General features: G+C 42.9%; 44 protein-coding genes (2 of these 44 cut by a window edge). 24 read left to right on the top strand and 20 right to left on the bottom strand.

Features of this window, described 5'->3' with window-relative positions; genetic code table 11:
• Positions 1-143, top strand: the final stretch of a protein-coding gene (locus DWW23_RS03815; protein ID WP_122351954.1) for a DUF3836 domain-containing protein. 265 nt of this gene lie to the left of the window's left edge; the window shows 143 of its 408 coding nt (coding positions 266-408); the start codon falls outside the window, past its left edge; its stop codon occupies positions 141-143.
• A gap of 109 nt (positions 144-252) precedes the next feature.
• On the opposite strand, the gene DWW23_RS03810 is transcribed toward DWW23_RS03815, so the two are convergent.
• Positions 253-1,617, bottom strand: a complete 1,365-nt coding sequence (locus tag DWW23_RS03810) for a TrpB-like pyridoxal phosphate-dependent enzyme (RefSeq protein ID WP_075559306.1) — start codon at positions 1,615-1,617, stop codon at positions 253-255.
• A 156-nt stretch (positions 1,618-1,773) separates the two neighbouring features.
• Here DWW23_RS03810 and DWW23_RS03805 point away from each other — a divergent pair, with 156 nt between their 5' ends.
• The 9 genes from DWW23_RS03805 to DWW23_RS03765 all read left to right on the top strand — a co-directional run bounded on the left by DWW23_RS03805 (position 1,774) and on the right by DWW23_RS03765 (position 15,285).
• Positions 1,774-3,000 carry a hypothetical protein gene (locus DWW23_RS03805; protein ID WP_122351953.1) on the top strand — a complete coding sequence of 409 codons (1,227 nt, stop codon included), beginning with the start codon at positions 1,774-1,776 and terminating at the stop codon, positions 2,998-3,000.
• Between the two features lie 15 nt (positions 3,001-3,015).
• Positions 3,016-4,245: a DcaP family trimeric outer membrane transporter gene (locus DWW23_RS03800; RefSeq protein WP_122351952.1), complete on the top strand. Its 1,230-nt coding sequence runs from the start codon at positions 3,016-3,018 to the stop codon at positions 4,243-4,245.
• Positions 4,242-5,129: a dTDP-4-dehydrorhamnose reductase gene (gene rfbD / locus DWW23_RS03795; protein WP_187576731.1), complete on the top strand. Its 888-nt coding sequence runs from the start codon at positions 4,242-4,244 to the stop codon at positions 5,127-5,129. The genes DWW23_RS03800 and rfbD overlap by 4 nt, the downstream gene beginning before the upstream one ends.
• Positions 5,130-5,149: 20 nt before the next feature.
• Entirely contained in the window at positions 5,150-6,337 is a 1,188-nt protein-coding gene (locus DWW23_RS03790; RefSeq protein ID WP_122351950.1) for a phosphoribosylaminoimidazolecarboxamide formyltransferase, read from the top strand.
• 155 nt (positions 6,338-6,492) lie between these two features.
• Complete coding sequence (locus tag DWW23_RS03785) at positions 6,493-7,035, top strand: RNA polymerase sigma-70 factor (RefSeq protein WP_158583151.1); 543 nt, start codon at positions 6,493-6,495, stop codon at positions 7,033-7,035.
• A gap of 74 nt (positions 7,036-7,109) precedes the next feature.
• Entirely contained in the window at positions 7,110-8,087 is a 978-nt protein-coding gene (locus tag DWW23_RS03780; RefSeq protein ID WP_122351948.1) for a FecR family protein, read from the top strand.
• 232 nt (positions 8,088-8,319) lie between these two features.
• Complete coding sequence (locus DWW23_RS03775) at positions 8,320-11,640, top strand: TonB-dependent receptor (protein WP_233564258.1); 3,321 nt, start codon at positions 8,320-8,322, stop codon at positions 11,638-11,640.
• Between the two features lie 6 nt (positions 11,641-11,646).
• Positions 11,647-13,566 carry a RagB/SusD family nutrient uptake outer membrane protein gene (locus tag DWW23_RS03770; RefSeq protein ID WP_122351946.1) on the top strand — a complete coding sequence of 640 codons (1,920 nt, stop codon included), beginning with the start codon at positions 11,647-11,649 and terminating at the stop codon, positions 13,564-13,566.
• A 168-nt stretch (positions 13,567-13,734) separates the two neighbouring features.
• Positions 13,735-15,285, top strand: coding sequence for a sulfatase-like hydrolase/transferase (locus DWW23_RS03765; protein WP_122351945.1), 1,551 nt, complete (start codon positions 13,735-13,737; stop codon positions 15,283-15,285).
• Positions 15,286-15,317: 32 nt separating this feature from the next.
• On the opposite strand, the gene DWW23_RS03760 is transcribed toward DWW23_RS03765, so the two are convergent.
• A complete protein-coding gene (locus tag DWW23_RS03760) occupies positions 15,318-16,571 on the bottom strand; it encodes an ATP-binding protein (RefSeq protein WP_122351944.1) in 1,254 nt (417 codons plus the stop codon).
• Positions 16,572-16,769: 198 nt separating this feature from the next.
• Positions 16,770-17,780 (bottom strand): aspartate-semialdehyde dehydrogenase, encoded by a 1,011-nt coding sequence (locus tag DWW23_RS03755; protein WP_122351943.1) that lies wholly within the window; start codon positions 17,778-17,780, stop codon positions 16,770-16,772.
• 130 nt (positions 17,781-17,910) lie between these two features.
• Here DWW23_RS03755 and DWW23_RS03750 point away from each other — a divergent pair, with 130 nt between their 5' ends.
• The gene (locus DWW23_RS03750; RefSeq protein ID WP_122351942.1) at positions 17,911-20,250 is read left to right on the top strand and encodes a lamin tail domain-containing protein; all 2,340 of its coding nucleotides are present in this window, start codon (positions 17,911-17,913) and stop codon (positions 20,248-20,250) included.
• A 238-nt stretch (positions 20,251-20,488) separates the two neighbouring features.
• On the opposite strand, the gene DWW23_RS03745 is transcribed toward DWW23_RS03750, so the two are convergent.
• Complete coding sequence (locus tag DWW23_RS03745) at positions 20,489-21,616, bottom strand: clostripain-related cysteine peptidase (protein WP_122351941.1); 1,128 nt, start codon at positions 21,614-21,616, stop codon at positions 20,489-20,491.
• Positions 21,617-21,736: 120 nt separating this feature from the next.
• On the opposite strand from DWW23_RS03745, the gene DWW23_RS03740 reads away from it, so the two are divergent.
• Entirely contained in the window at positions 21,737-22,297 is a 561-nt protein-coding gene (locus DWW23_RS03740) for a DUF3575 domain-containing protein (protein WP_122351940.1), read from the top strand.
• 7 nt (positions 22,298-22,304) lie between these two features.
• Entirely contained in the window at positions 22,305-22,835 is a 531-nt protein-coding gene (locus DWW23_RS03735; protein ID WP_122351939.1) for a DUF3868 domain-containing protein, read from the top strand.
• A 631-nt stretch (positions 22,836-23,466) separates the two neighbouring features.
• Here the strand turns inward: DWW23_RS03735 and DWW23_RS03730 are convergent.
• From DWW23_RS03730 to DWW23_RS03710, 5 genes are all read right to left on the bottom strand, one after another.
• A complete protein-coding gene (locus DWW23_RS03730) occupies positions 23,467-24,360 on the bottom strand; it encodes a fimbrillin family protein (RefSeq protein WP_233564257.1) in 894 nt (297 codons plus the stop codon).
• An 87-nt stretch (positions 24,361-24,447) separates the two neighbouring features.
• Positions 24,448-25,431: a fimbrillin family protein gene (locus DWW23_RS03725; RefSeq protein WP_147382588.1), complete on the bottom strand. Its 984-nt coding sequence runs from the start codon at positions 25,429-25,431 to the stop codon at positions 24,448-24,450.
• A 49-nt stretch (positions 25,432-25,480) separates the two neighbouring features.
• Positions 25,481-26,416, bottom strand: a complete 936-nt coding sequence (locus DWW23_RS03720; RefSeq protein ID WP_233564256.1) for a DUF5119 domain-containing protein — start codon at positions 26,414-26,416, stop codon at positions 25,481-25,483.
• A gap of 104 nt (positions 26,417-26,520) precedes the next feature.
• Positions 26,521-27,372, bottom strand: a complete 852-nt coding sequence (locus DWW23_RS03715) for an AraC family transcriptional regulator (RefSeq protein WP_122351936.1) — start codon at positions 27,370-27,372, stop codon at positions 26,521-26,523.
• 9 nt (positions 27,373-27,381) lie between these two features.
• On the bottom strand, positions 27,382-28,911 hold the full coding sequence (locus tag DWW23_RS03710) for a glycoside hydrolase family 10 protein (RefSeq protein ID WP_122351935.1): 1,530 nt from the start codon (positions 28,909-28,911) through the stop codon (positions 27,382-27,384).
• Between the two features lie 146 nt (positions 28,912-29,057).
• On the opposite strand from DWW23_RS03710, the gene uvrA reads away from it, so the two are divergent.
• Together uvrA and DWW23_RS03700 are read left to right on the top strand one after the other, a co-directional pair.
• Positions 29,058-31,844: an excinuclease ABC subunit UvrA gene (gene uvrA, locus DWW23_RS03705; protein ID WP_122351934.1), complete on the top strand. Its 2,787-nt coding sequence runs from the start codon at positions 29,058-29,060 to the stop codon at positions 31,842-31,844.
• Positions 31,845-31,981: 137 nt separating this feature from the next.
• A complete protein-coding gene (locus DWW23_RS03700; protein ID WP_233564255.1) occupies positions 31,982-32,941 on the top strand; it encodes a Fic family protein in 960 nt (319 codons plus the stop codon).
• A gap of 77 nt (positions 32,942-33,018) precedes the next feature.
• Here the strand turns inward: DWW23_RS03700 and DWW23_RS03695 are convergent, their stop codons facing one another.
• Together DWW23_RS03695 and DWW23_RS03690 are read right to left on the bottom strand one after the other, a co-directional pair.
• Positions 33,019-33,594 (bottom strand): DUF4840 domain-containing protein, encoded by a 576-nt coding sequence (locus DWW23_RS03695; RefSeq protein ID WP_122351932.1) that lies wholly within the window; start codon positions 33,592-33,594, stop codon positions 33,019-33,021.
• Between the two features lie 219 nt (positions 33,595-33,813).
• Complete coding sequence (locus DWW23_RS03690; protein WP_122351931.1) at positions 33,814-36,231, bottom strand: ABC transporter permease; 2,418 nt, start codon at positions 36,229-36,231, stop codon at positions 33,814-33,816.
• Between the two features lie 214 nt (positions 36,232-36,445).
• On the opposite strand from DWW23_RS03690, the gene DWW23_RS03685 reads away from it, so the two are divergent.
• Positions 36,446-37,657 (top strand): MFS transporter, encoded by a 1,212-nt coding sequence (locus tag DWW23_RS03685; protein WP_122351930.1) that lies wholly within the window; start codon positions 36,446-36,448, stop codon positions 37,655-37,657.
• Between the two features lie 9 nt (positions 37,658-37,666).
• On the opposite strand, the gene DWW23_RS03680 is transcribed toward DWW23_RS03685, so the two are convergent.
• Entirely contained in the window at positions 37,667-38,560 is an 894-nt protein-coding gene (locus tag DWW23_RS03680) for a PfkB family carbohydrate kinase (RefSeq protein WP_122351929.1), read from the bottom strand.
• Positions 38,561-38,668: 108 nt separating this feature from the next.
• On the opposite strand from DWW23_RS03680, the gene DWW23_RS03675 reads away from it, so the two are divergent.
• Positions 38,669-39,634 (top strand): hypothetical protein, encoded by a 966-nt coding sequence (locus tag DWW23_RS03675; protein ID WP_122351928.1) that lies wholly within the window; start codon positions 38,669-38,671, stop codon positions 39,632-39,634.
• Between the two features lie 46 nt (positions 39,635-39,680).
• A complete protein-coding gene (locus DWW23_RS03670; protein ID WP_122351927.1) occupies positions 39,681-42,056 on the top strand; it encodes a DUF2339 domain-containing protein in 2,376 nt (791 codons plus the stop codon).
• 135 nt (positions 42,057-42,191) lie between these two features.
• Here the strand turns inward: DWW23_RS03670 and murF are convergent, their stop codons facing one another.
• Positions 42,192-43,475 (bottom strand): UDP-N-acetylmuramoyl-tripeptide--D-alanyl-D-alanine ligase, encoded by a 1,284-nt coding sequence (gene murF / locus DWW23_RS03665; protein ID WP_122351926.1) that lies wholly within the window; start codon positions 43,473-43,475, stop codon positions 42,192-42,194.
• Between the two features lie 119 nt (positions 43,476-43,594).
• Between murF and folP the strand changes: the two genes are divergently transcribed.
• The 5 genes from folP (at position 43,595) to DWW23_RS03640 (ending at position 48,853) form a co-directional block, all read left to right on the top strand.
• Positions 43,595-44,455 carry a dihydropteroate synthase gene (gene folP, locus DWW23_RS03660; protein WP_122351925.1) on the top strand — a complete coding sequence of 287 codons (861 nt, stop codon included), beginning with the start codon at positions 43,595-43,597 and terminating at the stop codon, positions 44,453-44,455.
• Between the two features lie 4 nt (positions 44,456-44,459).
• A complete protein-coding gene (gene cdaA / locus DWW23_RS03655; RefSeq protein ID WP_122351924.1) occupies positions 44,460-45,245 on the top strand; it encodes a diadenylate cyclase CdaA in 786 nt (261 codons plus the stop codon).
• Positions 45,246-45,373: 128 nt separating this feature from the next.
• Positions 45,374-46,390, top strand: coding sequence for a phosphate acetyltransferase (gene pta, locus DWW23_RS03650; RefSeq protein ID WP_122351923.1), 1,017 nt, complete (start codon positions 45,374-45,376; stop codon positions 46,388-46,390).
• A 22-nt stretch (positions 46,391-46,412) separates the two neighbouring features.
• Complete coding sequence (locus DWW23_RS03645; RefSeq protein WP_122351922.1) at positions 46,413-47,612, top strand: acetate/propionate family kinase; 1,200 nt, start codon at positions 46,413-46,415, stop codon at positions 47,610-47,612.
• A 77-nt stretch (positions 47,613-47,689) separates the two neighbouring features.
• Complete coding sequence (locus DWW23_RS03640; RefSeq protein ID WP_122351921.1) at positions 47,690-48,853, top strand: hypothetical protein; 1,164 nt, start codon at positions 47,690-47,692, stop codon at positions 48,851-48,853.
• A gap of 151 nt (positions 48,854-49,004) precedes the next feature.
• Here the strand turns inward: DWW23_RS03640 and DWW23_RS03635 are convergent, their stop codons facing one another.
• From DWW23_RS03635 to DWW23_RS03610, 6 genes are all read right to left on the bottom strand, one after another.
• Entirely contained in the window at positions 49,005-49,772 is a 768-nt protein-coding gene (locus tag DWW23_RS03635) for a UDP-2,3-diacylglucosamine diphosphatase (RefSeq protein ID WP_122351920.1), read from the bottom strand.
• Positions 49,769-50,086: an SUF system Fe-S cluster assembly protein gene (locus DWW23_RS03630; RefSeq protein ID WP_009859980.1), complete on the bottom strand. Its 318-nt coding sequence runs from the start codon at positions 50,084-50,086 to the stop codon at positions 49,769-49,771. Before DWW23_RS03630 ends, DWW23_RS03635 begins: the two co-directional genes overlap by 4 nt.
• 71 nt (positions 50,087-50,157) lie before the next feature.
• Positions 50,158-50,844 (bottom strand): DNA repair protein RadC, encoded by a 687-nt coding sequence (gene radC / locus DWW23_RS03625; RefSeq protein ID WP_122351919.1) that lies wholly within the window; start codon positions 50,842-50,844, stop codon positions 50,158-50,160.
• Between the two features lie 68 nt (positions 50,845-50,912).
• Complete coding sequence (gene efp / locus DWW23_RS03620; RefSeq protein ID WP_122351918.1) at positions 50,913-51,479, bottom strand: elongation factor P; 567 nt, start codon at positions 51,477-51,479, stop codon at positions 50,913-50,915.
• A gap of 167 nt (positions 51,480-51,646) precedes the next feature.
• Positions 51,647-52,345, bottom strand: a complete 699-nt coding sequence (locus DWW23_RS03615) for an LrgB family protein (protein ID WP_122351917.1) — start codon at positions 52,343-52,345, stop codon at positions 51,647-51,649.
• Complete coding sequence (locus DWW23_RS03610) at positions 52,338-52,688, bottom strand: CidA/LrgA family protein (protein ID WP_122351916.1); 351 nt, start codon at positions 52,686-52,688, stop codon at positions 52,338-52,340. The genes DWW23_RS03615 and DWW23_RS03610 overlap by 8 nt, the downstream gene beginning before the upstream one ends.
• A 796-nt stretch (positions 52,689-53,484) precedes the next feature.
• Here DWW23_RS03610 and DWW23_RS26980 point away from each other — a divergent pair.
• On the top strand, positions 53,485-56,940 hold the full coding sequence (locus tag DWW23_RS26980; protein WP_147382587.1) for a DUF6383 domain-containing protein: 3,456 nt from the start codon (positions 53,485-53,487) through the stop codon (positions 56,938-56,940).
• Positions 56,941-57,294: 354 nt separating this feature from the next.
• Here the strand turns inward: DWW23_RS26980 and mgtE are convergent, their stop codons facing one another.
• Positions 57,295-57,671: the 3' portion of a magnesium transporter gene (mgtE, locus tag DWW23_RS03600; RefSeq protein WP_122351914.1), read on the bottom strand. It continues 970 nt past the right edge of the window; the window shows 377 of its 1,347 coding nt (coding positions 971-1,347); the start codon falls outside the window, past its right edge — the gene reads right to left on this strand; its stop codon occupies positions 57,295-57,297.

Below are 57,671 nucleotides of genomic sequence, written 5' to 3'. Positions count from 1 at the left end.
ATTATCTGATTTCTTATCAGTATAATGAAGATGGAAATATAACTTCCGAATACGGAATGTGGGACAAAAAGAAAAAAGATTATAGCCTGAACCAGCAAAAAATGATTGTTCCGGCTACAAGCTACGAAGAGATTTTCTCGTAAGAACCTATTTTTAAAACATTCATAGACACACACACGAAAGTGGCGCGAATAACAAAAGACGTGAGTCCCTGTTATTAGCGCCACTTTTATTTTGTAAAAGATTATCGTTTTATCCGATAATCTTTTCTAATTCTTCCAGATTCTTGGCAACATCTTCGTCTGTCACTTCATAATTGGTCAGGTCGCCTGCCAGATACTGGTCGTAAGCAGCCATATCGATCAAACCGTGACCGGAGAGATTGAACAGGATTGTGCGGGCTTTTCCTTCTTTCTTTGCTTCCTCTGCTTCACGGATAGCTACGGCTATTGCATGCGAAGATTCCGGAGCCGGGATAATGCCTTCGGCCTGTGCAAACATCGTTGCGGCTTTGAATGTATCCAATTGTTTTACGTCGGCAGCATTCATCAGCCCGTCTTTCATCAACTGGCTAACGATCGAACCGGCACCGTGATAACGCAACCCCCCTGCATGGATATTGGCAGGAGCGAAGTTGTGTCCTAATGTAAACATCGGAATCAGCGGAGTGTATCCGGCTTCGTCACCGAAGTCATACTGGAACTGTCCGCGTGTCAGTTTCGGGCAGGAAGCCGGTTCTGCAGCGATCACACGAATATCTTTACCTTCTGTCAGTTTATGACGCAGGAAGGGGAAGGTGATACCTGAGAAGTTCGAACCGCCACCGAAGCAACCGATTACCACATCCGGATATTCTCCGGCCATTTCCATCTGTTTTTCAGCTTCAAGACCGATCACGGTCTGGTGCAGCATCACGTGATTCAATACGCTACCCAATGTATATTTACAGTTAGGTACCTGCATAGCCAGTTCTACGGCTTCCGAGATGGCAGTACCCAAACTTCCCTGGTAGTTCGGATGGTCGGTCAGAATCTTACGTCCGGCTTTTGTACTCATACTCGGTGAAGCGATGACCTGTGCGCCGAAGGTCTGCATGATCGAACGGCGGTATGGTTTCTGGTGATAGCTGACCTTTACCATATAAACAGCCAGTTCCAGGCCGAAAGCCTTGGCTGCATAGGAAAGAGCGGCACCCCATTGTCCGGCACCTGTTTCAGTGGTGATATTGGTAACGCCCTCCTGCTTACAATAATAAGCCTGAGCGATGGCAGAGTTCAGTTTGTGTGAACCGATCGGGCTGACACTTTCGTTCTTAAAGTAAATATGTGCAGGAGTATCCAGCATCTTCTCCAGTCCGTAGGCACGAACCAGCGGAGTGGGACGCCATACCTTGTATAATTCGCGAACTTCTTCCGGTATTTCAATCCAGGCATCGGTCGTGTTCATCTCCTGATGTGAAGCCGCTTTGGAAAACAGGGGATAGAGGTCCTCTTCTTTCATCGGTTGCTTGGTCTGCGGATTTAAAATAGGAAGTGGTTTGTTCTTCATATCAGCCACAATATTATACCAGGCTGTGGGTATGTCTTTCTCCTCCAATAAAAACTTTTTAGTACTCATAATTCTTTATGTAGTTTACATTATTAATCGATTTGGCCTTTAAGGCTTACAACTTGGAAGCAAAGTAACAAATAATATTTCATTCTTCAAATTGAATAAACAAAAATATATACCTTTGTGCCTTCAAATTAGACAAATAGATAACAAACAACAACAATGAAAAAGCTAGCTCTGCTACTGGTAAGTGCACTGACTTTGTTTTCCGCAACTGCCCAGAAGAAAAACTTCACTTACAAGTTTTATGGTTTTGTGCGTGGTGACTTGTTTTACAACACGCGTGCGAATATGGCTCCGGTAGACGGAAACTTCTACCTTTTCCCTTTGGATGAAAAACCTGATGCTGACGGGAAAGACCTGAATGCGACTCCAAATGGCAGTTTCTATACGTTTACATCCCGGTTGGGGATCAGTGTGACCGGTCCGAATGTCGGCTCGGCACGTACTTCCGCTTGTCTCGAGACGGACTTCGGTGGCTTTTCGTCGAGTACGACGATGTTACGTATCCGTCAGGCATGGGTTGCACTGGATTGGGATAAAAGCAATGTCTTGATCGGTCACACCTGGCATCCGCTGTTCGGCTCCGTTTTCCCGGATATGTTGAATCTCTCTACGGGAGCACCTTTTCAGCCGTTCAACCGCAGTCCGCAAATCCGCTATCAGTATAAAGCCGGTAAGGTGAAGCTCACAGCCTCTGCCATCTGGCAGCTGCAATATACGTCGAGCGGTCCGAAAGGGATGAGTGAGGATTATATAAAGAACAGTTGCGTGCCGGAATTTTATGTCGGAGCGGACTATACTTCTGATAACGGCTGGTTGGCAGGAGCGGGTGTCCACCTGATTTCCCTGAAACCACGTACGGTATCGGAGATAAATGACAAAGTTTATAAAGTAAATGAGCGGATGACGACATATTCCTATGAAGCTCACTTGAAATATACCGGACGTAATTATACCTTTGCAGCCAAAAGCCTGATGGCTTCCTGTCTGGACCAGACGGCTCTGATCGGTGGTTATGGTATCAGCTCTGTCGACCCGAAGACCGGTGAACAGGAATATACTCCTTTCCGCCATTCGACAACCTGGGCGAATTTCACCTATGGAACGAAATGGAAATCGGGACTTTTCGTGGGATATACCAAAAATCTCGGTACGGACGATGAGTTGACTGCGTCGAAAACCGTCTACGGTATGGGATTGGATATCGACCAATTGTTTACTGTAAATGTGAATTTATCATATAATTTACCTCACTGGCAGATCGGTCTGGAATATTCTCCGGCAACAGCCTGGTATGGTACGATCGACCAGAAGAATGGTAAAGTGGGAAACACCCACGCCGTAACCAACCACCGCATATTGGGATTGGTTATGTATTATTTCTAATTTGAACGCTTTTAAATGAGAACGAAGCTAGGTATGTTTTTATTGGCCGGATTATTGATGGCAACGTCCGGTTATGCACAGAAAAAGAATTTTTCGTACAAATTTTACGGACAGGTACGTGGCGACCTGTTTTACAACTCACGTGCCAATTCGGAAATAGTGGACGGCTTGTTTCATCTGTATCCGAAAGATGTCGATCCGGATGCTGACGGTAATGATTTGAATGCAACGGCCAATGGCAGTTTCTATCTGCTTTATTCCCGTTTGGGAATAGATGTTGCCGGTCCGAGTGTCGGTAAAGCGAAGACGACAGCCAAACTGGAGGTCGATTTTCGTGGTTCCGGGAGTAACTTTGCTATGATCCGTGTACGGCATGCCTATGTGAATCTCGATTGGGGTAAATCGGCTGTCTTGATCGGCCAGACCTGGCATCCGTTGTTCGGGGATATTTTCCCACAAATGCTGAATCTCTCTACGGGAGCACCATTCCAGCCTTTCAGCCGTAATCCGATGTTACGTTACCGGTATACGGATCAGGACTGGAGCCTGACCGGAGCGGCGATCTGGCAGTTGCAGTATTTATCTACCGGTCCGAACGGAAAAAGCGAAGAATATATAAAGAACGGTTGCGTACCGGAATTTTATTTTGGAGCGGATTACAAAAAAGATAACTGGATGGCTGGCGTAGGAGCCGATATCCTGTCCATCGCACCGCGTGTCAAATCAACTGTGGGAGATAATGTATATAAGGTAAAGGAACGGGTTACTTCCGTCTCTTTTGAAGCTCATGCCCGCTATACGGATGAGAACTGGAAGATTTCGGCAAAGACGTTGCTGGGTTCCAATCTGGCTCACCTTTGTATGTTGGGTGGGTATGGCGTCAGCAGCATCGACAAGCGTACCGGCGAACAGGAATATACGCCTTACCGTCATTCGATGACCTGGCTGAATGTAGTGTACGGAAAGAAATGGCAACCGGGTCTGTTTGTCGGTTATCTGAAAAATTTGGGTGCGGGCAAGGACATTGTCGGACCGACTTATGGTGTCGGCCTGGAAGTCGACCAGGTATTTACCACTAATTTGCAGATGTCGTATGTCTTGCCTCATTGGAAGTTGGGAGTGGAGTATAGTCCGTCCCTGGCCTGGTATGGCGACAAGGATAAAATGCAGGCCGACGGACGTATCCATAGCACGCATTCAGTAACAAACCACCGTGTGTTAGGTGTATTAATATATTCATTCTGATGAAAACACTGATAATTGGAGCGAACGGTTTTACGGGAAGACGGATCTTACAGTCTCTGTCCCGCCAGGGAATCTATGAACTGACCGGCTGTTCCCTGCATGAGGATATTTTGCCTGGAAATAACTACCGATTCGTTCAGGCAGATATGAATAATCATCCGGCAATTGACCGGTTGATCGCTGAAATCCGCCCGGATGTCGTGATAAACGGTTCCGCCTTATCTGTTCCCGATTATTGTGAGTCGCATCATGAGGAAGCGTACGCAACTAATGTTTTGGCAGTAGAGAATATAGCCCGTTGCTGTGAAAAAGCGGGCAGCCGTTTTATCCATTTGTCGACCGATTTTGTATTTGACGGCAAGAAAGCGGAATTATATACTGAAACGGATACCCCGGCTCCTGTAAATTACTACGGTATATCTAAATATCAGGGAGAGCAGGCTGTTGCGGCTAATTGCAGTAATTATGCAAATGTCCGCGTTGTTGTTGTTTACGGAAAAGCATTACCCGGGCAGCATGGCAATATCCTGCAACTGGTAAAGAACCGTCTGCAAGCCGGTCAGGAGATACGTGTCGTTTCCGATCAGTACCGTACACCTACCTGGGTACAGGATATTGCTGACGGAGTTGAGAAACTTATGCACATCTCTCAAAATGGAATCTGGCATATTTGCGGAGACGAATGTCTTTCGATAGCCGATATAGCCTATCGTGTAGCCGATTATTTCAAACTGGACCGTTCGTTGATTGTTCCGGTCACTACGGAAGAGATGAACGAAGCTACCCCGCGTCCCCGTTTCAGCGGATTAAGTATCGAAAAGGCAAAACGTATATTGGGATACGCCCCTCATTCCCTGGAGGAAGGAATGGCAGAGATGAAATAGAATCATATATAACAAGCAATATGAGCACAGAAAACAAAAACTCTTTAGAACTGAAGTACGGCTGTAACCCTAACCAGAAGCCGTCGCGCATTTTTATGCAGCAGGGTGAATTGCCTATCGAGGTATTGAACGGCCGTCCCGGATACATCAATTTCATGGATGCCTTTAATAGTTGGCAGTTGGTAAAAGAACTGAAAGAGGCTACCGGACTGCCTGCAGCCGCATCTTTCAAGCATGTCAGTCCGGCCGGTGCTGCCGTAGGGATCGAGATGAGCGATACGTTGAAGAAAATCTATTTTGTAGACGATCTTCCGCTTACTCCTCTGGCAACTGCTTATGCCCGTGCCCGTGGTGCGGATCGTATGTCTTCTTACGGCGACTTTATCGCTTTGAGCGATACCTGCGACGAAGCGACCGCCCGTCTGATCAACCGCGAAGTATCGGATGGGGTCATTGCCCCCGACTATACTCCGGAGGCTTTGGAGATTCTGAAAAATAAACGAAAAGGTACTTATAATGTCATCAAGATCGATCCGGCTTATAAACCGGCTCCGGTAGAACATAAGGATGTTTTCGGTATCACTTTCGAACAGGGACGTAACGAGATCAAGCTGGACGAAAGCCTGCTGACCAATATCCCGACCCAAAATAAAGATTTCCCGGAAGAGGCCAAACGTGACCTGATCATAGCCCTTATCACCCTGAAGTATACGCAGAGTAATTCTGTTTGCTATACAAAAGACGGACAGGCTATCGGTATCGGTGCCGGCCAGCAAAGTCGTATCCACTGTACCCGCCTGGCTGGAAACAAGGCCGATATCTGGTATCTGCGCCAGCATCCGAAAGTAATGAACCTGCCCTGGGTTGAAAAGATCCGCCGTGCGGACCGTGATAACACCATCGACGTATATATCAGCGACGACCATGAAGATGTATTGGCAGACGGTATCTGGGAACAGTTCTTTACTGAAAAGCCGGAAGTACTGACTCGCGAAGAAAAACGTGCCTGGTTGGATACTATGAACGGTGTATCTTTAGGTTCGGATGCTTTCTTCCCGTTCGGTGACAATATCGAACGTGCTCATAAGAGTGGCGTGGAATATATCGCACAGGCAGGCGGCTCGGTCCGTGACGACCATGTGATCGATACGTGTGATAAATATGGTATAACCATGGCGTTTACAGGTGTACGGTTGTTCCATCATTGATTGTTGCTTTTTCAGGAATAGATAAAGAAACCAGTGGCAGTAAATATATTGCTGTCACTGGTTTCTTCATTTTTATACTATATAGGTTGTAAATGATTCGTATAAAATTACTCCGTGTAATTGTATTTGTATTATATTTGTGTAGGAGATACTTTATGGAAAAAGATGTATTATATATAAAAGAACTTGCCCTGGGAAGTCATGACGCCTTTAAAAGGCTGTTTATGAACTATTTTCCCAAAGTCAAATATTTTATAGAGCATCTTGTTAAATCGGAGATAATAGCAGAGGAATTGGCTCAGGATGTATTTATGAAAATCTGGGAACGCCGGGAGCGGCTTGTCACTTTAGAATCATTTAATTCGTATGTTTACCGGATGGCCAAGAATGCCGCACTGAACCACTTGCGGCATAAATATATAGAAGAGAGTTATCTGGAAGATTATGAGGGGGAAACCGAACAGACTATTGAAGGTGATTTGTATGCCCGTGAAATGGAATTGCTGGAAAAACTAACTGTAGGTCGTATGCCGAAGAAGCGTAAGGCTATCTATGAAATGAGTAGAAGGGAAGGTTTATCGAACGACGAAATAGCAATACGGATGGGTATATCCAAGAAGACAGTAGAGAACCACTTGAATCTGGCATTGAAAGAAATCAGAAAGACCTTGCTTTTGTTTGCTTCTTTTTTCATCTGAAAATCTATTAAATAATTTTTTGGGTGCAGGACCGTTTTCGTGTGTCTTAATTTATAGATAACGGAAATTGTACCATGTCAAGAGTAGATCAGATTATAGAAAATTTCTTCAGGAAAGATCAGCCGGAAGATATCCGGAAACATTTCGTTCGTTGGTTTTTCCATCCTTCTTCATCGAAAGATAAAGAGGAAACCCTGCATGTACTTTGGGATACTCTCCAGGTAAAAGCAGATTCATCGACCGAGCGTTCCTATGAAACTGTCGAAAGACGGTTGGGATTCTCCAAACGGAAGGGAATACATAGTTCTTTCCGGAAATGGGGGCAGGTGGCTGCATTTCTGCTTCTTCCCTTATTGGGTGCGTGGGTATCCTGGTTATATCTACAGGATCGTCCTGTAGAGGAACTGGCTCTGGTGGAATGTTTTGTCCCGAAAGGAGAAATCCGGAATATCGTATTACCGGACCATTCGGTTGTCATCATCAATTCCGGGAGTACGCTTTTTTACCCGAGTGAATTTAAAGGTAAGAACCGTGATATCTATCTGAGCGGAGAAGCCAAATTTATGGTTACTCCTGATAAGAAGAAACCTTTTATCGTTAAGACCAACGATCTCTCGGTCGAGGCATTGGGTACTGTATTCAATATATCCTCTTATCCGGACAGGGAGAAGGTGACAGCTTCGCTTGCGGAAGGGAAGATAAAAGTTGATATAAGGTCCAGTCATGAAACATTTATTCTTGACCCTGATGAACAAGTTGTATTTGACAAGAACACAGGGGTAAGCGAACGGAAGCGTGCCCGGATGGATTACGTCCTTGCCTGGGAAAAAGGACAGATGATTTTCCAGAGTGCCTCTTTGTATTCCGTTATAAAAGAGATTGAACGACATTATGGTGTACAGGTTTATCTGAATGCCAGGGATTTGAATGATGAAAAGCTAACGGTTAAATTCCTGCATAATGAGACATTGGAGGAAGTTCTCTATACGTTGAAGCAAATTGTGGCAGGATTCAAATATAAAATAGAGGGAGACAAGGTATACATTTATTAATTATTAAAACAGAGAGAACCATGAAAAAAAGGACCGGAGAGTCTTGTTTGCAGCTCAACTCCCCGGTTTGAAATCAGAACACTTTTTATAGGCTTAATTACAAAAATAGTATTCAACAACAAAATTAATATTATTCATGAAAACGAATAACCTTTTATCTTGTAAATATTTATGCAAAATATTTATATATCTGTTTCTACTTTTCATAACCACTCATATATATGCACAAACGGTGAATATAACCGGACAAGATATCACATTGGCAAAGGTGTTTGAAGAGATTGAGAATCAAACAAAGTTGTCGGTGGCTTACAGCGAATCGACTATTGATAAGCATCATCGGGTATCTGTCGATATCAGGAATAAACCGGTGGATCAGGCTATGGATGTCATACTGAGCGGTACTGGGACTACTTTTTCTATTGAGGGAAAAAAGATCCTTATCAAACCGGTTCCGGTCATTCAGCAAGAGACGAAGAAGGTTGTAACCGGAACTGTTACGGATGAATTTGGAGAACCTGTTATCGGAGCCAATGTCGTGGAAAAAGGTACGAGCAATGGGACCGTTACCGATATCGACGGTAACTTTACTCTGCAGATTTCCGGTAATTCCGTATTGCAGGTCTCTTATATCGGATATATGCCGAGTGAAATTTCAACGAAGAACCGGGAACAGGTGAAAGTAAACCTGAAAGAAGATTCTCAAACGTTGGATGAAGTTGTCGTTGTCGGTTTCGGAACACAGAAGAAAGCAAACCTGACAGGGGCAGTCGGTTCTGTGAATATGGATAAGGTCTTGGGTGATAGGCCCGTTACCGGACTGGGGTCGGCTTTGCAGGGTGCGATACCCGGATTTACGGCCTCTACTTCAGCAGCTCCGGGAGGAGAAAACAAGTGGAATATCCGTGGGTTGGAATCTATTACCGGAGGTGCTCCGCTTATTTTGGTTGATAATGTGGTGTTTAATGATCTCTATTTGCTTAATCCGGCAGATATTGAAAGTGTATCTGTCTTGAAAGATGCCTCTTCCGCAGCCATTTACGGTGCGCGTGCCTCTTTCGGTGTTATTCTGATCACCACCAAAAAGGCAAAGAAGAACGAAACGCTGACGATCAATTATAACAACAATTTTGCTGTCTCTAAAGTCATGAATATACCGGAACCGGCATCTCCAGCCAATTTTATCAGGACATTACAGGAAGGTGGTTACACATCTATCTGGTCGGGGCAAAACCTGGAGACGTATATGGGGTTACTATCTGAATATAACGGGAATCCTTCTGCTTATCCGGCAGGATGGACGGAAGTGAACGGTACGAAGTATTTCCTGCGGGAAAACTCCGTCATGAAAGACATGTTTGAACCAGCTTGGAAACAAACACATAATATTTCGGCCCAGGGAGGAAGCGAAAGAATCAAGTACCGTTTGTCTTTGGGATATACCGATGAAAATGGGATTCTGGTAACTAATAAGGATGCGTTTACGCGAACGAATGTGACCGGTTATGTGAGTGGTGATATAACTTCATGGCTGACTACCTCTTTGGATATCAGTTATAATAATGGAAATAAGACATATCCGTTCATGGATGGTTCAAGTGAGTTGGGGAATTTATGGAAAACAAATCTTCCATCTTATCATCCGACAGGATCATTGCCTTACGGTACGGATGGGGAAGAGTATCTGGTTATGACTCCGGCGAATGTAATCAGGCAAACAGATAAAAAGCGGACAGTAACGGATAACACCCGCATCCTTTCCCGTTCGGTGTTGAAACCGTTCGATGGATTTGAAGCTGTGCTCGAGTATTCATATCAGGCAAGTTTTCAGGATATTGAATCGTATGCGAATTATTTCGAAATGCATCAGGGATTGGCAGAAAGTATCAAACCTTCCACCTCCACAACTCCTTTTACCCAGGAAAGAAAGACAACGAAATATACGACGATAAATGCTTTTGCCACTTATAATAAGACATTTATCAATACCCACAACATTTCCGCTCTTGCCGGGTTTAACCAGGAAAAGTCAGATTACAGATATTTGTATTCACAGGCTTATAACATGATCAGCAATGAATTGCCTTCGCTCAGTGGTTCGGATGGCGTGACGCCTCCGAAGACAAAGGACGATTATACGGAATATGCATTGCGAAGCGGATTCTTCCGGGCAAGTTATAATTACATGCAACGTTATTTTGTGGAAGTGAACGGGCGTTACGACCTTTCTTCTAAATTCCCGAAGGATTACCGGGGAGGATTTTTCCCTTCTGTCTCTGCAGGCTGGAGTATCGTGAATGAGCCTTTTATGGAGAAAGCGTCGTCCTTCTTATCTGCCTTGAAATTAAGAGGTTCTTACGGGACGTTAGGTAACCAGAACATCAGTGCCTACAGTTATTATCCTACAATGAGCGTGTCGAATGCTCCCTGGATATACGGCAATAATGTACCGAAGACACTGGAGGCTCCGGGTATGGTCCGTGCTAATTTTACCTGGGAGAAAGTGGAGTCGGTTAATGGTGGGCTTGATTTCGGTTTCCTGAATAACCGGCTGACCGGATCGTTCGATATCTACCGCCGCAATACGATCGGTATGTTAGGCCCTTCGGAAGAATTTCCTTCTGTGGCAGGTGCAAAAGCTCCTTTGCAGAATGCGGCTGACCTTAAATCGAAAGGATGGGAGTTGTCTTTATCCTGGAGAGACCGGATCGGTAAGGTGGATTACGGTGTAGCTTTCAATCTTTATGATTCCCGTTCTTATATCACTCGTTATAAAAACGATACGGGATTGTTTTATGACCGTAACGAAGCACAGGACGGTAAACGTTACCGGATCGGTATGGAGATAGGAGAAATCTGGGGATATGTGACGGACGGATTCTATACCGCTGATGATTTTATGGATAACGGGGCCTTGAAAGAAGGTGTGGTCCGGATCAACGGAGTCACTTCCCATGTCGGCGATATCAAATATAAGAATTTGCGGGATGACGAGAATAGTGTTAATGTGATCGATACAGGCGACAATACGGCAGATAATCCGGGTGACCGGAAGATTATCGGGAATAGCCAGGCACGTCTCCAGTATGGCCTGAACGGGTATGCGAACTGGAAAGGTCTCGGCCTTTCGTTTATTCTCCAGGGAGTAGGGAAGAGGGATGCCTGGATTGGCGGCGAGATCACTTTCCCGATGTCTAATCAGTACGGTACGGTTTATAAGCATCAGGTAGGCCAGATCTGGACAGAAGATAATCCGAATGCTTTTTACGGGCGTATCTATGAAAATGCCGGTAGTTCACAGGGGGCGAATCAACGTATCAGTGATAAATTCTTATACAATGCAGCTTATCTGCGGGTGAAGAATATTACGTTCAGCTATACCGTGCCGGATAAATATCTGCATGCGATCCGCCTGAAGAACCTGAAAGCTTTTGTGAGTGGCGAGAACCTGTTTACATTCGATCATTTACCGACAGGTATAGATCCGGAGAATTTGAGTTGGAATTATCCATATTCGAGAACGATTTCATTTGGTATCAACTTTAATCTATAAAGAGTTATGAAAAAGAATATTATATATCTGGCTTCTGCCTTTCTGCTTTCTTTTACCGGGTGTAATAATGACTATCTGGAATATTTCCCTAAAACCGAGTTGACGGAAGAGACGGCTTTTGTCACTTATGAGAACTTCAAAACATATACGTGGGGTTTGTATAGTATATTCCAGAATTCAGTGATGCGGCAATATCTGCAGCCGGACGCTGCGGTAAATACGGTTGTGGAAGGTGATGTGTATGCCAATTATCTGTATAACAGTAACAGTACGAATACACAGCATAACAACTGGCAATGGGATAATATCACGTCTACGATGAATATGGACGACAGTTGGAATTTCGATTATATCCGTCGGGTGAATATTATGTTGCGAAATATCGATAAGTCGGAAATGAATGAGACCGATAAAGAACATTGGCGTTCAGTAGGGCTTTTCTTCCGGGCATATCGTTATTACGATCTGCTGGCTCGTTATGGAGGTGTGCCCTGGCTGGAAGATGTGGTCGGCGACGAAGACGAAGATATATTATATGGTAAACGTTCATCCCGGGATGAAGTGGCTGGGAATATCCTTCGCGACCTGCAATATGCCGAGGGGCATATTAAAGAGAATGGGGAAGGAGTGAATACAAATACGATCAACCGTGATTGTGTAAGGGCTTTATTATCCCGTTTCTGCTTATTCGAAGGAACCTGGCGCAAATACCATGCTTTGGGTGGCAGTGAAACCTATTTGTCCGAATGTGAACGGGTTTCGAAATCGTTGCTCGATGCTTATCCTTCGATTGCCGCAAATTATGTTGATTTGTGGTCTTCGGATAATCTTTCCGGTTTTCCGGGAGTCATCTTGTACAAACAGTTTGAAAACGACCTGATCATGACTACGTTTCCGAGAGCGGAGCGAGGTGGTTCGCAGAAGTATGGGATGCATGCCCGTACGGTCGGAAGATATCTTTGCCAGGATGGCAAACCGGTCTCGACCAGTAGTTTATATAAAGGAAAAGGTGCGGATGCAACTGTAAATGATGAGTTTTATAATCGTGATCATCGTTTATACTGGCGTTGTATTCCGCCTTACAGAACCAACAAGACAAATGGAAATCCGGTGACGGAGGATAATAAGAACTCCTGGTGGACAGAAGGTATGGATGAAAAGGACCGTTATTTTATTGATTATATGAATAAGATCAATGATGCCGACCATCAGTTCCCGTTGTACACCTGGCAACCTCAGTTTCTGTCTCGTGTTCCGATGATACAAACATCTCCCAACTCCTGGGGACCGATGCGTAATTATGGTGGTTATTATTTTTACATGTTCTATACTACCTACAATGAAGCGGCTATCCAGGCCGGCGGACAAAAAGCGGTTACCGATATGCCGATCTTCCATATTGAAGAGATCATGTTGAATTATGCCGAGGTCATGTATGAGCAGAATAAGTTCAGTCAGGCAATAGCCGATCTGACGATCAATAAATTGCGTACCCGTGCCAATGTTGCCCCGATGGTTGTTTCTGCTATCAATGTGTCATTCGATCCGGACAGGGATCCGCAGGTGGAACCGCTTGTCTGGGAAATCCGTCGTGAACGTATGGCCGAGCTGATGGGTGAAGGCTTTGGTTTCTATGATATCCGCCGTTGGAAGCGGGCTGATTATTTTATTAACCAGCGTCCTCTGGGTGTCAGGGTTGCTGCTGATGAGGTAGGTGAGTATTTTGGTGCCGGTTCTGTTTTTGTACAGGCTTCGGATGTGAATGCGGCAGCATCTGTTACTTCCGATGATATAGGCCGTGTAGTTTGTGTCGGAGATTATGTTTCACAAGGAAAAGGGTGGAAAGATTATTTCTATCTGAATCCGATACCTAAAACACAGTTGATCCTGAACACGAACCTGGAACAGAATCCGGGATGGAACTGATCGGTGTAAGGAAAACCTTAGATTAAATTATATAGATTAGACATGTACCCTGAGGTTGTATCGAAAGTTGGGACATTCCACAAACTTTTGGTACAACCTCGGTTTGTATGTGTTTTTTATCTGATATATTTGTATTTCATAGAGTGGGAGATATTTAATAAATGTAGTATGAATAGAAAGTTATCATTATCAAATATAGCATTATTGTCTGTTGGCATTTCATCTATGACGTGTCAGGCCCAAGCTCCGGCAAAGCCGAATGTGATTTATATCTATGCCGACGATATGGGGAAAGGAATGTTGTCCGCCTACGGTCAACGTCATTTTACGACCCCCAATATTGACCGAATGGTTACTAAAGGAACCTCTTTCGACAATGCCTATGGTTGTATGTTGTCGGCTCCGGCAAGAGCCTCATTGCTGACCGGATACCATGATTGTCATCCGGATAAGTGGGTGATATCGAGGGGAGGTAAGTTCATTCCGGTAACGGATGATTTGTCATCGATACCTGCTGTAGAAAAGGAGATAGACGCTGAGGATATCCTGTTGGGTAAAGGTGATTATTATCTTCCCCAGGTGTTTAAACAGGCTGGTTATGTAACTGCCGAGATCGGTAAGCTGGAATGGGGGTTTACGGCTACCCGTAAACAGATGAAGGAGCATGGTTGGGATTATTATTATGGTTATCTGGATCATGTCCGCTGTCACGGATTCTATCCACCGTTCCTGTTCGACAACGGAGAGATTGTCACGATCGAAGGAAATACCCATAAGAATTGTGGAAAGAGTATAGAGAATGAAACGGAAACCGCTTACCTGGAGCGATGGAACAGGAACGGGAAAGCGGTTTATTCGCAGGATCTCTTTTTAGATAAGATACTGTCTTTTATCCGTGCGAATAAGGATAAACCTTTTTTCCTGTTTCACCCGACACAGTTGCCGCACGGACCGGTCGCTATCCCTGCGGTGCATCCGGAACTGGCGAATAATCCGGAACTGACACCGATAGAGAAAGAATATGCTTCCATGGTCAAATTGCTGGATGATAATGTGGGAGCGATCATGAATGAACTCCGCCGATTGGGACTGGATAAGAATACGATCCTTGTTTTTGCTGCCGATAATGGCCATGAAACGTATTATTCGCAGAAAGGACGGTGTGAGAAACCATACAGGAATATGCAAACAGGAACGCTGTTCGACGACTATACGGATAAATATTACAGCGACCTGGCAGGAGATATCTTTAACGGTAATGCCGGTATGGCAGGTCTGAAACGGAGTAATCTGGATGGCGGCGTACATATTCCGCTGATCTTTTATGGGGAAGGGATAATCCCTGCCGGGATAAAGAGTCAGGAACTGGTTTCCAATTATGATTTTTTGCCGACAATGGCAGAGATGCTTCAGGTATCGCTTCCGGTAAAGAAGGATGGCATTTCTTTCCTCCCTACTCTGATAAAAGGAGAAAAAATACCGGCCGGGCGATATGTGGTATTCGGTTCCAACTACGGTCCGGGCATTCTGACCGGCGAAGGTTGGAAGCTGCGTTATTACCGGGCAAAAGATGTCTTTGAATTGTACAACCTGAAAGACGATCCGCAGGAGCGTCATGACTTGTCCGGGCAATATCCTGAAAAGGTAGAAAAACTAAAGAAGATACTGCTGAAGGAATGCGATGAAAACATTGACAATGGAATCAACAAAGCCGGATAGAAATGAAAAGGGACGGTCTCCGACAGACCGTCCTATTCAAGTAACCATTTCCAGATGGGGATAACGGTGATCTTTTTTCCATCTTCCATAATCGTTTCTTCTTCGTCCCGAGTGATAATGAATAATTTGTCTACGTACATGACTTTGGCTATTTTTAATAAAGCAGTCACTTCCCGTTTGCGTGTTGTTTCATCTTTCAGACTGTATGATACCTGCACAGCCAATTTTTGTGTTGGTATATAAAAGTCGACTTCAATATTCTGATGATAAAAGTAAAGTTCATCTTCATATTTCTTCTTTAAGCAAATAGCTACCAGATTTTCTAACAGGGATGTCTCCGGATCTATCAGAAATAGATTCAATAAGCCATTATCGATAAAATAGTATTTCTGATTGGATATTTTCTCCACTAATTTACTGGCATAATTTTCGATGGAGAAGATCAACCAGGTTGCTTGTAAAAACTCCAGGTAATCGATAACGGTATCTGTTGTTACTTTAACTCCTGTAGACGAAACGATGTTTGACAGCCGGTTGAATGAAGAAGGCTGCTTTATGCTTTCCGCTAACTTACGAATCAGGACTTTCATGGCCAGATCATTTCGGATGGAATAACGTGCTATTAAATCGCCAAAAAATATTTTATTGAATAAGCTGCTTAACCATTGACGTTTTTCTATCTCTTCAATGAGTTCCAGTTCCGGTAATCCTCCAAAGTAGAAATATTCAGAGAATGTGCGAACTATTTCAGTACGGTTTTTGAAATACCAGACTGGTTCAACGGGTATACTGTTTGCCTTTAGATATTCCCGGAATGAAAAAGGATATACATTCTGTATGATAAACCGGCCGCCAAGGGTTGTTGCAATCTCACTACTTAGCATTTTGGCATTGCTTCCGGTAATGTATACCTGGTATTTCTGGTCTGTCAGCCGACGGGCAAATTTCTCCCAATGTTCCACAACCTGGATTTCATCCAGAAAGAAGATCGGGCGATGTGCGTAGAGTTCTTCGTAGCAGACTTTAATAAGATCAAGATCCTCAACGGTCAGATTTACAAGACGGTCATCTTCGAAATTGAAATACAGAATTTCTTCTATTTGGTGCCCTTTTCTTAACAATTGTTGTATCTGTTGATACATCAGATAAGATTTTCCGGCACGGCGAAGGCCGACAAACACATAGTTAAGCTGATCGGATAAATGGATATCTCGTTCAATCAGTGTTATTTTCTGAACAAATTGCTGATATTCAATGATCAGAGACTTTATTATATTCTTTTCCATACTGTCTTGTCTTTTATACTAGACAAATATAGTGTAATATTATCGATTATAGAAGATAAAATTGAAACTGTTTTATCGATAATACAGTATAAACAGGGTATGGTGGTGATATAGTCTGATCTGGTGTTACTCTTATAAAATGAAAAGGGACGATCTCCAACAGACCGTCCCTTTTTATATAGAAAGATTATAAAGTTGTTATCCTATGTTCTTAACCTTGATCAGGTATTCAGCGATCTGAACAGCGTTCAGGGCAGCACCTTTCTTGATCTGGTCGCTCACAGTCCAGAATGTCAGACCGTTCGGGTTACTGATATCCTTACGGATACGGCCTACGTAAACCGGTTCTTTGTCGGCTACGAACAAAGGCATCGGATAGTCTTTGTTTGCCGGATCATCCTGCAGGATGATACCTTCGCCTTCAGCGAAAGCCTTGCGGGCTTCTTCCACGCTGATCGGACGCTCTGTCTCGATCCAGGTTGCTTCGCTATGAGCACGCATAACCGGAACACGTACACAGGTTGCGCTCACTTCGATATCTGAATGCATGATCTTGCGTGTCTCGTTATACATCTTCATTTCTTCTTTCGTATAACCGTTATCAGTGAATACATCTACGTGAGGGATCACGTTGTATGCCAGTTGATAAGCGAATTTTTCTACTGTAGGTTCTTCGCCCTTCAAGAGTTGTTCGTACTGTTTGATCAGTTCTGCCATAGCTGTTGCGCCTGCACCGCTGGCTGCCTGATAAGTGGATACATGTACACGCTTGATATGCGATACCTTTTCGATTGCCTTCAATGCAACGACCATCTGGATGGTAGTACAGTTCGGATTGGCAATGATACCGCGAGGACGATTCAGTGCATCTTCCGGGTTCACTTCAGGAACTACCAAAGGTACATCGTTATCCATACGGAATGCGCTGGAGTTGTCAATCATCACAGTACCATGTTTTGTAATGGTTTCTGCAAATTCGACAGATGTACTGCCACCGGCCGAAACAAAAGCAACATCGATTCCCTTAAAGTCGTCGTTATGCTTAAGCTCCTTAACGGTGTACTGTTTACCACGGAAGGTATAAACACGTCCGGCACTGCGAGATGAGCCAAAAAGCACAAGCTCATCCATTGGGAAGTTTCTTTCGTCGAGTACGCGCAGGAATTCTTGTCCTACAGCTCCACTCACACCAACAATTGCTACTTTCATTTTGAGCACTAATTAAAATTGTATTTAAAAAAAATGTTATAACTTTACAGCATCCAAAATCAAGACACGTGGATAGTTGTAAGTTATTAGCGTGCAAAGATAGATAATTTTATAACAAAACTATATAGCTATGAAACAATTTATTCTATTTATCCTTGTATTACTTCCTGTTTGTGCATTTGCACAGTTCACTGAGACATTTGATGGGCCTATTCTTAATGTAGGTTGGATAGGTGGTCGTGATTCTTTCCTTATAGAAGGCGGACAGTTAAAATTAAATGCTCCTGGAGGGAAAAGTGGCATTGCTTCATTGAAGCATATCATCCCTTATGCCTCAAATATGCAATGGGAGTTTGAGGCGCAGATAAATACAAATCCTAGTGATAATAATAATGTACGTATCGCTCTTTATGATGAAGGAGGTATTTACTATTATGTACAAATAGGTTTTGCAGGAAAAAATAAAATCGGTTTCCGTAGGAGTAAACAGAAAGATATGTTTGAAAGGCAAGAAAATAATTTGGGTAATAAAACACATCTTGCCATTAAAGTAACGTTGGAAGATAATAAGTACTGGACAATGTACTCTCGTCAAATAAATGAAACTTATTATAAACTAGAAGGTTCCTGTACTTATCCAATAATAGCGGCTAAAGATTCTGGTTATTTCCTTATTAATATTATTTATACGGGAGGTAGAAACAAACATTTTCTGTTGGATAATATCTATGTTTCAGATAAAATAACCCCAACAGTTACAGAACCGAGTGAAGATCCGGAAGAACCTGATGATCCTTCAGAACCCGATATCACATTGCCTAAACTGTTGTCAATAGAACCTTTGACTCTCTCTGATCTGCAATTTGTGTTTGATCTTCCGGTTAAAACGGAACAGGCTACATTTTCTGTTTCCAACATAGGGAATGCTGACCGTATTGCATATGCAGATGAAAGTCGGAAGATTGTAAATACTCATTATCCGGAAGAAATGAAGACAGGAGAGGTTTATACAATTTCCTATTCTGGCGTAATGGATGAGAAAGGAAGTACACTTGACGGCTATTCAGAGAAAGTAACAGTGGAGGAAGAAGGGGAAGGAGATGAGGAGCCTTCTGATTCAAAAGCAATTGTCATTAATGAAATTATGGCTAAACCTGGCGACGGTTCCTTCTTCGAATATGTAGAGCTATATAATCCGACAGATCGTATATTTTCATTAAATGAATTAGAACTTTGGAATGGGAATAAACGTAAGGTATTACCTGATGTTGTATTACCACCTCATGAATATGCGTTGTTATATAATAGTAATATAGATTATAGTGGTGATGGTGTCGTTATACCAATAGAAAAATTTTATGCTTTAAATGATGCCGGGCAACATTTAGCATTGAAAACTCCATCCGGTGTTATCATCGATGAAGTAACCTATGAAAAAGCTACCCCTGCCAAATCCTGGGAGCGTTCTTCTTCCGGCTGGTATCTCTCTTCCGATCCGCGTGGGGGTACTCCTGGCTCTGCTAATTCATCAGGCGAGGGAGAGGAAAAGCCAAATGAACCTGTTACACCTGACGAACCCGATGAACCGGATACTCCGGATGAGCCGTCTCTCCCTGATATAACTGTCGAGCCGGGGGAGTTTGTTATCAACGAACTTCTTCCTAATCCTTTTATCGGTGGTAGTGAATATATCGAACTGTATAACCGTTCGGGGCATGCTTTGCCGGTATCCGGTTTATCGATTGCTGTCCGTAAGGCTGATGGAACGTTGAATACCCGTTATCCGCTATCTTCTGTTACCTCGGTGATTGAATCTGACGGTTATGTACTACTGACAAAGAACCTGTCGGGTGTCACCGATTTTTATACAATCTTGTCCCCCTCTTCTCTGTTTGAGGTGCCCAAACTCCCCATACTGGCAAATACTTCTTCTACACTCGTGTTATTTCGGACGAAAGATGAAGTAGTGATCGATGAGGTTTCTTATTCTTCCAAATGGCATGCTTCCTCCGTGAAAGACCAGAAAGGCGTAGCTCTTGAACGGATCGACCCTGAGGCAGAAACACAATCGGCTGCAAACTGGACTTCTGCTTCGGCCACAGCCGGTTATGGAACACCCGGTTATCAAAATTCTCAATCGGGTATTTCTTCTCCGGATGATCCTGATAGTCCGGATGAACCTACCGGTATTGAGGTTCCACAGTGGGATGAGAGTTCCGGTCATTATACCATATCTTATTATCTCGACCAGCCGGGATATAGCTGCCGTGTCTTTATCTTCAATCTGGCCGGTATCCGTGTTGCCGAAATCGCCAACCACGAACTGTTAGGCATGAAAGGACAGTTGACCTGGGACGGCTATGCCTTATCTGGGAAGCAACTGCAAACAGGCATTTATATTTTCTATGCCGAGTTATATCATATTACCGGCACGGTGAAAAGATATAAACATATATTTCCGACCCGGTAAAAAAGTGTGGATAAGTCGTTCATTAATAAATCACTTTATGTTTGTTGGAGATATTTGGAAGCTTTACATTTGTATGTCTCCGATGGGCATAGAGCCTTAATCGAAATAATTGTAATGCCTATGAATGAAGATGAATTTAAAACAAAAAGATAAATAATATTGCAAGTTTGTAAATAGGATAAAAGTCGCTATGAAAGACTATAACTAAAAGTCTCGTCATAGCGGCTTCTGTTTTTTATTAATAAACCGCCTTATACCATGCAAGTTGCTTGTACCAATCAAACAATCTGGTCAGAGAAGGTTGAGGTACGAAGACCGAAAGGCCGGAATAGTGATCGATTTTTTTAGCTGAATATATAGCTGCATAAAACGAGTATGGAGTAGCATATTTACTGACAATAACTTTTTCCATACTGGTGGTGAAACGTTCGTACTGTTCATTGCTTGCCAAATGCCGGATGAAATCATCGAAATCGTAAAGCATATGCGGCTTGCTTGTAGTCAGATATTCCAGAATCTGCATATCAGACAAAGGCAAAGCATAGATATCCTCTTCTGTTTTGTCTTTTAATATTTCATTGACTATCAGGGCTAATTCGTCCAATTCGCTTGTCTTTATCAGTGACACGGTTCCGTATGGAGAACTATTGTTACTATAGTAGTCATAAAAACTTTTGGTAACTTGTTCCAGATCTGCTTTTTCTTTGAACAGGGCTGGTAAGAAGTCTTCGTAAGGAAATCCGCGTGCGAGTACTTCTGTTGGTGATCCCAGAAGGTAATCAGTCTTGTCTTTCAATTCATAAGCACATTCAATACCGCTCATATAGCAGGCATCGAAAAGCATAAAGTCGAAATGGAAACCTTCCAGAGCCTCATTCAGTTCGGTTATTTCCATATATTTGTAGTTCTCCGCCCCGAAAGAGCGTAGAGAAGAAAAATTTCCCGGCAACCAGGAGGTTGCATGACTGGATAAGATCAATCCATAACTTTTTGCAGGAAACAATTCGATCGTTTCCTTTATCACGTTATGCATAGTCTCTGGTAGGATCGCACTCTGATTTTCATAGAAACGGAGAGTGTCTGTTACTACATTCCCGTTTTTATCTTCTTTTATCTGGAACAGATAAGATCTGCTTTTGCTTTCTGAATAATATATGACCAGATTCCCCCAATTCCGTTCTTTATCGGATGCTACTGTCATCATTTGAGAGATGTTAGCACGTATGTCGCTTCCGAGATTGCTGGCAATCATATAGGCTAGAATTGTACGCTGTGGCGTTCCTGTCGGTCTCTTGATCTCTTCTTTGTCACAACTACCCAGTAATAGAGCAAAGAGGAAACTATAAATGATAAATTTGATTTTCATGCCTTGTTTTTTATCGTAACAAAGTTACGCATAATTTGTTTGCATCTAATTATTTATATTTCTTTTTTCTATCTTTGTGTGCTAATTGATTTTAAAGCATGTAGAGAAAAAGAAATTAATATGAAAAAAATACTATTTATCGCATTGCTTTTGTGTTGTCTGGGCTGGGAGGGAAAGGCGCAGACTGTGGCTGTCAAGTCCAATATCCTGTACGATGCAACCGCAACGGTGAATCTGGGCGTAGAAGTGGGATTCAATCAACACTGGTCGCTGGATATTTCCGGGAACTATAACGGATGGGATATCGTGAGCGACAAGTCGTGGAAGCATTGGATGGTACAACCCGAAGCCCGCTACTGGCTGCACGAAAAGTTTAACGGTCATTACTTTGGGCTTCATGGTATTTATATCGATTACGACATTGCCAATTCGAACTTCATGTCGGTGATGAAAAAGAAATTTGCCTACGACGGTAACGGATATGGCGGTGGTCTCTCTTACGGATATCAGTTGTATCTTTCTCCGCATTGGAACATCGAATTTTCAGCAGGAGTCGGTTTTGTTCATTTTGAATACGATAAATCGGCTTACCCTGCAGACGGCGAATCTGCTTATAAGTACCGTAATAACTACTTCGGACCGACCAAGCTCGGTGTTAGTATTGTATATATAATTAAATAAGTGAACGATGAAAACTCCGGTCTATATATTCCTTTTTCTGTTGATTATGCAGTTGTGCCCTATGCAGTTGCAGTCGCAGACACAAGCGCAGGCTACAGTTTACAATGGCCTGGTTAATATCAAACAAAACAAGGCTGAAGTAGAGCACGGCCGTTTGAAGTTGGATATGGATCTTTTACTGAGCGGCGTGTCCGTCGGACGTTATCAGACATTGTTGCTGACTCCGGTATTGCGTCAGGGGAACAATTCGTTTCGTTTGGCTCCTATCCGCATCAATGGGGCGAATAAGCAGAAAATGTATGAACGCATGGTTGCTTTTGAAGGAAAGCAGGTAGCGGACGGAAATGCTTATGTTGTCTTGAAAAGCAATCCGACCTTATTGCAGGAGGTCAGTTATAAAAAAGAGTTTTCTTTCCAGCCATGGATGGAAGAGGCTGAGTTGATCCTTGTGGGCGAGCTGAATAATTACGATGGTATTCCGGTTCAGACGTATACGAATATCCTGACCGATCATTTTTATATTCAGATGGCTGAGTAATACATAGTAAAACTGCCTTTAACCGTTCATTGTTCATCTTTTTTGCAATCATCCTTTGATAATTAAACGGTGATGGGTGAATAGTTGGGTGAACGGTTTTGTGAAAAAAGGTGAACGGTTGGTGTAAACCATTCACCTTGTCTTTTTAGGGCTTCTTATGTTTAGCCTGTATGTTATTAATCACTACGTGGAAAGTCCGGACTGATTAAGCCGGATGTCATAATCTTTTTGCTTAACGACCTTCGTTGTTAAGCTTGATGAGCGACGTCGCAAACCTTAACGACCTTGGTCGCAAAGCTTGACGATGGTGGTGTCCGGATCTGTAAGTCATAACTACGGAGTTAGTAGATAGTAGGTTTGATGGTAAAAGATGCCGTCTAAAAAGATAGTATTGAGTTGCCCGGATAACTATTTATAAGAAGGTGAACGGTTTAGAGGTGACTGTTCACCCTTTAATCAAACCGTTCACCCCGATCATTCACCTATAAGCCAGTAATAATCAAAAGATGACTGTAAAAGGTGAAGGGTTGAATGATGTATTATTCAAATTCGCTAGTATATCAATTCTGATGAATACAGGCTTTGAATGGTTTTATCTTTGGGTGAATCCTAAATGGATAAGAATAATCGTTTAGAAATAAACCGTTTCGTCGCTTGTGCCGCCATCCTGCCAGGGAGTGATGCTGCCTGAGATGCTGATATCCTGTGCCTGTATGGTGAAAGAGTAGGTTTGTTTTTTCCCTCCTTCAAAAGCCTTTTGGGATTCGATGCGATAATCCTTGCCACTCATTCGGACGATGAAAACAGGTTTCTCTATCGGATAAAGAAGGTGGTTTGTTACGAGTGTTATTTCGTTCGGTGTTATTTCTTTACTGATGTTGTCGATCAGTGTATAAGGCGTTGCTGAAGCGGTAGCGTTTAACTTGCCGGTTTGTACATTTAATTGTATGGTTGATGGGTAGTTCTCCATCGAAATACTTTGTATGATCATATCTTCTTTGATATCATCCGCTTTCTTGAATTTGAGCGTGATGGCGGAAAGGATATGGTTGAAAGAGAGGTTGACGGGGTTGTCGGCTGTTGTTTTGTCTTTGTCCAAAACAGGGGTTGCCCACATGAGGTCATCCTGTTTTTTTAGATCGAAGGGAATACTAAATGGAGCGGTGGTCGCCGTTTCGGAATAAGGATAGTAAGCGTAAAAGTTTAGTAACGTATCAGGGTTGATGGGATAGTGGGCATGAGTATCACAGGTAAATTGATTATTGTCTTTTACTTTGGTATACTTGCTATTATTCAAGTCTTTGCGAATAGATAAGTTAGATGAGGTATTAGAGGAATGTCCCCAAGAAAATATACCAATTTGTGTATTATTGGGAAAATTATCTTCTAAGATAATTGCTTTAGTGGTGTTTTTTATATTTGTTTTAAAAACAATTACAGACTCTTTAGAGGAGTCATTATTATTTATATCATCATTATCGTGAGTACAACTAATGAGTATAACATATATAATAAATGGAATCATTCTTTTTGTAACCATTGCGTTTTATTTATTCAATTTAAAATAACAGTGAATTCTAATCAAATGAATTCACTGTTATTTTGATATAGATTAGATTATATCACCAGAACCAGTTTTATCATCTTTCCATTCTGTAATGCCTGTTGTTAGATCACTAATTTCAGAACCTTTTAAAGTTAATGTTATTTTTGTAATACTTCCTTCAGCAAGTTCTGTATTTAAATTACTTGCTTTAATCTGTTTCCCATCTATAGTGAGTGATAGCTCGCTAATTGTTGTTCCAGGTGTAACTATAGGACTCCAATCTGAATATATCTCACCTGCATCATTTGTTTCAATATTTTGAGTAACCCCAGTTTTTGTAATATCCATAGGTGAGCCTCCTAAGGTTGCTAATTGAGAAACAAGATCAAAACTAACTTCGCTGTTTGCTATTTTTACTTTGATATCTGTTAATGCCCCTTGACCTTGAAAAGATGGATCTTTTTTAAATACAAAATTGATTTTGGAAAGTTTGTGGCTAAATGAAATATTTGCATTCTCTACAGTAGCTCCACTGTAAGTGAGCCCTGTTGTGATTTTACCCATCAAGAGGTCTGTCGTATTACCATCAAGAGGTACTTTAACTGTTATTTTTTCCGCAGAAGTTTTGTCAACGGCAGGAGTAAGAGTATAGTTTGTATTTGATTCCACTATTGGATAATATGCATAAAAATAATGCTTTATGTTACGTTCCCAAAACATGGTTTTAGGAGTTGCTTTTTCAGCAAGAGATAGTTGATCAGCTCCAACTGTAAATTCTATGCTTTCCTTAGCAGGATTACCCAAGGCTTCTCCTGTAGGAGCATTTTCTCCTTTGTACATTGTTAAAGCTATATTTGTATTTGCATCAAATTTTGTACCATCGCTGGATATAGCTTTAGTTTGGACTCCTATTATAGAACTTCTAAATTCAATAGGTGTTTTTCCGTCCTGTGGATTAATTTCATTTATCGGATCACTCTCGCTTGTACAAGCGGTCATTGCTGCAACTGTTGCAGCAATTGAAATCATACTTAATACTAATGTTTTCATAATTATAAAATTAAATTGTTTGAACTCTTTTGATTGTTTATTATTTGGATTATTCAATGACCATGTCGTCACCGGCAGAAACTTCCCAGTTGTTGATCTTTACAGTGAAGGAAGCATCTTTTTCTACCGTTACGGATACATTTACATTGATATTATTTCCTTCCGTATTGCCTATCGATTCTCCTAAATCGAGCGTTGCGGAAGAGGTACTGCCGTCATTGAGGGTGAAATCCAGCTTTACCTCGTTTGTGGGGGTAGGGGGAGGGGTTTCTCCATGTTTGGGGGCGGTTCCTAATATCATAATGTTTGCTTTAACTCCTTCCTTTGAAGGAGCGGTTTCAAAGTTTACTTTTGTTGTTTTTTCCGGTACGATCTCTTGTTTACTCAGGTTGAAAGCGGCAGGAACTCCTGCTAATTCACCCTTACATTCTTTTATGTACTCCATACCGTCGACTTTTATGTCGATCGTTACTTCGCGGATCAATGAAGCCATGCTGAACTCACGTGTGTTGCTGATCCCTTCGTTAGCTTCCACTTCCAATTCGTCAATAGCTATTCCATAAAAAGGAATACGTCCTGATGTCGTATATCCGGTTGCTTTCGTTGCCGGAATGTATGCTTCTGCCGTTTCGAATGTATTCATATTGCGGAATGCGATATTGTCGGCATCACAATTGAAAACCAGTAAGCGGTATTTATCCGGTGGTAAGGTGAATTTCAGTCCGTCGGCATCGCCTTCGATCTGTGTCATCGCACCCTGTTCCAGGGGATAGAAGCAGTAACGTACTTTCTTTGGACTCTCGTGGCCGCTCAAGGCCTGTTCCCATTTCAGCGAATATGAGATAAAACCGTAGGAGGACTGTTCCGGCTCTTCCTTTGTACTGCATTTAATGAAACATGTAATGATCATTAATATGCAAGCGGCAATTCCGCATGAGCAACCTATCTCTCCTTTTATCATCACCGAATATTCTTTGAAATTCAATTCCTTTTGTTTCTGTCGCAAATATATCGGGAAAAAACATGCAGAAAATTGCTTTTTCTATTCAATAAGTTGTAAAAAGTGCGAAAGCTGTTGATTTTTGCTGCTTATTCTTCTTTATTCGTCCGTAAGGCACGGGGAGACATGCCGAAATTGGCACGGCAGAAATGGGAAAAGTTGGAAAGTGATTCGAAACCATACTTATAGCTGATTTCGGAGATCGACATATCGGTAGTGGTAAGATCGTTCTGGATGTCTTCACATTTCTTTTTCAGCATCCATTGGTAAGCGGGTTCGCCGAATGTCTCTTTGAACAGACGGCGGAAAGTCGGCGTGCTGTAGCCACCCATCTGTGCGAAGGCTTCCACATCTTTTGCCTTCATATAATTCTGCATAATGAAATAACGGAAGCTCTTGCTGTACCGGTAAATCGGAGAGTAGAAAGCAGAGAGTTCTTTTAATGTATAGTAGCAGTTGAGCAGGTACACCAGTTCTGTCCGTTTGGCATTCAGGAAACCGGAGCACAGCAGGTCGTCGTTCAGATACATTCTGATCCCTTCCACGAAATATTGCAAAGGCGGACACATATTCATCACGACCGGTTCGATGCGTGAAGTCTCTGCGATGCTTGCTCCTTTATTAAAACGTTCGTTGCAGACATTCATCGGTCGCTCGAACAGATACAAGATACATTCGGCGGCTTCAAGTATTTTAAATTCGACCTTTGAACCGATCGGTTGCAGGATAAACTGCCCTGCCTCGAAGATCGTGTCGGGATGTTCTTCGCTGTTGACCTGTACACTCCCTTTCAGCAGAAAATAGATTGTATTCTGCAGGCAACGTTCCCGGGGAATGATGATTCCCTTGGGATAAGAACGATATTTAAAGATGTGTTTCCTGTATTCAGGACAGGAGCCACAATCCGTGAACTTGCTATATCTCAGGTCGGAAGAGAACATAGACAATCATTATAATTTTACCTTGATACTTTTACCTTCGCTTTCGTTATGGAAACGATCGACAGCGGTCACAATATAGCGATATTTTTTCTTTCCGTTATTATAAGGCATTAAAAATCTTGTGTCCCGGGTGATTTTTGCTATTTTGGCCGGGTTGCTGAGATCGACCGGTTCTTTATCTTCGAAACAGTAAACGACAAAGTAGGAGGCAAGCTCCGGATTTGTGGGGCTTTGCTCTGCCTGCCAGTGCAGCATGTAGCCATCCTGGGTCCATTCTTTTTTCAATTTCTTCACCTCCTGCGGAGCCCGGTTGTGCATGTGGGTATAGGCCGGGATCAATGCCGGATAACGGTGATAGTTCCTTTTCAGGCTGTCCGCCACGCCTTTGTTATTCCATAACAGTTCATTGGCCGGCCAGAAGCAGTTACCTTTTACTTTCGACAGCGAACGTTCGTAGAGCATTTTACGTGTCAGCTGGTCGGCTTTCATCGTGCGTGCCACGTCCTGACCGATATAAAGGTGAGGACCTGCCGGGGTTGCGTTCTTGTTCCACCATTGGATCAGGGTGATATAGTCGGCTGCCGAATGGCCTATCTCCCAGTATATTTGTGGCATGTTATAGTCGATCCAGCCTTCTTTTACCCAATGCAGGATATCTGCATAAAGGTCGTCGTAGTTTTGCAAGCCGTTGGTGTTGCTGCCGGAATTGTCGGGTGTGTTTTTCTTGTTCCGGTAGATGCCGAACGGGCTGATGCCGAAACGTACCCAGGGTTTGGTCAGGAGTATCGTCCGTTTCAGTTCACTGATCAGGGTGTTCACGTTCTCCCGGCGCCAGTCGCCGCGCTGTGCTTCCGTATATCCTTTATTCAGACCGTATTTACGGAAACTGTTATCATCGGGGAAAGGCATTCCGGGGGCGGGATAGGGATAGAAATAGTCGTCCATGTGGATAGCATCCACGTCGTAACGGCTGACGATATCGCGTACCACCTTGCAGATGAACTCACGGTTCTGAGGAAGTCCCGGGTCGAACAGGATCTGCTTATTATAGGTAACGAACCATTCCGGGTGCTGGTTGTAAATATGAGAGTCGGCAAACCGGGTGTTGCCTGCCGTGCTGGCACGGTAAGGGTTCAGCCAGGCATGGAACTCCATGTTCCGTTTGTGGCATTCTTTGATCAGGAATTCCATTACGTCGAAATCACCTGCCGGGGCGACACCTTGCTGGCCGGTATAAAAGCGGCTCCAGGGTTCGATGTCCGATTTATAGAAAGCATCCGCTTCGGGACGGACCTGGAAGATGATGGCATTGATACCGCAGGATTGCAGGTAATTCAATTTGCGCACAAAATCTTTCCGCATCTGCGCCGGGGTCATGTCTTTATATTCTCCCTGAAAAGCTGTCTGTATCCAGGCTCCCCTGAATTCCCGTTTGTCTTTTCCTTCTGTTTGACGAACAGGCAACTGGCGTGTAGTCGAACAGGAGGTTACTACACAAAGGAACACTGCCAGAAGCAGGCGGATATACTGATTGTTCATGAATCTTGTCTGGTTTGAGATTATTGTAACACTTTCTTCATTTCGGGGCAAAGATAATAAATAATAACAAACCCGAATACCTTGATACTAAGAATCGGGTTCTCGTTTCTTTTTGCTATTTTTGTATCCTTATTAGGAAAAGATTTATGTCTGAAAATAATTCTATATTTATCAAAGGGGCTCGTGTCAATAATCTGAAGGACATTGATGTAGAGATCCCACGCGACAAGCTGGTCGTCATAACCGGATTATCCGGCAGCGGGAAATCATCACTTGCTTTCGATACGTTATATGCCGAGGGGCAACGCCGCTATGTGGAAAGCCTTTCTTCTTATGCCCGCCAGTTCCTGGGGCGTATGAGCAAGCCGGAGTGTGATTATATCAAAGGCATTCCGCCGGCCATCGCTATCGAACAGAAAGTGAATACCCGTAACCCACGTTCAACAGTGGGGACATCTACGGAAATTTATGAATACCTGCGGTTGCTTTATGCCCGGATCGGCAAGACGATCTCGCCCGTGTCGGGTATGGAGGTGAAGAAGCACCAGGTGAAAGATATCATTACCGAGGTCCTGTCGTATCCGGCGGGAACCCGTTTTGCCGTGTTCGCCCCGGTCGTTTTGCCGGAAGGCCGGAGCATGAAGGAACAGTTGGAGATCCTGCAGAAAGAGGGATATACCCGTTTGTCGATCGACGATACGGCTTACCGTATTCAGGAAGTAATGGCAGACGAAGCCTTGCTCGCTTCCCAAAATATCGAACTGCTGATCGACCGTTTGGCTGTTTCGGACGACAAGACCTTGAAGAGCCGCCTTGCCGACTCGGCGGAAACGGCATTCTTTGAAGGGCATGATACCTGCATTATCCGTATTTATGCTACCGAGGGAACGGTGGTGAAAGAATATTCAAAGAAGTTCGAGGCGGATGGTATTACGTTCATCGAACCGACCGATATGATGTTCAGCTTCAACAACCCGTTGGGTGCCTGTCCGGTATGCGAAGGATTTGGTAAGGTGCTGGGTATCGATGAGAATCTGGTTGTGCCGGATAAGAGCTTGTCGGTTTTCCAGGGGGCGGTAGTCTGCTGGAAAGGCGAAGTGATGGGAGAATGGCTGAAAGAGTTCATTGCTAAGAGTGAGAAATACAACTTCCCGATTCATCGCCCTTATTACGACCTGACGCAGAAGGAAAAAGATCTGCTGTGGCATGGGGCCCGGGGATTGCATGGGATCGATGACTTCTTCAAATTCGTGGAAGAGAATCTGTATAAAATACAATACCGTGTGATGCAGGCACGTTACCGTGGAAAGACGACCTGTCCTTCCTGTAAAGGTGCACGTCTGAAGCCGGAAGCGCTTTACGTGAAAGTCGGGGGAAAGAATATCTCCGAACTGGTATCGCTGCCTATCACGGAAGCAAAAGCCTTTTTCGATAATCTGGTACTGGACGAAACGGATGCGGCTGTGGCCAAACGTCTGTTGACGGAGATCATGAACCGCCTGCAGTTCCTGCTGGATGTAGGATTGGGATATCTGACGCTCGACCGCCTTTCGGCCTCTTTGTCGGGTGGTGAGAGCCAGCGTATCAACCTGGCAACCTCGTTGGGTAGTAGTCTGGTCGGTTCCTTATATATATTGGATGAGCCGAGTATCGGACTGCATTCGAGGGATACTGATTTGCTTATAAAAGTGTTGCGTCAGTTGCAGGCGCTGGGTAATACCGTTGTCGTGGTGGAACATGACGAAGATATCATCCGTTCTGCCGATTATATTATCGATATAGGTCCGAAGGCGGGACGTCTGGGTGGCGAAGTGGTTTATCAGGGGGATGTCAACAACCTGCAGACCAGTAGTAACAGCCATACGGTACGTTATCTGACGGGTGAAGATAAGATAGAAGTTCCTACTTTCCGCCGTTTGTGGAATAATTATATAGAAGTAAAAGGGGCACGCAAAAATAACCTGAAAGGGATCGATGTGAAGTTTCCGCTGAATGTGATGACGGTGGTTACCGGTGTCAGCGGTTCGGGAAAGAGTTCATTGGTACGTGACATCTTCTATGAAGGAGTAAAGCATTATCTGGATGAGGCTGCCCGTCTGATGGTGGACTGTTCGGGTCTGGAAGGTGATATGAAGATGATCGAGGGAATCGAGTTTGTCGATCAGAACTCGATCGGTAAAAGTTCGCGTTCCAATCCGGTGACTTATATCGGGGCTTACGACGAGATCCGTAAGTTATTCGGCGAACAGCCGTTGGCGAAACAATTAGGATATACGGCAGCCTATTTCTCTTTTAATAAGGAAGGCGGCCGTTGCGAAGAGTGTAAAGGCGACGGGCGTATTACGGTAGAGATGCAGTTTATGGCAGATATTACATTGGTTTGTGAAAGTTGTCATGGAAAGCGTTTTAAACAGGATGTGCTGGATGTGGAATATTTCGGTGTGAATATTTATGACATGCTGGAAATGACAGTCAATCAGGCTATCGAATTTTTTGAACAACATACCGGGTCGCAGGAAAAGAAGATCATCAAGAAGCTGAAGCCGTTGCAGGATGTCGGTTTGGGTTATATCAAGCTGGGACAGACTTCTTCAACCTTGTCCGGTGGTGAGAACCAGCGTGTGAAGCTGGCCTATTATCTGGGACAGGAAAAGCAGCAGCCGACCTTGTTCGTGTTTGACGAACCGACTACCGGTCTGCATTTTCATGATATAAAGACCTTGTTAAAGGCATTTAACGCGCTGATCGACAAAGGTCATACGGTCGTGATCATCGAACATAATATGGATGTGATCAAATGTGCCGATCATCTGGTCGATCTGGGTCCGGAAGGCGGTAACGCAGGTGGTTATCTGGTTTGTGCCGGAACACCGGAAGAGGTGGCTATGTGTCCGGAATCGTATACAGGTAAATATTTAAAAGAAAAATTATAGAGAAGCAATCCGACAGAGATTATTCCATATTAAGAATCCCTTTCCGGTTTAATGTTAATTTACATTACGGGAAGGGTTTTTTTATGTTTGCATAAATATATTCCCTATCTTTGATACTATCAAATGATACTATCGCAATGAAACCTCCTTATAAAATAACACCTTATATATTAGCAAGGGTTGCTTCGATTTCAGAAAAACTTGGTGAAATAAAAGCAGCCTGTTTACATAGGCCTCCTACTGAATTGAGAAAAAAGAACAGGATTCGTACTATTCATTCATCTCTTGTCATTGAAGGAAATACATTATCTTTCGATCAGGTTACGTCAATATTGGAAAACAAACGCGTAATAGCTCCATTGAGGGATATTACTGAAGTGAAAAATGCAATCTGTACTTATGAAAATATCGAACTTTTTGATCCTTTCAGTATAGAATCCTTATGTGAGGCACATCGGATATTGATGGATGGATTGGTTGAAAACGCTGGAAGGTTAAGGAGTAAATCTGTTGGTATCATAAAAGGGGAACAGTTGGCACATGTCGCTCCTTCAGGAACTCTTGTTAAATCGCTGTTGAATGATTTATTCCATTATTTGAAAAATGATGATGAAATATTGTTGGTCAAGAGTTGTGTTTTTCATTATGAGTTTGAATTTATTCATCCTTTTCTCGATGGAAACGGAAGAATGGGACGTCTGTGGCAAAGCGTTATTTTGATAAAGTATAATCCGGTATTCGGATATTTACCGGTAGAATCTCTTATTAAAGAAAATCAGGAAGAGTATTATCGGACATTAGCTATTGCAGATTCAAAAGGAGAATCTACTGTTTTTGTTGAATTTATGCTAAGAATAGTGGAAGAGTCGCTTGAAGAATTATTGCAGTCGCAGAATGTGACACTTTCGGGTCGGGACAGGATTGCATTGTTCCGGGAGCATATAAAAGATGGAACCTTTACTCGTAAAGATTATCTGAGGTATTTTAAAGAGCTATCAACCGCTACTGCCAGCCGCGATTTGAAAGAGGCGGTTGAAAGTAATCTGTTGCGGAAGGAAGGTGAGAAAAGTTTAACGCGCTATAAATATATAATGTAGAATCTGTCGTCGTACTATAAAAAAACGGAGAATGCTTTCAATGAAACATTCTCCGTTTATATTGGATAGAGTTAGTCTTATTTTTTCTTCATATCAAATGATAAGTCCATCGGAGTGAAAGGAAAATCGGTTTCGCCGACTTTTACGCTGGCTGCTTTCAAAGCGAACTTCAAGTTCTTGTCGCTTACTGCATAGGAAGCTTTATTAGGTGCTTCAATGTTTACTTCAACTTCCATATTCAATGCTTCGATAGAGATTTTCAATGGATCCGGATTTAATGTCATAACGACAGAATCTTTTGCCGCATTCATTGTAGCGGTGTAGATTGTTTTGTATTGCAGGCTATCGCCAATCTGTGCGATGATCGGTTTGGAAGCTTCTTCACCAAGGATTGCTACTACTAATGCTTGATAAGGGAATTTTTCAAACTGAATTGAGTCATTTGCAACTTTAAGTTCCAATTCTGTTGCTGTAGGATCTGCTTCTGTTGCTTTAGCTTCTTTAGTATAAGTCATCTTTCCTGTGAATTCGCCATTAACATCTTCTACAGTTCCTACTGTCGGAGTGTTATCGTCATCATCACTACAAGAAGCAAAAGTTAAACCAACTACTGCTAACATCATCACAAGCGACCATTTCAACGTCTTTTTCATTTTTCTTTTATTTTAGTGTTAATAAATTATGTACGACTAATAAGATGATAGAAGTTGTAAAAAGGCTGCATCTCTATTGAATAATAAATGAGAAAAATAATATATTTAAATGTAAGACATTGATATGTAGCTGCTTTTAAAATGTTTTTTTATTTGAATTGTTTCAGAACTTTTTGGTTGAAGAGCTATTCCGGGGTATAGACTTTCCATCATTTAGTATTAATCGCTTTTTACAACATCTGCCGGATTTCCGTTTGCGGCCCGAACCACTTGTCCTAAAACTGTCAGTATAACTAACAGGATAGTAACCAGCAAGATGCTTATAAACATCCAGAGTTGGATATGAACGCTCTGCGGATATTGTTCCAGCCATTTTTTGGCGAACAGATAGCCGACAGGTAAGGCGATGGCATTGGCTGTCAAAGTGATGATTGTGTATTCTTTCAAGAACATATCAATGATCTCACGAGACGTGGCTCCCATCACTTTGCGGATGGCTATTTCCTTCTTTCGCTGCTGCATATTGGACGAAGAAATAGAATAAATACCAAAGATGGAAATTAATGCGCATAAAACGGCCAGTAAGGTGAATAACCGGAGACTGGCGTTTTCGGTGCGGGTCAGTATTTCCAACTGATCGTTGACTGTCATTGTCTCGCTCAACGGAAATCCTTCGGGGGTTATACGACTGATCAATTCCTTTACGGCTTTTAAAGCTTCTTTTTCCTTTCCGGGTAAAGTCCGTAAATATAAATAGTGATCATAGAAATTGTAATATTCAATGACTGTGGGAGGTATTGGGTTTCGAAGGCTTAGGCCGTGGAAATCTTTTACGACTCCTACTATCTCAAAATAAAGGGGAGGTGTATCGTCCGTCCCTCTTAGGATATAGTCTTTTCTGCTAATCATTTTTCCGATCGGATCGGTGGTGTCAAGCAGATGGGCCATTTGTTCGTTGATAAGTATTTTATGGCATCCGATGCCGGACGGATCATCCGATTGCATGTCTGTATCTTCCAGGTAACGTCCTTTCTGCAATGTTATTTTCATCTTTTGTGCGAAGTCTATGCCAGCCTGGATCATCTGGATCTCATAAGAAGCATTGGCCGGTTTGTTTTCCCATCCTATTTCTTTTTCGGTGTGCCAGTTATCATGACTTAGCCGGAAATTTCCTCCGCGTATGCAATCGGTAATACTTGGTATTTGTTTTATCTCATCAATGAATTGTGAGTAGATTTGTGAGGATATATTAACCTGTATAAGGTTGTCGGTATCAAATCCCATCGCTGTATTTTTCATCCGGTTGATTTGTAGGAATAATATTTGTGCGGTAAACATGAATCCGACACAAATACCTAACTGTAGTCCGATACTGATTTTACGGATCCATTCATTGTTGGCCGTATGGAATGATTGGGGACCTGCTTTGAAATCGTTTGATTGCTTATGGATAAAGCGGCTGATGATAAGCAGGACGATTGATGACAGAAGAGTCCAGCCGAATATTCCCGTTTGTAATAAGTCTATAAATAATTCCTGTTTTTGAATAGACGTATCCAATAGTTGTTCGATATAAGGAGTTGTCAGCTCTATCAGGGAGACCCCGACTAACAAGGCTAACAGCACCTGGATAGAAATTTCAATGATGATCTGGCAGAACAAATTCTTTTTTACTGCTCCCAGAGAGGTTCGTAGCTTAAATTCGCGGGAACGTTCAAAGATGCGGTTGACCTGTAAGTTGATAAAATTGAACAGGGAACAGAATAGCAATAATAATCCGGAAATAACAAAGGTCCGGATATAGTTTAGATTGAAGGACATCTCCGCCCCCAATTGGTATCTTGTTTTTGTGATAGGGGTTATTTCGATATATAAATTGGGGTTTAACTGATTTTTTATCGAATAGGTGCGTAGCTTCCGACTGAATGCTTTTACATCTGTATTTTCATGGAGGCATACATACATTTCATTAGGTGGATAATTCCAGTAATATTCCGGCGAACGGCTGGTATAATGGCTTTTATCGACTTGGATACTATAATAGCCATCTGCCTGAAAGATGCTGTTTGAGGGAGGATTTTCAATAACGGCTGTTATTGTCTGTGTGAATTTATTCTGGTCGGTGAGTGTTTTACCAATTGCCTCTTTCGGGGTTCTCCAGTATTTCAAGGCAAATCTGCGAGTTACCATCAGATTCGTTTTTGTTCCATCTTCGGTTGTCGGGATGGGATCTGTTATGTTTCCGGCTATAACTTTGGGAGGAAAAAGCCGGGTATAGCTTTGATTCACCCATTTAAATAAGGGGGTACCGATTGTTTTATTATCGGAAGTGTATATGCCCCCGGCATTAGATAAAGTAGCGGCATATTTGACTTCGGGGAAGTTTTCATTTAATTCAGCGCATAAAATGACTGGAGCACCCGGCAGCATTTTCCCTGTTTGTTTGTCGATCGTATATATATTATAGATATGTTCCGATTCCGGGTAAAAGCTGTCGTAAGATGTTTCATATCTATACCAATAGTATCCAACGGTGAAAAAGGTCAATCCGATTGCTAATCCTAATATGCTGATGCAGGATTGCGTTTTGTATTTTAGTAGGTTTCTGAAACCTATTTTGAAGTAGTGTTTGATCATGATGATAATATATTAAATGATAATAACCAAAAAGTGTGCCATGCGTTAATTATGTGTAGTATAGTGGTTTATCTTAGACACGTATCTCTCTTGTAAGTGCTTTATCGCACGTTTTACGTTCAAAAACGCACGATTCTGTCTTTTTGTTTTACAGATTGCTATCCGACATAACGAAAATATGCCTACTTTTATCTGTTCAAAAAAATCTGACGAAATGAATTCTACCAACCATGCTGTTTATCCGAAAGAGCGCATACGTTTCGCTGTTCTTTCTTTTTTTCTGGCCCAGGGACTTTGTTTTTCGAGCTGGGCGAGTCGTATTCCTGACATCAAGGAGATCTTTACTGTAAATGATGCCTTATACTGGGGGATTGTATTATTTATGATCCCGGTAGGGAAATTTGTTGCGATTCCGCTGGCGGGTTATCTGGTGTCGAAACTGGGGAGCCGAATCATGGTGCAGATCAGTATTATGGGGTACGCTTTGTCATTGTTTGCGATAGGAACGGCTTTGAATATTTATATGCTTGGTGTGTTCCTGTTCTGTTTCGGGGTGTTCTGGAACTTATGCGATATATCGTTGAATACGCAGGGAATAGGTATCGAGCGGCTTTACGGGCGGACCATCATGGCTTCTTTTCACGGAGGATGGAGTCTGGCTGCCTGTATGGGGGCTTTGATCGGTTTTATTATGATCGTTTCAGATGTCACTCCGTTCTGGCATTTTACGTTGATTGCTGTATTGATCCTGTTGCTGACCATGGTAAGCCGTAAATATTTGCAGGAAGATGTTGCCTCTGCGGAGGTACAGGAAGAGCCTGTTGCCGACAAGTCGGAGAAATGGCAATATATCAGGAAGCCGGAGATGCTGCTGATCAAATTAGGACTCGTCGGCTTGTTTGCATTGGTGGTGGAGAGTGCGATGTTCGACTGGAGCGGCGTTTATTTTGAATCGGTATTGCAGGTACCTAAGTCTTTACAGATCGGGTTCCTGGTGTTTATGGTGATGATGACTGTAGGGCGTTTTCTGGCTAATTATGCATACCGGATATATGGAAAGCAACGGGTGTTGCAATTGTCGGGAGCTTTTATTTTTATAGGTTTCTTTATTTCGGCGTTATTGGGTAGTACGTTCGATTCTATGGCAATGAAAGTAATCGTGAACTCTTTCGGATTTATGTTGGTCGGACTGGGAATATCCAGCATGGTTCCTACTATTTATAGTTTGGTCGGTGCCAAGTCGAAAACACCTGTGGGAATAGCTCTTACTATTCTTTCCAGTATCAGTTTTATCGGTTCGCTCATTGCACCGTTGCTGATCGGAGCTATTTCACAGGCATTCAATATGGAATATGCTTATATGGTAGTCGGTCTGCTGGGGCTTTGCATTCTGTTGATGACGACATTCAGCAAGGCGTTTAAATGATCCGGAGATTTAAATCTCCGGAAATCGTTGTTCTGCCGTTTCCATACAATGGATTACTGCCTCTTTTGTGCCACTGAAAGGGCCGGAAGCCTCTATCTTGAGGGTCGACATTGCAGCAGCAAAACGACCGGCCTCTTCTATGGATGCTCCTTTGGCGCGCTGATACAGGTAACCGGTCATATAGGTATCGCCGCAGCCGGTAGCATCTACTACTTCCCTGGGTTTGTAAGCCGGTATCTTATGGAACGTTTTCCCGTCATATATAACGGAGCCGAGACTCCCCAATGTGATCAATACCTCTTTCACTCCCCAGTCGTACATTATCCGGGCGGCACCTGCCACATCATCATGCCCTGTCAGAACCTCCATCTCATGCTCGTTCGCTTTCAGGAAATGGATATATTTTAAAGCCTCTTCTTTTTCAGTCCAGTCGACGGCATATACTTTCTTATCACGGACTTCGCGCAGATATCCTTGTGAGTCGGCGGACACAAGTCCTTTTTCAGCCATGAATCTTACAACATCTAAAGAGAAGTCGTCAGCCAGCAGACTCCCCAGGTGAATAATCCGTGCCTGTATATCTTTCAGATAATCGACCGTGAACGGATCCGCTTTTGCCAGAACCCGTTGCGTACGGTTGTCCTGATTCTCGCCGTAGATATTTTCGAAATAGACAGAATGTTTACTAGGCATAACAGAAACGTCGATCCCCTCGGACCTTAATTTGTCTACTTCTTTCATTTCTGTTTCAGCCAAAGCTGTGACCAACGAATAATCGATATCGTTGAAATGTTTGATTGCATGCGAGAAGTAAAATGCGGTTCCTCCCGCCATGTGTACTGTGTTTTTAGGGGTCACTATTTTATCTAGTGTGATGTGACCTATACAACAAAGATCGTGCATATTATAATATTGTTGATAACTGTACAAAAGTAGTCAAAAATGAGCATAGGTAGGAAAGCTTCTTTATTTTTATTATTTTTGTCTACTGCAATTCTTAAAATTGATGTTATGAGTAAAGACCTGATTTACGAAACGTTAATCAGCGCGATCAGAGAGAAGATACCCCACAAAGCGACCTTAACCAATGCACTTGTTGAATTACTGTGCATAGAACGAGAAGCCGTATATCGCCGTATGAGGGGCGATGTCGCTTTTTCTTTTACGGAGATAGCAGCCATCTCCAATAAGTTCGGGATCTCGTTGGATAGTCTGGTCGGAGGATGGGCGACAAAGAGCCGTCCTTATCAGCTGAGCCTGGTGGAGTACGTAGATCCTATAGAGGATGATTTTAAAATGTGGGGAATGTACAATGAACGTTTGTGGGGTGCACGCAACGATCCTTCTTCAAACAGTGTGGAGTGTATGAATGTACTTCCTGCTACCTTTTTGCTGGATTATGAATATATAATCCGTTTCTATTTGTGTAAATGGTATAATCAATATGGACATTCGGATAAGGCAGTTCATTTCAGAGAGATAGAACCTTCTGAGAAATTATTGAAAGTGCAGCGGGAGACTGCCACTGCAGCGAAATATCTCAGGAAAACATCTTACGTAATGGATCCTTTAATTTTCCAGTATATTGTGAATGATATTCTTTATTGCCGCAGCATCCATCTGATAGATGAAGAAAGTGTCCGTCTTTTAAAGCAGGATTTGCTTTGTTTTCTGGATAATATGGAAGTTCTGGCAGCCCGTGGCATGTATCGTGAAACGGGTAATCCGATCTTGTTTTATATTTCAAATATCAATTTCGATGCCAGTTACAGTTATCTGGAGGCGCAAAACTACCGGCTCAGTATTATTCGTGCGTTTATATTGAATACGGTTGTATCATTGGATCTGAAAGCCTACGAAATTGTCCGTCATTGGTTGCAATCTTTGCTGAAATCATCTACTATGATATCTGTCAGCGGAGAGCAACAGCGTATTTTGTTCTTTGAGAAGCAAAGGAAGATCATAGATAGCCTGTAATCATAAATAAATCTGTATATTAGTAGCGTCCTTTAAATGTAAGCCCATGGAAATTCTACTCATTATACTGATCGTGGTTGTGTGGATCAGCCTCTATTCTCATATAAGTAAGATGAATACTCATACGGATTCCTTACGGAAAGATCTGTATAGTTTGCGGAAGCATATCGAAGCTCAGTTGGATGAACTCCGGAAGCAGCAGGCAGCGTCTCTGGCCGGAGAAAGGTCTGTAGAGGATATTCCAAAAGAAAAAAATCAAGAAACTATTGAAAAAACGGTAGAGATATCTGTCGAAAAAGCAAAGGAAGTGATCGTTCAGGAACCTTTGGTCGAAAAGATTATTCCTCCTGTTATGCGGAAGGTAGAGAAGCCTGTTGAAAGTCGGCCGGAAGAACCGGGTTCTTCTGTGAATGTTAAAGAGAAAAAGGTAGTACCTGAGCCTGTTATCAAGCCTTTTGGAATTGTCAAAGAGAAGAAGAAGGTCGATTATGAAAAGTATATCGGAGAGAATCTGTTCGGAAAGATCGGCATTCTGGTGCTGGTTGTCGGCATGGGATTGTTTGTCAAATATGCGATCGACAAGAACTGGATCAACGAGGTGTTCCGTACGGTACTCGGATTTGCAGTCGGCGGCGGATTACTGCTTTTATCCCAGAGGCTTAAAAAGACGTATCGAACGTTCAGTTCCCTCCTGGCAGGAGGTGCCTTTGCGATTTTCTATGTGACGGTAGGAATGGCTTATCATTATTATGGCTTGTTCAGTCAGACGGCAGCTTTTATCATACTGGTGGCATTGACGGCTTTCATGTCGCTTCTCTCTGTTTTGTACGACCGGCGTGAGTTGGCAGTTATTGCATTGGCAGGAGGTTTTATAGCTCCATTCCTGGTCAGTAACGGGATGGGTAATTATCTGGTGCTGTTCACTTATATGACGATATTGAATATGGGGATGTTCGGCTTGGCATTGTATAAGAAATGGGGAGAATTGCCACTTATCTGTTTTGTCGCTACCTATGTGATCATGCTCGGATATTCGCTGGTGGCGGATCTGGATATTGCCCGGAGCGCACAACTGTTTCATCTGTTGCTTTTCTCAACGTTGTACTACCTGATATTCCTGTTGCCTGTCGTATCGGTGCTGCGTACGGATAATAAGAAGGTAAATCAATTACTGGTGATGACGGTCGTGTTGAATAATTTCCTGTATCTCTTTTTTACTCTGTGGTTTTTGCATGAATTACAGTTACCTTATAATATCAAAGGGGCATTCACTATATTTATAGCGTTTGTCAATGGCGGTATCGCTTTTGCCGTGCGTAAACGGGCGGCAGACAAAGGATTGTTACTTGCTCTTCTGACCGGAATGTTTTTTACTTTTATCTCGATCAGCATTCCGATTCAGCTGGAAGGTACTTTTATAACCTTGCTGTGGGCAACGGAAATGGTGGTGATCCTTTGGTTTTTCAGTCGGTTCCGGCAACCGGTATATGCTTGTTTTACATATATATTGTTCTGTCTGACAATTATCTCGTATCTGATGGATCTGGAGAATGCGTTATCTGATGGTCTCGTTTCTTCGTTGTTCCTGAATGGAACGTTTGCTACCGGGATTTTTACCGGTCTGGCGTTCGGTGTTTTTGCCTGGTTAATGGAACGAAAGAAAGCCTTATTCACGGACTTATCGAAGATACCATATACTCCGTTTAGTGCGATTGCCTGGTTGGTAGGATGCGGTATTATCTATCTTTCGTTTATTGTAGACTTTTATTTGCATATTACATATGCACCTTTAGCCGAGTGCGCTTGCCTGGCATTTACTTGTCTGGCATTGTTGTTGTTGCTGGCTGGGTTGAGATTGCGTTTTGCGATCGGTTATTATACGATTGTTTATGCGATAGCAGCCGGACTTTCCGTCTGTTTATTCGTGCTATTGTCGTCGATTGTCAATGAGTATAGCAATACTTTGTTGTTTCTATTGCAGTGGGGGGCATTGGTGGTTGTGATTGTACATCTGTTTCTGCTGGCCGGGTATTATTATTGTTTATATAATTTCCGGCAAAAAAGTGCGGATTGGATGACCTCGTTCATTGCGATCGCTTCTACTGTCCTGTTTTCTGTTGCCGTTAATAATATGTTGCGTCTGACCGGTTGGGAGGAAGAATCGAGTGCGGCTTTGTCCATTTCCCTGAGTATTGCCGGATTTATCCAGATGTCATTAGGCATGCGTTTGCATCTGAGGATACTGCGTATGATAAGCCTGGCTGTTTTCGGAATAGTTCTGTTGAAGCTGGTCATTGTCGACCTCTGGCTGTTGCCGACGGTAGGGAAGATTATTGTCTTTATTATGTTAGGAGTTATCTTGCTTGTCTTGTCTTTCCTGTATCAGAAGCTAAAGAAAGCATTGTTTATTGATAACGATTAGGAACTGTTTGCTTGCCGATAATTATGGTAAGACCTGCCGATAATTGTCGACAAGTTTACTCACAATTATCGACAGGCTTGTTGACAATTGTCGGCAAGCAGATAGAATGGTTACGATCAAGTTGAAAAAACTGGTTTATAAAAATTCAATAGTCTTTTCCAGTGCCATTCCATGAGAACCTTTGATCAGGATATGATATCCTTTCAACGGGGCTGCTTTTAATGCTTCGATTAATTCTTCTGTTGTCGAGTAAGTGGCAAATTCTTTTCCTGCTTTTACGAAATGTTCTCCGCAGAGAAATACTTTGTCGAATTTACCGGCTTTGATCTCTGCTACTGCTTCGGCATGTAGTTCGTCACTGGAAGGGCCCAGTTCACGCATATCTCCCAGGATCACGGCTTTGGGTGATACCGGCATGGCGGCGAAGTTCTCCAGTGCAACTTTCATGCTGCTGGGGTTTGCATTGTAAGCATCGATAAGTAACGTGTTATTAGCCGTCTCTTTTAGTTGTGAGCGGTTGTTTGTCGGTTCGTATGCGGCAATGGCGCGACTGATTCGTTCTGCCGGGATCTTAAAATAGCGGCCTACGGCAACAGTAACCAGCACATTGTCCAAATTATATGCACCTATCAGGTGCGTATCTACTGTATGGATTTTGCCTTGTTGTTTCCAGTCGAAAGTAAGGTACGGGTTACAACTGATCACGTGACCCGAAGCAAATGAAGTATCGTCAGCCCCGTAGGTGATCTGTTCGATCCCTTTGGCTATTCCCTGCAGATCTTTATTCTCTTTTTTGAGGAATATCTTCCCTTTTGTACGGCGGATATAATCATAAAGCTCTCCTTTTGTTTTTACCACTCCTTCAAAAGATCCGAAACCTTCCAGGTGTGCACGGCCGACATTTGTGATGATACCGTAGTTGGGGAGGGCTATTTCTACCAGTTCCTTGATATCTCCCGGATGACTTGCACCCATTTCGATGACGGCCATTTCATGATCGTGCGTTAATCGGAGCAAAGTAAGAGGAACTCCGATATGATTGTTCAGGTTCCCTTCCGTATAGAGTAGGTTGAATTTGGTGGACAGGACGGCTGCCAGCAATTCTTTGGTAGTAGTTTTTCCGTTGGTTCCGGTAATCCCGATAATGGGAATGCCCAATATCTTACGATGGCGGTGAGCTAATTGCTGTAAGGCCTTTAATACATCGTCTACCAGGATGGTGCGTTCTCCTGTGACATAATCCGGATTATCGATGACAGCATAAGCGCAACCCGTATCGAGTGCTTTTGCTGCATATTGGTTGCCGTCGAATCTTTCTCCTTTCAAGGCAAAGAAGATCGAACCACGCGGACAATTACGGCTGTCTGTCGTTATTTGCGGATGGTGTATAAATAATTCGTACAGTTCTGAAATACCCATAGCTTTTTTTCGTTTGGTGATTATTTGGTGAGCAAAAGTAGTAATTAAATGAAGAATGAGGAATGAAGAATGAAGATTTAAGTGATAATCGTGTATCTTTGCTGGAAATATAAGTTGGAATGTTAGATAAAACGCTCAATATGAAGGGAACACTGGTGTCTCTGTCCACACCGGTGGTGATGGGAATTTTAAATGTTACCCCAGATTCTTTTTATGCCGATAGCCGGAAACAGACGGAGGCTGCTATTGAAGACCGGATACGGACCATTTTATCGGAAGGGGCACAGATCATCGATATAGGCGGTTATTCATCCCGTCCGGATGCGGCTGAAGTCTCACCGGAAGAGGAGATGGAGCGACTGGCTTTCGCATTGGAGATATTGAATGCACATTATCCGGAAGCAATCATATCCGTAGATACTTTCCGTGCCGGTGTTGCCCGGAAATGCGTGGAGGAGTACGGGGTGGCTATGATCAACGATATATCCGGCGGTGAATTGGATGCCGGAATGTTTGCTACGGTAGCAGATCTGAAAGTTCCTTATATTATGATGCATATGCGTGGAACTCCCCAAACGATGCAGCAGTATACCGGTTATACGGATATGATGGAAGAGATCATGCTCTATTTTGCCTCGAAAGTCCGTGAACTTCGTTTGTTGGGAGTCAATGATATTATTCTTGATCCCGGTTTCGGATTTAGTAAAACCGTCGATCAGAATTATCTGCTGATGAATCATCTGCAGGAATTCGGTGTATTCGGTCTGCCATTGCTCGTCGGTATATCCCGTAAAAGCATGATATATAAATATCTGGGAGGTTCTCCGGCAGAAAGTCTGAATGGTACGACGGTCCTGAATACGATCGCTTTGATGAACGGGGCGGATATCCTCCGCGTTCATGATGTAAAAGCGGCTGTCGAGGCTGTAAAGCTGGTTACTAAAACTGTCAATTGTCAATTGTCAACTATCAACTCATAATATTATGTGGATGCATTTCGGAGTAAAAGACCTGATCGATGTACTGCTGGTAGCCTTTTTCCTGTATCAGACTTACAAACTGATGAAGAGTTCGGGTACATTGGCTATCTTTAGCGGGGTCGTTTCATTTATTATTGTGTGGATCCTGGTTTCCCAGGTATTGGAAATGCGTTTGATGGGCGCCATACTGGATAAGTTTATCAGTGTCGGTTTTGTCGTGCTGGTGATCCTGTTTCAGGATGAGATCCGGCGTTTCCTGATGGCGTTGGGGTCTCATCGGGGATGGAAATTTCTGGGGAAACTTTTCTCCAAACGTAATGTGAATAACGAACAGGAAGGAAAGTATGTCGCTCCGGTAGTTTTGGCTTGTATGAATATGGCCCGTAAAAAAACCGGTGCCCTGATCGTGATCCAGCAGGACGTCAACCTGTCGGTGTATGAACATACCGGTGAGATGTTCAATGCAGATGTGAATGCCCGTCTGATAGAAAATATCTTCTTTAAAAATAGTCCTTTGCATGATGGTGCCATGATCATTGCCGACGGACGTATCAAGGCTGCCGGTTGTATTTTACCGGTTGCACAGAATGCCAGTTTGCCGAAAGACCTGGGATTACGTCACCGTTCCGCATTGGGGATGTCTCTTGAGACCGATGCGTTGATTATTATAGTTTCGGAAGAGCGGGGTAAAATATCTGTAGCCCACAATGGCAAACTGGAGATTAATATTTCAGCCGAAGACCTGCAACAAATCTTGTCCGGTGAGCGTGAAGTCGTGAATTACTGTTAAATCTTCTGAAAGTGGCAGCTCCGGTTGCAAATCTTTTATGCTTTTTGCAAACTCTATGTTGCATTTTGCCTACTTTTGTACCCGCAAACAGTAGCAATTACTAAATTCTATAAAAAATATCTTCCGCTATGGACTTAATGCAAGAGATTATTGCACGCGCTAAAGCTGACAAGCAGCGCATCGTTCTTCCTGAAGGAACAGAAGAAAGAACACTGAAAGCCGCCGACCGTTTATTGGCCGATGGAGTTGCTGACATCATTCTGATCGGAAATCCGGCTGAGATTTCTTCCCTGGCAGCAAACTACGGTCTGAACCACATCGGACAGGCTACTATTGTTGACCCTAAAAATCATGAAAAGAAAGCTGCTTATGCTGACCTGCTTTTCCAGTTGCGTCAGAAAAAAGGTATGACTCCTGAAAAGGCTGCCGTTCTGGTAGAAGATCCTTTATTCCTTGCTTGCCTGATGATCAAGGCAGGTGATGCTGACGGTGAAATTGCCGGAGCCCAGAATACAACAGGTAATGTGCTTCGTCCTGCCTTGCAGATCGTTAAGACTGCTCCGGGCATGAGTTGCGTATCCGGTGCTTTCCTTATGTTCACAAAGAAACCGGAATATGGCAAAGAGGGTTTGCTCGTATTTGCCGACTGCGCTGTGATGCCGAATCCTACAGCTTCGGAACTGGCTAGCATTGCTATTGCTACAGCCGCTACGGCTCGTGATATCGTTGGTGTGGAACCACGTGTTGCTATGTTGAGCTTTTCAACAAAAGGAAGTGCATCTCATGAAATGGTAGACAAGGTCGTTGAGGCTACACGTCTGGCTAAAGAAATGGCACCTGAACTGAAGATCGACGGCGAATTGCAGTCTGATGCCGCTTTGGTAGAATCGGTTGCTTCATTGAAAGCTCCGGGTAGCGAAGTGGCCGGTAAGGCTAACGTATTGGTATTCCCGACACTGGAAGTTGGTAATATCGCTTATAAACTGGTTCAACGTCTGGGTGACGCAGAAGCAGTAGGTCCGATCCTTCAGGGTATGGCTGCTCCTGTCAACGACCTGTCACGCGGTTGTTCAGTAGATGATATCTATAAGATGGTTGCTATCGCCAGCAATCAGTCTATCGGCTTAAAGGCTGCTAAAAAGTAAAAAAAGACACAACAAGAAAGATATGAAGATATTAGTATTAAATTGCGGAAGTTCGTCTGTTAAGTACAAGTTGTTCAATATGGACACACATGAGGTACTGGCACAGGGCGGCGTAGAGAAACTGGGTTTGCCGGGTTCTTTCCTGAAATTCACTCAGCCGGATGGCACAAAAGTGATTCTGGAGAAAGAATTGCCTGAGCATAATGCAGCTATCGAGTTTATCCTGAGCGTACTGACTGACGATCAATACGGCTGTATCAAGTCGTTTAACGAAATTGATGCTGTAGGTCATCGTGTGGTACACGGTGGTGAAGCATTCAGCAGTAGTGTGGAGATTACTTCGGAAGTGATCGGTAAAATGGTTGAGTGCATCGACCTGGCACCGCTTCACAACCCGCCAAACCTGAAAGGTATCCGTGCCATGAGCGCATTGATCCCGGGAATCCGCCAGGTGGGTGTATTCGATACTGCTTTCCACCAGACAATGCCTGATTATGCTTATATGTACGGTCTGCCTTATTCTCTGTATAAGAAATACGGTATCCGTCGTTACGGCTTCCACGGAACCAGTCACCGCTACGTTTCAAAACGTGCTTGTGAAATCCTGGGTGTTCCTTATGAAGAACAGAAGATCATCACGGCTCACGTTGGCAACGGCGGTTCAATCGCTGCTGTAAAGAACGGTAAGAGTGTCGATACTTCTATGGGGTTGACTCCGGTAGAAGGTCTGTTGATGGGAACACGTTGCGGTGATGTGGATGCGGGTGCACTTACATTCATCATGGACAAGGAAAAGCTGGATGCTAAAGGTTTGTCTGACCTGATCAACAAACAGAGTGGTGTGCAGGGACTTTCCGGCATTTCTTCCGATATGCGTGAGATCGAAGCCGCTGTTGCCGAAGGCGACAAACGGGCTATCATGGCATTGAACATTTACAACTATCGCATCAAAAAATATATCGGTGCTTATGCTGCTGCTATGGGTGGTTGCGATATCCTGGTATGGACTGGCGGTGTAGGTGAAAACCAATGGGCTACCCGTCGTGTTGTATGCGAAAATATGGAATTCATGGGCATGAAGATCGATGTTCAGAAGAACGACGGTATGCGTGGTGAAGAAATGGTGATCAGTACTCCGGACAGTAAGGTGACAATTATCGTTGTACCGACTGACGAAGAATATATGATCGCTTCCGATACAATGGATATATTAGGTAAATAAATAGATACCGGATATGAATCAGGAGACCGAAGGAATGGTGTATAACTATCCTCCGGTCTTTTTATACCATAAATACTATGTTGAAGATCCTCCCTGTTTTACAATCTCTATTCAGGAATAAAAAGTTCCTGGCCTTGTTGATCCTGGCAGGCTTGCTGATCAAATTATTGATGCTACCCTTTTTTCCTGAGCCGGGTGATTATACATTCTTTTTGAAACCGTGGGTCGAATTTATCCGGTCGCATGGTTATTGGCAGGCATTTCGTTTTGAATTTGCTAATTATTCACCGGCTTATTTATATTTTTTGTTGGGAATAGCCAAACTGGGAGGAGAACCGCTTATTCCGATCAAGCTGGTATCGATTTGTTTTGAATATGTTGCAGCTTGGTTTATAGGGGGAATTGCCTATCAGAAGTATAAGGAAGATTGGGTGAGATGGTGTGCTTTAGCAGTAGTTCCGCTGTTGCCGACAGTTCTGATCAATAGCTCTTACTGGGGGCAATGCGATTCGGTGTATGCCTCATTTCTGGTGGGGAGTATTTATTTTGTATTAAGAAAGCGGTCATTCCTTTCCATTCTGTTTTTGGGAATTTCGTTCTCTTTTAAGCTTCAGGCTGTCCTTCTTTTCCCGTTTTATTTTGTATTGTTGTTGAAAAACAGGGTCAAATGGTATTATTTTCTGTTGGTACCGGCTGTTTATTTGATTTCATTGTTACCGGCATATTGTGCAGGGCGACCGCTGACGGAGCTGTTGTCTGTTTTCATCTCCCAGTCCGAATATTATGAGTCACTTTCGTTACAGTTCCCGAATCTGTATATGTGGATCAGTGACGATCATTATGAGACGGTTAAATGGATCGGCATTCTCCTTACATGCCTGTTTGCTCTCCTGACTGGGGGATTGCTGGCTAAAAAGTACAGGGCGCAGTTAACGAATAATTATCTGGTTCGTCTGGCTCTTCTTTCTGCAGTGATTTTTCCTTTTTTGTTGCCGGGTATGCACGAACGGTATATGTATGTGGGTGATCTGTTGGCAGTTGCTTATATTATATATTTCCCCCGTAAGTTCTACAATGCTTTGGGAATTCCCCTTATCTCTTTATTTTCATATGCTCTTTGTACTTCATTGAATGAGTCTTTGATCCGTTATCTGGGTGTTCCCGTAACTATCTTTTATATATGCGTTATAGGCCTGTTGATACGGGACTTTTATTTGTCTTCCCTGAAAGAGGATAAATAAATTACTCCCTTTTTAGGTAAATCCCGAGAAAACTATGTAAATTGCAGGCGAAAAAATAATTACTAATCCTCACAGCTTACAAAACACAGGATTAGTGTTTAGACTGCTCCGACACCGGTTGGAGCAGTTTTTTTATGCTCTCATGTGAGGCTTATTCTGTTTCGAACTGCTCCAGGAAGAGATTTTCCCCGTCCCAAACGATATAGGAGAAAAGAGTCATCCAGTCGCCGGCTATCAGCAGGCGGGAAGTGCGGGAGAGCATCAGGTCGAGCATGATATGGCGATGCCCGAAAATGAAGAAGTTGATATCCGGATGCGTTTTCAGGTAGTCTTTAGCGAATAGAACCAGATATTCAGCTGACTCACCTTTATATTCGAGTGCATTTTCTTTTTCCAGTCCGCTTTTACGGCTGCTCAATGACCAACCGAGGGCAAAGCCGAAGGTCCAGCGGGGATGAATACCTCCGTAGAGCCACTGGCAGAATTTATTACGGAAAAGGGCACGGATAAAACGGAAGGCTTTGCTGCGATAGTCTACTTCGTCACCGTGACCCAGAAAGAAGCGTTTGCCTAGCAGGTCGGTGGTCAGTACGTCGCGGTGGATAATTGCACCGATCTCATTCGGCAGGTAGTCGAACATCCAGATATCGTGATTACCGATGAATATATGGATTTCTATCCCGCTGTCCGAAAGTTCGGCCAGTTTACCGAGGAAGCGGGTGAATCCTTTGGGTACGACATATTTATATTCGTACCAATAGTCGAACATATCCCCCAGAAAATAGATGGCCATAGCCTCGTCTTTGATGCTGTCGAGCCAACGTACCAGCTTTTTCTCGACTGCCAGCGGGTCTTTATGAAACCGAGCGCCCAGATGGGCGTCCGATGCAAAAAATATTTTCTTTCGGGATGAATTCATAAGAAGCCGAGTTCCAGTTTTGCCTCTTCCGACATCATATCCTTATCCCATTCCGGTTCGAAAACGAGATTGACTTCCACATTATTTACACCGTCTACCGATTCTACTTTCATGCGAACATCTTCCAGGATAAAATCGGCTGCCGGACAATTCGGGGCAGTCAGGGTCATATCTATACGGACGTTTTTTTCGTCGTCTATGTCTACTTTATATATCAGGCCGAGATCGAATACGTTGACCGGAATTTCAGGGTCGTACACTGTTTTCAGCATGGCGACAATCGCTTCTTCTGTTTGGAGGAATTCGTTGTTCATCTTCTTTTAATTTGAATGCAAATATACATTAATATCTTCTATATACTAAACCATAGAAAAGAGAAAATGTTCTACAGGGCCAGTCGACCCTCGTCTGCATAGCTGAAGTAACTTTCCTCGCAGAGGATTATATGATCCAGTAAATTAATTTCTAACAGTTCGGCTGCTTTATGCAGGCGTTTGGTCAGGGAGTCATCCTGTGAACTCGGACGGGTGTTACCGGACGGGTGGTTATGGCATAGGATAATGCCTGTTGCCAGTGCGGTGATAGCCATTTTCAGAATGATGCGCAGGTCGGCGGAAGTTTCTCCGATGCCACCCTGGCTGATCCTGTTTTTTCCGATTACTTTTCCGGCACGATTGGTCAGTGCGATCCATAACTCTTCGTATGGCAGATCGCAGAGTAACGGATGGAATAAGGCATAGGCATCATGGCTGCTCCGGATCGATTGGCGGAAGATAGGATCTGAAAGATTACGCCGTTTGCCTAGTTCGAGAGCTGCACAGATCGTGATAGCTTTAGCTTCGCCGATACCTTTGAAACCTGATATAAGTTCCTGGATAGTCAGTTTTGCCAACGCGTTCAGATTGTTGTCTACTGTGTTGAGGATACGTTGTGAAAGTTGTACGGCTGTTTCGTTACTGTTACCCGAGCTGATCAGGATGGCTAAAAGCTCTGCTTCACTAAGGGAGGAAACGCCTTTGAGTAACATTTTTTCGCGTGGGCGGTCTTCTTCTGCCCATTCTTTTATTTTCATAGTTATACATTGTTTTGGTGAAGAAAAACAGAGGGACGGCTTTTTGACCGTCCCTGCATTATATCATATTATTCACGGATACGTCCTACGTAAGAACCGTCTGTCGTGTTGATTTCGATAATTTCGCCTTCGTTGATGAACAGCGGAACACGAACTTCAGCACCGGATTCTACTGTAGCCGGTTTCAATGTGTTAGTTGCAGTATCGCCTTTTACACCCGGTTCGGTATAAGTGATCTTCAACTGAACTTTTGTAGGCATATCTGCGAAAAGAACAGTTTCTGTCGATGCATCGGAAACAACTTCAACGATCTGGCCTTCTATCATATAGTCAACGCCATTGATCAGTTCCTTGTCGATGATTACATCTTCGTAAGTTTCCTGGTTCATGAAGTGGAAATGATCGCCTTCACGATATGTATATTGATAAGGACGACGTTCTACACGTACGTCTTCCAGTTTTTCACCAATATTGAAACGGCGTTCGATCTGGCCTCCTTTTACTACATCTTTCAATGTAGTACGCATAATTGTGTTTCCTTTTCCCGGTTTTACGTGAAGGAAGTCAACACAGAAATACAGTTTGCCATCCAAACGAATACAAGTTCCTTTTTTAATGTCTTGTGAATTAATCATACGAAATATTTTTATTTATAATGTTTTTTTGAATTGTCTTCGGTCATTTTCGGGTACAAAAGTAGTGTTTTCCTCTTAAAGTACCAATAAGCGGCAATCTTTTTCTTTAGAAATGAGTTGCAAATCAGTCTGATATGATTTGCAGGGGGATAAAAGGAGGATTTATTCTAAAACAAGGAAATGATAAAACTGATAACAGGGACCAGAATCGCAGTCATGATTCCCATCAGCCCGATCGCTAATCCGCTCAAAGCGCCTTCAATGGCACCGATCTGAATGGCGACTGAAGTTCCCAGTCCGTGTGAAGAGGCTCCGAGGGCCAATCCCTTGGCAATCCGGCTTTCTATTCCGAGTACTTTCATGACAAACGGACCGACAATACTGCCGAATATACCTACTGCTACAACGATCACTGCTGTCAGTGAAGGGATTCCTCCAGCCTTTTCAGCGATCCCCATCGCGATAGGAGTTGTGACCGACTTCGGTTGGAGCGAGGCGATCAATGCCTGGTCGGCCCCCATCAGATCGCCGATTACGATGACACTGACGATACCTACGATTGCTCCGACGAATACGGAAGTGAGAATGGAAATTACATTCCCTTTCAAGTACCGTACCTGGTCATAGAGGACGAAACCCAATGCTACGACCGAAGGCCCCAGCATGAAATGGATCAGATGGCTCCCTTTCTGAAAAGATTCGTATTCTATGCCCATTGTTTTCAGAACAAGTATGATTACGAATATGGAAGTCAACAACGGATTCAGCAGGCTGATACGTGTCTTTTTGTATAAAGCGAGTGCTGCTAGGTAAGTACCGATCACTAAAGTGAGTGCAAAAACTTCGGAATGTACCAGATTATTCATTGCTTTCACCCTCCTTTCCGAGTTTTTGCTGGATAAGGGCAACACTGGCAATCACCAGAATGGTGCTGACAACGGAAGCAGTCAAGATCACTGCCCAATATTGTGAGATAATGCCGAGAGAACTCATCAGTCCGACACCGGCAGGCAGGAAGAACAACCCCATATTCTCAGTCAGGATCGTCGATAACTTCTTTACATTTGCCGGCTTTACCAATTTGAATGCCAGTGCCAGGAATAACAATACCATACCGATGACACTTCCCGGGATAAAGCCATCGATGAAAGAACTGATAAATTCTCCGGTAAAATAGAAGAACAGAATGTAAAATGCCTGTTTTAGCATATTTCTTTGCTGTTTTATTAGTCACTGCAAAGATAACAGCTTTACAGGAAATATGTTCTATAACATATTAATTTAACATATCCAATCCTCTACAAGGCTGCTGTAATCTTCCTCATGTTTATAGTTCAATTATTTCTAAATATGAGCGTTAACTCTGTCCTCCCGGGCTTGACCCGGGATCGCATCCTATACTGATAATCAACACTCAGTATGAGATGGCGGGTCAAGACCGCCAGGACAGAAAGAGAGCCGCCATGATAGGATAAAGGTTCACCTTTTCCTAATTTTGTAGCAGATTAATTCCGCCAACGGGTTCTTATCATTCTTTCTTTATTTCCCCCGAAAAACAGGCTAAATTCCATCTTTTAACAATCCCTTGCGGAAAGTTGAAAAACAGGTATTGAAACACAGCGTATTATGAAATGCGTACGGGTATATATCTATATATGTAATGATAGTTGAAAATACTGTATGAACGATTGAATATTATAGGATAGAATATAAAAATCAAATGACGAAATTAAACGTTCCTTTTTTCTCGCCAGCAAAGTTAGGCATAAGTTTTAAACCTACAATTCTTTCCCATAATTTTTTTTCAATCCTATCCTCTTTCTTATCAATTGAATAGCAATTAGAGTACAAAAATCGTACTTCTTATTACCAAGGCAATATACTACCTAAAAAATGGCGAGAAAAAAGGAACGTTTAATCTAGTCATTTACTCTCAGAGACGTTCCAAATCCAAGGTTAAAAGGCTTTTTAAGTAACACTATTATTAATATTAAATTAAACGATTATGAACAAAAAGTTTTCTACGCTTTTGATGGCGGGTATGCTGGTCGCAGGCTCGTCATTTAATGTTAATGCGGCAGACGTTAAAGTGAATGGGGCACCGCTGAAGGTAGAACCTTTCGGAGGCACCAAAAGCGGCGTCTTTATTGTCAAAGATGCTGACAACGACGGTAAGATTAGTGGTGCGGACTACCTTCTTAAAGCAACTAAGACTAAGGCTGGACAGTTGACTTACTCTGTGGTTGATTTAGGTACGGAAGACCTCAGCACTCTGACTGATAAAGAACTGGATGCACTTCTTTGGAATTTTAAAGAAGATATCATTACTGAAGGTGGTAGCGGTACACCGGGTGCTGCTGCAGGAACTAAACACTACTACTATTCTTTGGAAAGCAAAGCAACCGCAGTTCCTTTGGCTTTTAAAGTTAATGTTAATCCTTTTGTTTGTGTAGATAAGGCAGAGGAGTCAAAATTTGACAATGGCAAGACCCAGATTTGGTTCATGTCAAAAGTTGGTGATGGCAAGAATCAGATTAAAGCAGCTGATAAAAACGCTCAGTTGTTTTTGTATTATACCGGTGCCGCTACTTCCGGTGGCAACCAATTATTGGCAGGTAGTTCAACGGCTGGTGTAGATGGGTTCACATTGGGTGGTCCGAATTCTTCAGATAACTTCCTTCTTGCAACCTTAGGTGAAAGGGAGATTCTAGGAGAGAATGTAGCTGAAGAACTGAATGATATGAAGGGCGGTAGAGGTTTCATGTTCTCGTTTGCTAATAACACATATAATAGCAAAGAAGTCTATGACAATATCTTCAAGGATCTGGATTTGAAAGCGTTCTATGTGGATGAGGATCTGGATCTGAATGGTGCTACTGATGAAACTGAAGATTTCATGCCGACGGATTCTCTCGCTTGGCAAGCCAATGGTGCACATTATGCTATCCCTGCCGGTATCTATTTGGCTTCAGACTGGAGCGCATTGGATAGAAAAGATGCCGAAGATAAAGAAACGTTGAACACTTTCCGTATCACAAGTAAAGAACAGTTCAGCAAGATGACTTTCGTGGCTATTCATCCGCAAAGCTATACCAAGCTGACAGACGCTGGCCGCACTAATGGTGGCGGTTTCTTGCTGAAAACCGTAAAAGGTAGCGACATGAACTTCTATGATAAGAAGGGTGTGGATAAACTGGAAGTAACAAACAATGCAGACATCCATAATGCAGCTTTGATGTCTAAAAAAGATGAAGTGTTCGTAGGTAACGCTTGTTTCACTGCCACGGTGAAGAATCCGCTGACAGAAAATGAACAATATGAGTTGACTGTCACTGACGCTCGTTTGGATGTTGCTAAAAACGGTACTCATGCTAATAAATCTGTAACTGTTACAGTACGTACCAGCACTAACAATGTGAATGATCCTGCCGGAGATCCTTATCTGATGTCTGGTGTGGGAACTGATGTCGTAGCATTGAAAGCTGTTCCTTCAACAACATTGGCCGACGCTACAAGCCTGTTACACAACGATGCTACTCCGGCTATCTATGCAATCAAGTTTGTCAGCGGTGCAGAAGAAGCCGCCAATGAAGAGGTTTCTGAATATGGACAGTATTTGACATTGGAGTCAGATAATACAGATCCTAGTTCGCCGAACGACTTTACATTTGCTGCTATGCCGAGTGTAAATGACGGAGCTAATGAAAACGACCCATTGTATCAGTTCGTAATCACAGGTGTTAAAGACAATGATAACGATCCGGATCACAAAAGAGAAACTGTCGAGATTACAAACCGTCTGACTGGTGCATCAGTTTGGGCAGTATTGTATGCCGAAAAGAAATTGGGTGACGATATCTATACGGTATATCCGTCTGTTAAAGATGGTATGCCACGTGACCAAAAGTTAAGAATTGCTCATACTGATGCTAGTAATGGAGATTTTATTTGGGATAATTCTTTGGAATTCAGAGGTATGCAAGTTCAGTTGATTGAAAAGAAAGATGTAAAGAAATTTGATACTTTCGAAACAGCTGAAAGCGAAGAAGGTTTGTTCACTTTCGAATTTGCCAAGACTGCTGAAGCAAACGACAGATTGTATGCCGCGGCTGCAAGGGATAAGAAGACCGGTAAGATTGAAATCTTTAATAATGGAAGCAGAGATGAGGTTGTAACATCTAAGACTGCTGACCAGTTCGAACTGATCCGTGTAAAAGAAGCTGGTAATGATAAGAAAGATAAAGTTTCTTACATCCTGAACGATTTCGTTTATATCCAGAATAATAACGTTGTTACTTCTCCGATTGAAAAGGATACAGTTGCTTTCTATACTTATAATGTAAGATTCTTTGCTCCGGATGAAGATGATGTATATTACCTGAATGGAGGAAATTTATCACTGACCGAGAAAGAAGAGTACATTATCAAATACAATCTGGATGGTTCTGTATCTCTGGTAGAAAAAAAGACTGGAACTACTTCAAATGTTGACTTCAGAAGCGCTATAAACTATTTGGCAGTAGCTGATGCTGTACAGGATGAAGAGACAGAAGAAACAGAAAGAGTTGATGTAGCAGCATGGGAAAATGCTCTGTATTATGATTATAAGAACGATTACAACGAACTACCGGTTAAGACCTTCTTGGTACCTGAAAAGGTATATGGTTCATTAGAAGCTCTTCCGCAGACAACAGAATTCAAGAATACAGACAACTATGGTGGTTACCTGTTCATGAAGGATGAATTTGCAGCTGTGGTCAATCCGTTTGAAACTATGATATTCCGTTTGGATACAGTAGATACAGACAAGAATATACCTTCATTCTACATTCGCACGGAAGATAAGGCGAAGTTCTTGTATTTCGCTACAGACTCAGCTGACAGTAAACGAGTAGCTGACTGGAGAAAATATACATTTGCAAAAGATAATGAAGACTATGCTACACGCTTAATCTTTAAAGATGCAAGCATCGTCAGCCTGCAGGATGCTGATACATTGCAGACAATGGTTGACGGCAAGCTGACTAAGGTAGCTGTAAAAGAAAACAAAGTGACAGGTGTTAAGGGTGGCTTGAATAACTTCAAGTTCCAGGTAATCGAATCCGGTGACGGAGACGGTACTTATGTAATCCGTAACGCAGCAAAAAGAGCTTATGTAATTTCCGTCAACGGTAATCTGACATTAGGTGCTGAAATAAAAGCCGCTGCTCGTTTCGAAGTAGATCCTACCATAACAGTAGCTAACGAAAGCATCGATGCTTCCAGTATCCAGGTTATTGCCGCTAACGGTGCCGTAATCGTTAAGGGTGCTGCCGGTAAGACTGTTACAATCAGCAACGTATTGGGTCAGAAAGTTGCTAGCACAGTTGTTACTTCAGATGAAGCTACCATCGCTGCTCCTGCCGGTGTAGTTGTAGTAGCAGTAGAAGGCGAAGCTGCTGTTAAGGCTATCGTAAAATAAGAAATTATTTATAATCAATAAATTTAAATTGACTGTGTGTCGTAGAGCTGGGTTCACCCACCTCCATGACAAGTATCCTGCGACAGGCGAACAAGCGGTCGGCATTAATACTAAAGTAATGAAATAAAGTTCTTCTGTTCTAACTCTGTGAAGAGCGAAAAACAGACAAAAAAAGCCCCGGGGGATTTCCTCCGGGGCTTTATTGGTTAGAAAAAGGTGAAATATTTTTTAGATGACAGTTGACAAGTGACAGTTGATAGTAAGGCTTCGCGATCGAATGTAGAAAGATATGAGTCAACGTTACAATAATAGAAAATATTGAACCCAAATGACAGGTATTGTAGGGGGGCGCCCCTATGTCAATGCCGAAGAGATGAACATATAAATCATCATTCCTATAATGTCGTTGGTGATTGTGATAAATGGTCCTGTAGCCAGAGCCGGATCGATTTTCAATCGGTCGAGCGTCATCGGCACAAGCGTCCCGAAGATACTGGCAAACATAACGACAGAAAACAAGCTTAATGAAACCGAGGCCGTGATCCCTTTATCCCCCAGCATAAAGAAATTGTAAATGAATACGACCAGGCTGATAATACTGGCATTGATGAGCGCAACGATGCCTTCTTTCAGTATCTGCGGAAGAATATTGTCCTGTTTCAACGAATTATTAGCCAAACCCTGTACCACGATGGCAGAAGACTGTATCCCGACATTACCTCCCGTACCAC

The sequence above is a fragment of the Parabacteroides sp. AF14-59 genome (assembly GCF_003479515.1).
GTDB lineage: Bacteria > Bacteroidota > Bacteroidia > Bacteroidales > Tannerellaceae > Parabacteroides > Parabacteroides faecis.
This window is presented reverse-complemented; position numbering and strand designations above follow the sequence as displayed.

Excerpts from the sequence above, each read along its gene's own strand:
- DWW23_RS03745 (WP_122351941.1), bottom strand. The coding sequence starts at position 21,616 with ATGAAAATCAAATTTATCATTTATAGTTTCCTCTTTGCTCTATTACTG.
- DWW23_RS03675 (WP_122351928.1), top strand. The coding sequence starts at position 38,669 with ATGAGTAAAGACCTGATTTACGAAACGTTAATCAGCGCGATCAGAGAG.
- DWW23_RS03680 (WP_122351929.1), bottom strand. The coding sequence starts at position 38,560 with ATGCACGATCTTTGTTGTATAGGTCACATCACACTAGATAAAATAGTG.
- DWW23_RS03685 (WP_122351930.1), top strand. The coding sequence starts at position 36,446 with ATGAATTCTACCAACCATGCTGTTTATCCGAAAGAGCGCATACGTTTC.
- DWW23_RS03700 (WP_233564255.1), top strand. The coding sequence starts at position 31,982 with ATGAAACCTCCTTATAAAATAACACCTTATATATTAGCAAGGGTTGCT.
- DWW23_RS03670 (WP_122351927.1), top strand. The coding sequence starts at position 39,681 with ATGGAAATTCTACTCATTATACTGATCGTGGTTGTGTGGATCAGCCTC.
- DWW23_RS03715 (WP_122351936.1), bottom strand. The coding sequence starts at position 27,372 with ATGTTCTCTTCCGACCTGAGATATAGCAAGTTCACGGATTGTGGCTCC.
- DWW23_RS03765 (WP_122351945.1), top strand. The coding sequence starts at position 13,735 with ATGAATAGAAAGTTATCATTATCAAATATAGCATTATTGTCTGTTGGC.
- DWW23_RS03805 (WP_122351953.1), top strand. The coding sequence starts at position 1,774 with ATGAAAAAGCTAGCTCTGCTACTGGTAAGTGCACTGACTTTGTTTTCC.
- DWW23_RS03690 (WP_122351931.1), bottom strand. The coding sequence starts at position 36,231 with ATGATCAAACACTACTTCAAAATAGGTTTCAGAAACCTACTAAAATAC.
- DWW23_RS03735 (WP_122351939.1), top strand. The coding sequence starts at position 22,305 with ATGAAAACTCCGGTCTATATATTCCTTTTTCTGTTGATTATGCAGTTG.
- DWW23_RS03785 (WP_158583151.1), top strand. The coding sequence starts at position 6,493 with ATGGAAAAAGATGTATTATATATAAAAGAACTTGCCCTGGGAAGTCAT.
- murF (WP_122351926.1), bottom strand. The coding sequence starts at position 43,475 with ATGGGTATTTCAGAACTGTACGAATTATTTATACACCATCCGCAAATA.
- DWW23_RS03710 (WP_122351935.1), bottom strand. The coding sequence starts at position 28,911 with ATGAACAATCAGTATATCCGCCTGCTTCTGGCAGTGTTCCTTTGTGTA.
- DWW23_RS03725 (WP_147382588.1), bottom strand. The coding sequence starts at position 25,431 with ATGAAAACATTAGTATTAAGTATGATTTCAATTGCTGCAACAGTTGCA.
- DWW23_RS03610 (WP_122351916.1), bottom strand. The coding sequence starts at position 52,688 with ATGCTAAAACAGGCATTTTACATTCTGTTCTTCTATTTTACCGGAGAA.
- DWW23_RS03740 (WP_122351940.1), top strand. The coding sequence starts at position 21,737 with ATGAAAAAAATACTATTTATCGCATTGCTTTTGTGTTGTCTGGGCTGG.
- DWW23_RS03770 (WP_122351946.1), top strand. The coding sequence starts at position 11,647 with ATGAAAAAGAATATTATATATCTGGCTTCTGCCTTTCTGCTTTCTTTT.
- cdaA (WP_122351924.1), top strand. The coding sequence starts at position 44,460 with ATGTGGATGCATTTCGGAGTAAAAGACCTGATCGATGTACTGCTGGTA.
- DWW23_RS03790 (WP_122351950.1), top strand. The coding sequence starts at position 5,150 with ATGAGCACAGAAAACAAAAACTCTTTAGAACTGAAGTACGGCTGTAAC.
- folP (WP_122351925.1), top strand. The coding sequence starts at position 43,595 with ATGTTAGATAAAACGCTCAATATGAAGGGAACACTGGTGTCTCTGTCC.
- DWW23_RS26980 (WP_147382587.1), top strand. The coding sequence starts at position 53,485 with ATGAACAAAAAGTTTTCTACGCTTTTGATGGCGGGTATGCTGGTCGCA.
- efp (WP_122351918.1), bottom strand. The coding sequence starts at position 51,479 with ATGATTAATTCACAAGACATTAAAAAAGGAACTTGTATTCGTTTGGAT.
- DWW23_RS03645 (WP_122351922.1), top strand. The coding sequence starts at position 46,413 with ATGAAGATATTAGTATTAAATTGCGGAAGTTCGTCTGTTAAGTACAAG.
- DWW23_RS03695 (WP_122351932.1), bottom strand. The coding sequence starts at position 33,594 with ATGAAAAAGACGTTGAAATGGTCGCTTGTGATGATGTTAGCAGTAGTT.
- DWW23_RS03760 (WP_122351944.1), bottom strand. The coding sequence starts at position 16,571 with ATGGAAAAGAATATAATAAAGTCTCTGATCATTGAATATCAGCAATTT.
- DWW23_RS03630 (WP_009859980.1), bottom strand. The coding sequence starts at position 50,086 with ATGAACAACGAATTCCTCCAAACAGAAGAAGCGATTGTCGCCATGCTG.
- DWW23_RS03730 (WP_233564257.1), bottom strand. The coding sequence starts at position 24,360 with ATGATTCCATTTATTATATATGTTATACTCATTAGTTGTACTCACGAT.
- uvrA (WP_122351934.1), top strand. The coding sequence starts at position 29,058 with ATGTCTGAAAATAATTCTATATTTATCAAAGGGGCTCGTGTCAATAAT.
- DWW23_RS03810 (WP_075559306.1), bottom strand. The coding sequence starts at position 1,617 with ATGAGTACTAAAAAGTTTTTATTGGAGGAGAAAGACATACCCACAGCC.
- radC (WP_122351919.1), bottom strand. The coding sequence starts at position 50,844 with ATGAAAATAAAAGAATGGGCAGAAGAAGACCGCCCACGCGAAAAAATG.
- DWW23_RS03615 (WP_122351917.1), bottom strand. The coding sequence starts at position 52,345 with ATGAATAATCTGGTACATTCCGAAGTTTTTGCACTCACTTTAGTGATC.
- DWW23_RS03780 (WP_122351948.1), top strand. The coding sequence starts at position 7,110 with ATGTCAAGAGTAGATCAGATTATAGAAAATTTCTTCAGGAAAGATCAG.
- DWW23_RS03750 (WP_122351942.1), top strand. The coding sequence starts at position 17,911 with ATGAAACAATTTATTCTATTTATCCTTGTATTACTTCCTGTTTGTGCA.
- DWW23_RS03635 (WP_122351920.1), bottom strand. The coding sequence starts at position 49,772 with ATGAATTCATCCCGAAAGAAAATATTTTTTGCATCGGACGCCCATCTG.
- DWW23_RS03800 (WP_122351952.1), top strand. The coding sequence starts at position 3,016 with ATGAGAACGAAGCTAGGTATGTTTTTATTGGCCGGATTATTGATGGCA.
- DWW23_RS03640 (WP_122351921.1), top strand. The coding sequence starts at position 47,690 with ATGTTGAAGATCCTCCCTGTTTTACAATCTCTATTCAGGAATAAAAAG.
- pta (WP_122351923.1), top strand. The coding sequence starts at position 45,374 with ATGGACTTAATGCAAGAGATTATTGCACGCGCTAAAGCTGACAAGCAG.
- DWW23_RS03755 (WP_122351943.1), bottom strand. The coding sequence starts at position 17,780 with ATGAAAGTAGCAATTGTTGGTGTGAGTGGAGCTGTAGGACAAGAATTC.